Source organism: Pseudomonas sp. TE31087, from assembly GCF_057284075.1.
Map to the genome: position 1 here is coordinate 3274412 of NZ_JBXVNN010000001.1, position 57671 is coordinate 3332082.

At 65.2% G+C, this 57671-nt stretch carries 42 protein-coding genes and 7 pseudogenes (2 of these 49 running past the window's edge); 21 read left to right on the forward strand and 28 right to left on the reverse strand.

Annotated elements, in window-relative coordinates; genetic code table 11:
* The 3 genes from cyoA to hmpA form a co-directional block, all read right to left on the reverse strand.
* Positions 1-712, reverse strand: the 5' portion of a protein-coding gene (gene cyoA / locus ACZ899_RS14670; RefSeq protein ID WP_028689802.1) for a ubiquinol oxidase subunit II. It extends 233 nt beyond the left edge of the window; 712 of the gene's 945 nt are visible here — the first part of the coding sequence; the start codon lies at positions 710-712; its stop codon lies off the left edge, out of view.
* A 559-nt stretch (positions 713-1271) separates the two neighbouring features.
* A complete protein-coding gene (locus ACZ899_RS14675) occupies positions 1272-1778 on the reverse strand; it encodes a disulfide bond formation protein B (RefSeq protein WP_203647945.1) in 507 nt (168 codons plus the stop codon).
* Between the two features lie 516 nt (positions 1779-2294).
* Entirely contained in the window at positions 2295-3473 is a 1179-nt protein-coding gene (gene hmpA, locus ACZ899_RS14680; protein ID WP_234560469.1) for an NO-inducible flavohemoprotein, read from the reverse strand.
* A gap of 154 nt (positions 3474-3627) precedes the next feature.
* Here hmpA and norR point away from each other — a divergent pair, with 154 nt between their 5' ends.
* Together norR and ACZ899_RS14690 are read left to right on the forward strand one after the other, a co-directional pair.
* A complete protein-coding gene (gene norR, locus ACZ899_RS14685) occupies positions 3628-5178 on the forward strand; it encodes a nitric oxide reductase transcriptional regulator NorR (protein WP_234560468.1) in 1551 nt (516 codons plus the stop codon).
* Between the two features lie 239 nt (positions 5179-5417).
* The gene (locus tag ACZ899_RS14690) at positions 5418-6317 is read left to right on the forward strand and encodes a chemotaxis protein (RefSeq protein ID WP_203647948.1); all 900 of its coding nucleotides are present in this window, start codon (positions 5418-5420) and stop codon (positions 6315-6317) included.
* A gap of 196 nt (positions 6318-6513) precedes the next feature.
* On the opposite strand, the gene ACZ899_RS14695 is transcribed toward ACZ899_RS14690, so the two are convergent.
* Complete coding sequence (locus tag ACZ899_RS14695; protein ID WP_232854698.1) at positions 6514-8265, reverse strand: anti-phage dCTP deaminase; 1752 nt, start codon at positions 8263-8265, stop codon at positions 6514-6516.
* 187 nt (positions 8266-8452) lie between these two features.
* On the opposite strand from ACZ899_RS14695, the gene ACZ899_RS14700 reads away from it, so the two are divergent.
* Together ACZ899_RS14700 and ACZ899_RS14705 are read left to right on the forward strand one after the other, a co-directional pair.
* Complete coding sequence (locus ACZ899_RS14700; protein ID WP_050703793.1) at positions 8453-8758, forward strand: hypothetical protein; 306 nt, start codon at positions 8453-8455, stop codon at positions 8756-8758.
* Positions 8755-9489 carry a YkgJ family cysteine cluster protein gene (locus tag ACZ899_RS14705; RefSeq protein ID WP_234560467.1) on the forward strand — a complete coding sequence of 245 codons (735 nt, stop codon included), beginning with the start codon at positions 8755-8757 and terminating at the stop codon, positions 9487-9489. Before ACZ899_RS14700 ends, ACZ899_RS14705 begins: the two co-directional genes overlap by 4 nt.
* A 140-nt stretch (positions 9490-9629) precedes the next feature.
* On the opposite strand, the gene ACZ899_RS14710 is transcribed toward ACZ899_RS14705, so the two are convergent.
* Both ACZ899_RS14710 and ACZ899_RS14715 read right to left on the reverse strand, forming a co-directional pair.
* Complete coding sequence (locus ACZ899_RS14710; RefSeq protein ID WP_442799888.1) at positions 9630-10700, reverse strand: methyl-accepting chemotaxis protein; 1071 nt, start codon at positions 10698-10700, stop codon at positions 9630-9632.
* A gap of 231 nt (positions 10701-10931) precedes the next feature.
* Positions 10932-11213 (reverse strand): annotated as a pseudogene (locus ACZ899_RS14715) (PAS domain-containing protein); the annotation flags it as partial.
* Positions 11214-11435: 222 nt separating this feature from the next.
* Here ACZ899_RS14715 and ACZ899_RS14720 point away from each other — a divergent pair.
* The 6 genes and pseudogenes from ACZ899_RS14720 to ACZ899_RS14745 form a co-directional block, all read left to right on the forward strand.
* Positions 11436-12557, forward strand: a pseudogene (locus ACZ899_RS14720) (efflux RND transporter periplasmic adaptor subunit); the annotation flags it as partial.
* 140 nt (positions 12558-12697) lie between these two features.
* Complete coding sequence (locus ACZ899_RS14725; RefSeq protein ID WP_234560465.1) at positions 12698-15790, forward strand: multidrug efflux RND transporter permease subunit; 3093 nt, start codon at positions 12698-12700, stop codon at positions 15788-15790.
* 9 nt (positions 15791-15799) lie between these two features.
* The gene (locus ACZ899_RS14730) at positions 15800-16471 is read left to right on the forward strand and encodes a heavy metal response regulator transcription factor (protein WP_110736828.1); all 672 of its coding nucleotides are present in this window, start codon (positions 15800-15802) and stop codon (positions 16469-16471) included.
* A 141-nt stretch (positions 16472-16612) separates the two neighbouring features.
* Positions 16613-18028: a heavy metal sensor histidine kinase gene (locus ACZ899_RS14735; RefSeq protein ID WP_203647952.1), complete on the forward strand. Its 1416-nt coding sequence runs from the start codon at positions 16613-16615 to the stop codon at positions 18026-18028.
* Positions 18029-18158: 130 nt separating this feature from the next.
* Complete coding sequence (locus ACZ899_RS14740) at positions 18159-18383, forward strand: hypothetical protein (RefSeq protein ID WP_050703787.1); 225 nt, start codon at positions 18159-18161, stop codon at positions 18381-18383.
* Between the two features lie 204 nt (positions 18384-18587).
* Positions 18588-19898: an OprD family porin gene (locus tag ACZ899_RS14745; protein WP_203647953.1), complete on the forward strand. Its 1311-nt coding sequence runs from the start codon at positions 18588-18590 to the stop codon at positions 19896-19898.
* 82 nt (positions 19899-19980) lie between these two features.
* On the opposite strand, the pseudogene ACZ899_RS14750 reads toward ACZ899_RS14745, so the two are convergent.
* Both ACZ899_RS14750 and ACZ899_RS14755 read right to left on the reverse strand, forming a co-directional pair.
* Positions 19981-20079, reverse strand: a pseudogene (locus ACZ899_RS14750) (DUF3077 domain-containing protein); the annotation flags it as partial.
* A 57-nt stretch (positions 20080-20136) separates the two neighbouring features.
* The gene (locus ACZ899_RS14755) at positions 20137-20376 is read right to left on the reverse strand and encodes a hypothetical protein (RefSeq protein ID WP_062575113.1); all 240 of its coding nucleotides are present in this window, start codon (positions 20374-20376) and stop codon (positions 20137-20139) included.
* A 562-nt stretch (positions 20377-20938) separates the two neighbouring features.
* Between ACZ899_RS14755 and ACZ899_RS14760 the strand changes: the two genes are divergently transcribed.
* Entirely contained in the window at positions 20939-22435 is a 1497-nt protein-coding gene (locus ACZ899_RS14760; RefSeq protein ID WP_234560481.1) for a GGDEF domain-containing protein, read from the forward strand.
* Between the two features lie 174 nt (positions 22436-22609).
* Here the strand turns inward: ACZ899_RS14760 and ACZ899_RS14765 are convergent, their stop codons facing one another.
* Positions 22610-23086 carry a ferritin-like domain-containing protein gene (locus tag ACZ899_RS14765; RefSeq protein ID WP_050703785.1) on the reverse strand — a complete coding sequence of 159 codons (477 nt, stop codon included), beginning with the start codon at positions 23084-23086 and terminating at the stop codon, positions 22610-22612.
* Between the two features lie 204 nt (positions 23087-23290).
* Here ACZ899_RS14765 and ACZ899_RS14770 point away from each other — a divergent pair, with 204 nt between their 5' ends.
* Positions 23291-23512, forward strand: coding sequence for a DUF3820 family protein (locus tag ACZ899_RS14770; protein ID WP_234560464.1), 222 nt, complete (start codon positions 23291-23293; stop codon positions 23510-23512).
* A gap of 144 nt (positions 23513-23656) precedes the next feature.
* On the opposite strand, the gene ACZ899_RS14775 is transcribed toward ACZ899_RS14770, so the two are convergent.
* Genes ACZ899_RS14775 through ptsP form a run of 3 tightly spaced genes read right to left on the reverse strand, consistent with a single transcriptional unit; the run spans position 23657 to position 29174 of the window.
* Positions 23657-25378 carry a PTS fructose-like transporter subunit IIB gene (locus tag ACZ899_RS14775; RefSeq protein WP_234560463.1) on the reverse strand — a complete coding sequence of 574 codons (1722 nt, stop codon included), beginning with the start codon at positions 25376-25378 and terminating at the stop codon, positions 23657-23659.
* Positions 25378-26325 carry a 1-phosphofructokinase gene (gene pfkB, locus ACZ899_RS14780; RefSeq protein WP_234560462.1) on the reverse strand — a complete coding sequence of 316 codons (948 nt, stop codon included), beginning with the start codon at positions 26323-26325 and terminating at the stop codon, positions 25378-25380. The genes ACZ899_RS14775 and pfkB overlap by 1 nt, the downstream gene beginning before the upstream one ends.
* On the reverse strand, positions 26325-29174 hold the full coding sequence (gene ptsP / locus ACZ899_RS14785; RefSeq protein WP_234560461.1) for a phosphoenolpyruvate--protein phosphotransferase: 2850 nt from the start codon (positions 29172-29174) through the stop codon (positions 26325-26327). Before ptsP ends, pfkB begins: the two co-directional genes overlap by 1 nt.
* A 296-nt stretch (positions 29175-29470) precedes the next feature.
* Here ptsP and cra point away from each other — a divergent pair, with 296 nt between their 5' ends.
* Together cra and ACZ899_RS14795 are read left to right on the forward strand one after the other, a co-directional pair.
* Positions 29471-30466 carry a catabolite repressor/activator gene (cra, locus tag ACZ899_RS14790; RefSeq protein ID WP_186713203.1) on the forward strand — a complete coding sequence of 332 codons (996 nt, stop codon included), beginning with the start codon at positions 29471-29473 and terminating at the stop codon, positions 30464-30466.
* A gap of 2 nt (positions 30467-30468) precedes the next feature.
* Positions 30469-31245, forward strand: coding sequence for a TatD family hydrolase (locus tag ACZ899_RS14795; RefSeq protein WP_234560460.1), 777 nt, complete (start codon positions 30469-30471; stop codon positions 31243-31245).
* A 152-nt stretch (positions 31246-31397) separates the two neighbouring features.
* Here the strand turns inward: ACZ899_RS14795 and ACZ899_RS14800 are convergent, their stop codons facing one another.
* The 5 genes and pseudogenes from ACZ899_RS14800 to ACZ899_RS14820 all read right to left on the reverse strand — a co-directional run bounded on the left by ACZ899_RS14800 (position 31398) and on the right by ACZ899_RS14820 (position 37264).
* On the reverse strand, positions 31398-32111 hold the full coding sequence (locus tag ACZ899_RS14800) for a methyl-accepting chemotaxis protein (RefSeq protein ID WP_408005701.1): 714 nt from the start codon (positions 32109-32111) through the stop codon (positions 31398-31400).
* A 144-nt stretch (positions 32112-32255) separates the two neighbouring features.
* Positions 32256-33377 (reverse strand): annotated as a pseudogene (locus ACZ899_RS14805) (HAMP domain-containing protein); the annotation flags it as partial.
* A 253-nt stretch (positions 33378-33630) separates the two neighbouring features.
* The gene (gene ampE, locus ACZ899_RS14810) at positions 33631-34461 is read right to left on the reverse strand and encodes a regulatory signaling modulator protein AmpE (protein ID WP_186733859.1); all 831 of its coding nucleotides are present in this window, start codon (positions 34459-34461) and stop codon (positions 33631-33633) included.
* The gene (ampD, locus tag ACZ899_RS14815; protein ID WP_234560458.1) at positions 34458-35024 is read right to left on the reverse strand and encodes a 1,6-anhydro-N-acetylmuramyl-L-alanine amidase AmpD; all 567 of its coding nucleotides are present in this window, start codon (positions 35022-35024) and stop codon (positions 34458-34460) included. The genes ampE and ampD overlap by 4 nt, the downstream gene beginning before the upstream one ends.
* Positions 35025-35112: 88 nt before the next feature.
* A pseudogene (locus ACZ899_RS14820) lies at positions 35113-37264 on the reverse strand (DUF1631 domain-containing protein).
* A gap of 244 nt (positions 37265-37508) precedes the next feature.
* On the opposite strand from ACZ899_RS14820, the gene nadC reads away from it, so the two are divergent.
* Positions 37509-38357 carry a carboxylating nicotinate-nucleotide diphosphorylase gene (gene nadC, locus ACZ899_RS14825; RefSeq protein WP_203647964.1) on the forward strand — a complete coding sequence of 283 codons (849 nt, stop codon included), beginning with the start codon at positions 37509-37511 and terminating at the stop codon, positions 38355-38357.
* A 168-nt stretch (positions 38358-38525) separates the two neighbouring features.
* Here nadC and trxB read toward each other — a convergent pair whose 3' ends face one another.
* The gene (gene trxB / locus ACZ899_RS14830) at positions 38526-39482 is read right to left on the reverse strand and encodes a thioredoxin-disulfide reductase (protein ID WP_050703773.1); all 957 of its coding nucleotides are present in this window, start codon (positions 39480-39482) and stop codon (positions 38526-38528) included.
* A gap of 315 nt (positions 39483-39797) precedes the next feature.
* Here trxB and cysZ point away from each other — a divergent pair, with 315 nt between their 5' ends.
* Positions 39798-40526 (forward strand): sulfate transporter CysZ, encoded by a 729-nt coding sequence (gene cysZ, locus ACZ899_RS14835; RefSeq protein WP_234560456.1) that lies wholly within the window; start codon positions 39798-39800, stop codon positions 40524-40526.
* Between the two features lie 145 nt (positions 40527-40671).
* Here cysZ and ACZ899_RS14840 read toward each other — a convergent pair whose 3' ends face one another.
* Together ACZ899_RS14840 and ACZ899_RS14845 are read right to left on the reverse strand one after the other, a co-directional pair.
* A complete protein-coding gene (locus ACZ899_RS14840; RefSeq protein WP_371923703.1) occupies positions 40672-41103 on the reverse strand; it encodes a methyl-accepting chemotaxis protein in 432 nt (143 codons plus the stop codon).
* A 162-nt stretch (positions 41104-41265) separates the two neighbouring features.
* Positions 41266-42111: pseudogene (locus ACZ899_RS14845) on the reverse strand (PAS domain-containing protein); the annotation flags it as partial.
* A gap of 56 nt (positions 42112-42167) precedes the next feature.
* Between ACZ899_RS14845 and ACZ899_RS14850 the strand changes: the two are divergent.
* Positions 42168-43379: a glycosyltransferase family 4 protein gene (locus ACZ899_RS14850; protein WP_234560455.1), complete on the forward strand. Its 1212-nt coding sequence runs from the start codon at positions 42168-42170 to the stop codon at positions 43377-43379.
* Here ACZ899_RS14850 and ACZ899_RS14855 read toward each other — a convergent pair.
* Positions 43348-44451: an NADH:flavin oxidoreductase gene (locus ACZ899_RS14855; protein WP_234560454.1), complete on the reverse strand. Its 1104-nt coding sequence runs from the start codon at positions 44449-44451 to the stop codon at positions 43348-43350. The two genes, ACZ899_RS14850 and ACZ899_RS14855, sit on opposite strands and share 32 nt — an antisense overlap.
* A gap of 252 nt (positions 44452-44703) precedes the next feature.
* On the opposite strand from ACZ899_RS14855, the gene ACZ899_RS14860 reads away from it, so the two are divergent.
* Both ACZ899_RS14860 and ACZ899_RS14865 read left to right on the forward strand, forming a co-directional pair.
* On the forward strand, positions 44704-45051 hold the full coding sequence (locus ACZ899_RS14860) for an HPF/RaiA family ribosome-associated protein (protein ID WP_203647969.1): 348 nt from the start codon (positions 44704-44706) through the stop codon (positions 45049-45051).
* Between the two features lie 129 nt (positions 45052-45180).
* The gene (locus ACZ899_RS14865; RefSeq protein WP_198743699.1) at positions 45181-45480 is read left to right on the forward strand and encodes a DUF3509 domain-containing protein; all 300 of its coding nucleotides are present in this window, start codon (positions 45181-45183) and stop codon (positions 45478-45480) included.
* Between the two features lie 3 nt (positions 45481-45483).
* On the opposite strand, the gene ACZ899_RS14870 is transcribed toward ACZ899_RS14865, so the two are convergent.
* Entirely contained in the window at positions 45484-45954 is a 471-nt protein-coding gene (locus tag ACZ899_RS14870; protein WP_050703765.1) for a phosphate-starvation-inducible protein PsiE, read from the reverse strand.
* Between the two features lie 222 nt (positions 45955-46176).
* Between ACZ899_RS14870 and ACZ899_RS14875 the strand changes: the two genes are divergently transcribed.
* The gene (locus ACZ899_RS14875; RefSeq protein ID WP_186713189.1) at positions 46177-46440 is read left to right on the forward strand and encodes a YebG family protein; all 264 of its coding nucleotides are present in this window, start codon (positions 46177-46179) and stop codon (positions 46438-46440) included.
* A 69-nt stretch (positions 46441-46509) separates the two neighbouring features.
* Here ACZ899_RS14875 and ACZ899_RS14880 read toward each other — a convergent pair.
* From ACZ899_RS14880 to ACZ899_RS14905, 6 genes and pseudogenes are all read right to left on the reverse strand, one after another.
* Positions 46510-47203: pseudogene (locus ACZ899_RS14880) on the reverse strand (sensor histidine kinase).
* Positions 47200-48807, reverse strand: a complete 1608-nt coding sequence (locus ACZ899_RS14885; protein ID WP_050703762.1) for a response regulator — start codon at positions 48805-48807, stop codon at positions 47200-47202. Before ACZ899_RS14885 ends, ACZ899_RS14880 begins: the two are co-directional and overlap by 4 nt.
* A 157-nt stretch (positions 48808-48964) precedes the next feature.
* Positions 48965-51682 carry a winged helix-turn-helix domain-containing protein gene (locus ACZ899_RS14890; protein ID WP_234560453.1) on the reverse strand — a complete coding sequence of 906 codons (2718 nt, stop codon included), beginning with the start codon at positions 51680-51682 and terminating at the stop codon, positions 48965-48967.
* A gap of 432 nt (positions 51683-52114) precedes the next feature.
* A complete protein-coding gene (locus ACZ899_RS14895) occupies positions 52115-53479 on the reverse strand; it encodes a DUF1329 domain-containing protein (RefSeq protein WP_203647972.1) in 1365 nt (454 codons plus the stop codon).
* A gap of 25 nt (positions 53480-53504) precedes the next feature.
* The gene (locus tag ACZ899_RS14900; protein WP_234560452.1) at positions 53505-55430 is read right to left on the reverse strand and encodes a DUF1302 domain-containing protein; all 1926 of its coding nucleotides are present in this window, start codon (positions 55428-55430) and stop codon (positions 53505-53507) included.
* 331 nt (positions 55431-55761) lie between these two features.
* Positions 55762-57444 carry a fatty acid--CoA ligase gene (locus ACZ899_RS14905; protein ID WP_234560451.1) on the reverse strand — a complete coding sequence of 561 codons (1683 nt, stop codon included), beginning with the start codon at positions 57442-57444 and terminating at the stop codon, positions 55762-55764.
* Positions 57445-57634: 190 nt separating this feature from the next.
* Between ACZ899_RS14905 and ACZ899_RS14910 the strand changes: the two genes are divergently transcribed.
* A protein-coding gene (locus tag ACZ899_RS14910) for a 2-hydroxyacid dehydrogenase (RefSeq protein WP_234560450.1) crosses the window boundary here: on the forward strand, positions 57635-57671 show its start. It continues 929 nt past the right edge of the window; the window shows 37 of its 966 coding nt (coding positions 1-37); the start codon lies at positions 57635-57637; its stop codon lies beyond the right edge, outside the window.

Here is a 57671-nt window from a genome sequence, read left to right on the forward strand (position 1 = left end):
CCTTCACTTCAGCGACCCATGCATCGAAGTCAGCTTGCGAGGTGGCAACAGCCTTGAATTTCATACCGGTGAAGCCGGCGCCGCTGTAGTTGGCGGAGATACCGTCAAACACACCGTTCTCGTTGGCGATCAGGTGCAGTTTGGTGGTCATGCCGGCCATGGCGTAGATCTGGCCGCCCAGACCCGGGATGAAGAAGGAGTTCATCACGGCGTCGGAGGTGACACGGAAGTTGACCGGGGTGTTGGCCGGGAAGACGATCTTGTTGACCGTGGCGATGCCCTGTTCCGGGTAGATGAACAGCCACTTCCAGTCCAGCGCGACCACGTCGATCTGCACCGGCTTCACATCGGAATCCAGTGGACGGTACGGGTCCAGCTTGTGGGTGGAGTGGTAGGTGAAGTAACCCAGGGCGATGATGATCAGGATCGGGATGATCCACACCGCGGCCTCGATCTTGGTCGAGTGCGACCAGTCGGGGGTGTAGGTGGCGGCCTTGTTGGAAGCACGGTACTTCCAGGCGAATGCCAGGGTCATGATGATCACGGGCACGACCACCAGCAGCATCAGGCCGGTGGCGATCAGGATCAGGTTCTTCTGCTCAATGCCGACCTGGCCCTTCGGGTCGAGCAGGGTCCAGTTGCACCCACTGAGTAAAAGCATGCCTAAAAAGGGCAATATGCCAAACAGTCTGGGGTAACGCTTTTTACTCATCTCACGACCTCTAGATCAGCTTGCTTCAATGCAATTTGTGTTTTGGTAGCCAACACTTCGTCCTGCCAAGTGCGGCAATTGGCGCCCGTACTCGCCCCTGCCAGGGATCCGACTGCAGGATCTTGGCGTCAAGCGGGTGTGCGGTGCTTATGGTTTCGTAGGCAACAGGCCTGTACTTCAGACCAAGTCCATTTGGTGCGGAAAACGCGGAGGGGGGTCCGCCCGGTATCGCCGTTGGGCGAAACTTGACGAAGTCAGCAAATGGAAAGCGCTGCGGCTTCCATCAATCCTGCGACTTGCAAGCAGTGCCGAACGGAAATTGGGGGCGATTGTAGATAGGTCGTTCAACGATGACTATGACTTATTGAGCAACAGTCTTTTACAGAATGCGTAACAATGCTGGTCAAAAAATCAACTTCGCGACAGTTTGTCGCACCCCTTCCAGTAGCCCTGAAACCCTTGCCGCGCAAGGGCTGGTGGCTGACCTGGATCAATCGTGCGGTGCGCACTGCGGCTTATCTCGCCGCGCAATAGACCCAGGTCAATTCGGGACTTTGGTCTAAGCGCGACGTCGGTTTCGGTAGATCCCCAGGGGCACCAGCACCGCCGTCAGGACGAAGGCCACCAGCGCCCATTGCGCCAGCGACAGGCCGAGGATCGGCGGGTACGGGGTGGAGCAGAAACCGTCGACCTGGAAGGCCAGCGGCCAGAGCTTGGCCAGCGGCAGGTCGTCGACGATGGGCTGCAGGGTGTCGATGCCGCAGCTGACCATCGGGTTGGCGAGTATATACACATGGTTACCCGCCGCAATGATCCCGCCGATGGCGCTGAGCACCACCAGCGCCTCGAAGAAGGTCAGGCTGCGACGCCCGGGCATGGCTGCGGCGATGAAGGCGAAGAGCGCGATGAACAGCAGGGCATAGCGCTGCAGGATGCACAGCGGGCAAGGCGCCTCGCCCAGCACCACCTGCATGTACAGGGCGCCGCCGATCAGCGCCAGGCAGATCACGCCGAGGAGCACCAGAAAGCGCCGTTCCCGATTCAGGCGCGATGAGAGTTCGTTCATTGCCGATTCCTTCGATGGAGAGTGGCAGCGCGGGCTGCCCGAGGGGCGCCCAGTCTACACGCTGGAGATGACCTTTGAATGCATCGAGGAGGGGCGTGCGCGGCTATCCATTGATGACCTAGGACCGAGCGGGTCGGTTTCGGTTCACTGGCCAACATGAAAAATGCGCCAGCTTGAGCACCGGACAGGGGCAGGCCCCTCGACACCCGGGAGTGAAGGATACGGTAATTAAAGGAGGATTAAAGATGAACGCCAGTGTGGAGGCGTTCATCTCTTTCTATATAGAGAAGGGATAGGCCCAATCGCTGCGGTTCGGCGCTCGGCCACGCCGATAGCGCCGAATGCTATCGTCCGTTTCGTTCTCGATTACCCACGGCCGGGAGCATCCGGGTGCTGCCGGCGCGACAGAACGCCGAACCGCAGCGATTGGGATGAATCGCGGGGCAAGCCCGCTCCCACGCCAGCACTACCTGGTTCAGCGTGGGAGCGGGCTTGCCCCGCGATGGGCTCAGCGTTTCACTCCAACGCCGCCGCCGGCCCGAAGAACTCGTAACGGCTCTGCCCTTCCGGCACGCCCAAGCTCTTGAGCTGGCGCTTGATCGCGGCCATGAAACCCTTCGGCCCGAGGAAGTAGGCATCGATGTCACGCTCACGCGGCAGCCACTCGCCCAGAAGCGACTGGTCCAGCAGGCCCACGGCGTCGGCGACCTGGCTGCCATCGTCCTCGGCGTAGCAATAGAAGCGCTTGAGCTGCGGATGACGCGCCGCCAGGCCGTCGATCCAGTCGCGGAACGCATGCACCGCGCCATTGCGCGCACAGTGGATGAAGTGCACCGGACGCTCGGTCTTGAGCGCCGCCTCGAGCATTGCCAGGGTCGGGGTGATGCCCACGCCGCCACTGATCAGCACCAGCGGCTTGTCGCTGGCGGCCAGGGTGAAGTCACCGGAAGGCGGGAACAGCTGCAGGGTGTCGCCGACCATCAAGCCGTCATGCAGGTAGTTGGAGACCTTGCCACCCGCCTCACGCTTGACGCTGATGCGGTACTGCTCGCCGTCGCACAGGGCCGACAGCGAGTAGTTGCGACGCTGTTCCTGGCCATCGATGAACAGTTGCAGGCCAATGTACTGGCCCGGCTCGGCCTTGAGCACCGGCTTGCCATCGACAGGTGCGAAGTAGAACGAGACGATCTCGCTGCTTTCCTGCTCGCGGCGCACCAGGCGAAACTCGCGGGTACCACGCCAGCCGCCAGCGGCTTGCTCCTTCTCTTTATAGAGGTGCTCTTCCGCGCCGATGAGGATGTCGGCCAGTTGGCCATAGGCGGCGGCCCAGGCGGCGATCACTTCAGGGGTGGCAATGTCCTTGCCCAGCACTTCCTCGATGGCGCGCAGCAGGCAGCTGCCGACGATCGGATAGTGTTCGGGGAGGATCTGCAGGGCCACATGTTTGTTGATGATCTGCCCGACCAGGCCGCCCAGCTGCTCGAGCCGGTCGATGTGGCGGGCGTACATCAGCACGCCGTTGGCCAGGGCGCGCGGCTGGTCGCCGCTGGCCTGGTGCGCCTGGTTGAACAGCGGACGCACCTCGGGGTACTCGCTGAGCATCAGTTTGTAGAAGTGGGTGGTCAGGGCCTCGCCACCGCTTTCCAGCAGGGGGACAGTGGCCTTGATGATTGCACGTTGTTCGGCATTGAGCATTGCGACAACTCCTGAGCCTTTGGCTTCGAATGGTTGCGTAAGGCTTTTCAGCAATCGTGCCAACTTTAAACACCAATAAAATCAGGCTTTTGAGCACATCAGTGTCATAAAGACACACCCAGGCGTATAGTCATTACGACCAACAGGAGTCCATATGACTGCAAAGCCCCTGCTCACCGCCCTCCTCCCCCTGGTCAGCGACCTCTCCTGCGACCTGCCCGATCAGGAGCGCTACCGCCGCCTGCTCGGTGCCATGCGTGGCCTGCTGCCCTGCGATGCTGCAGCGCTGTTGCGCCTGGACGGCGAATGGCTGGTGCCGCTGGCGGTGGACGGCCTGTCGCCAGACACCCTGGGGCGGCGCTTCAAGGTCAGCGAACACCCGCGCTTTCAGATTCTCCTCGGGCGCCCGGAGCCAACCCGCTTCGCCAGCGACAGCCCATTGCCCGACCCTTATGACGGTCTGGTCAATGCCGAGCATGTCGACCTCGAAGTCCACGACTGCATGGGCTGCCCGTTGATGGTCGACGAGCGCCCGTGGGGCCTGCTGACCCTCGACGCCCTCACCCCCGGACAGTTCCAGAGCCTGGAGCTCGATGCCCTGCAGGCCTTCGCCAGCCTGGCCGCCGCCACGGTGACCGTGGCCGAGCGCATCGAGCACCTGGCCCTGCGTGCCGAGGACGAACACCAGCGCGCCGAGGTGTACCGCCAGGCCAGCGGCCAGGACCGGGAACTGATCGGCCAGAGCAAGGCGCACAAACGTCTGGTCGAGGAGATCCGCCTGGTCGGCGGCAGCGACCTGACCGTGCTGATCACCGGCGAGACCGGCGTCGGCAAGGAGCTGGTGGCCCAGGCCCTGCACCACGCCAGCCAGCGTGCCGACAAACCGCTGGTCAGCCTCAACTGCGCCGCCCTGCCCGACACCCTGGTGGAAAGCGAACTGTTCGGCCATGTGCGCGGCGCCTTCACCGGCGCCCACGGCGAACGCCGGGGCAAGTTCGAGCTGGCCAACGGCGGCACGCTGTTCCTCGATGAGGTCGGCGAGCTGCCCCTGGCGGTGCAGGCCAAGCTGCTGCGTGTGCTGCAGAGCGGGCAACTGCAGCGGCTGGGCTCGGATCGCGAGCACCGGGTGGATGTGCGCCTGATCGCCGCGACCAACCGCGACCTGGCCGAGGAAGTGCGCAGCGGCCACTTCCGCGCCGACTTCTACCACCGCCTGAGCGTCTACCCGTTGCACGTGCCACCGCTGCGGGACCGGGGTCGCGACGTGCTGCTGCTGGCCGGCTACTTCCTCGAACAGAACCGCTCGCGCCTGGGGCTGGGCAGCCTGCGGTTGTCCGCAGACGCCCAGGCCGCACTGCTGGCCTACAGCTGGCCAGGCAATGTGCGCGAACTGGAGCATCTGATCGGCCGTTCGGCGCTCAAGGCGCTGGGGCAACACGGACAGCGGCCGAAGATCCTCACCCTGGAGGCGGCCGACCTCGACCTGCGCAACGTGGCGCCGACCCCGCAGTTAGAAACCGAGGTGCCGCCGGCCGACGCGCCATTGCCCGAGGGTGGGCTGCGCGAGGCAGTGGATGATTATCAGCGGCAGATCGTCGAAGCGTGCCTGAATCGCCACGGGGACAACTGGGCCGCCGCCGCGCGGGAACTGGGGCTGGACCGGGCCAACCTGAGCCGGTTGGCCAAGCGACTGGGACTGCGCTAGCTTCAGGCCATGTGCCGCCCCTGCAGGAGCGGCCTTGTGCCGCGAAAGGGCTGCGCAGCAGCCCCTCATATCGATGAAACGCTGAAACTGCCGGGGCCGCTTCGCGGCCCTTTCGCGGCACAAGGCCGCTCCTACAGTTACAGCCCCGCGATGGACTGCAAATAGCAAACTAAGCTAAAGCCTGACGCCAAAAAGCCGATAACCCGGCATCCTCCCCCATTTCGAACCGAAGGTTGCCCATGGCCACGCAAAAAGCCCGCGCGGACTCGTTGTCCCTGCTGCTGTTCACCCTGCGCAGCGGCAAGCTGATGGCAATCAACCTGCTCAAGGTCAGCGAGATCATCCCCTGCCCGCCGCTGACCAAGCTGCCGGAGGCCCACCCGCACGTCAAAGGCGTCGCCACCCTGCGCGGCAACTCGCTGTCGGTGATCGACCTGTCCCGGGCCATCGGCGAAATGCCCCTGGCCGACCCCGACGGCGGCTGCCTGATCGTCACCGAGATCAGCCGCTCGCGCCAGGGCCTGCACGTACAGGCGGTGAGCCGCATCGTCCATTGCCTGAGCACCGACATCAAGCCGCCGCCCTACGGCTCGGGCAACCGCTCGTTCATCACCGGCGTGACCCGGGTCGACAACGCCCTGGTGCAGGTGCTGGACATCGAGAAGGTCATCCATGGCATCGCCCCGCCGCCCCACGAGCCGCACCCGGGCGAAGTCAGCGAGGAAGACGCCAGCCTGCTGGCCGCCGCCAATATCCTGGTGGTGGACGACAGCCAGGTCGCGCTGCAGCAGTCGGTGCACACCCTGCGCAACCTCGGCATCGAGTGCCATACCGCGCGCAGCGCCAAGGATGCGATCAACGTGCTGTTGGAACTGCAAGGCACCGACAGGGAGATCAACATCATTGTCTCCGACATCGAGATGTCCGAGATGGATGGCTTCGCCTTCACCCGCACCTTGCGCGAAACCCCCGACTTCCAGCACCTGTACATCCTGCTGCACACCTCGCTGGACAGCGCGATGAGCGGCGACAAGGCCAAGCTGGCGGGGGCCAATGCGATCCTGACCAAGTTCTCCTCGCCGGAGCTGACCAACTGCCTGGTGACGGCGGCGCGGGCGGTGGTGTTCGAGGAGCGCTGAAAGCCAGAGCGTGAAGAGCCATGCGAGTGCATGGCTCTTGAGGCCTCAGCGGCTATTCGTCGACTGAGGGCGGGGCTGCGAGGCCGCCCTGGAAACGACTGGCTCTCGGTTCGGCGCTTTCACGGCCCCCCGCTTCCAGGTCGGCCACTGCTCGACCTTTTCTCGACATTCATCGAGGTAACGAAGAAATTCCTCTTTACTTCCGTTCATCGGAATCATCCTTCAAGTACATTGACAAAGTATACCCAGCCTCATCCTCATGATCGATGTATGAACAAGGCAGCATCTGGGTGCGCAATCTAGCATCTGCTTCAGTCCAGTCAACCGTTTGCCCATCCTCGGTCTTACGTATGACAGCGTAGCCGCTACCCAGACTCATGGAAAACAGATCAAAGAAGCTTCTTGGGCCCACGCCGATGAAGGCGTCAAAAAATACCCCTTTGTGCGAACGGTCCTGGGAAATCGAATCCGAATGAAATTTCTGAGCCTTACTCTTGGGGTAAGGCTCGACATAAACCACACGGTCGACACCTGCGGCAATAATGTGTTTTGCACAGTTGTGACAAGGGTAAGTGGTGCAATACAGCGTGCTATCAACTGCACTTACCCCCATTCTTGAAGATGACAGCAGCGCTTCCATTTCCGCATGGACGACCCGCCCGTATTCAGTGATATCTTTTATTCCGCTATTTCTTATCAACGGCGCCACCTCATCCCGACAGTGCTCGGGTAATGAGCGAATGATGTTGTCTACAATCTCCTTTTTTTGCATGGCGTTGGAGTCCTCGCCTCGTTTGTAGTCCCTTCCATCCTCCTCATCCACAATTTCATGTGCTTCACTCCTGGTTGGCCAGTACAGGCCGCCTCCTGCCTTGGGTACATCGTTAGCCCCCGTTGCGATGATGCAATCGTGCTTGGTCAGTACAGCACCGACCTGCCGTGATAGGTCAGCGGACCTCAGTGAGGCAGAAAATGCCATGAACATCGCATACTCATCGAAAGTGGGGGTGACGTAGGGCTTTCCGAACAACAGATCCAGAATTCGCCAGACCTGATTCTTGAGGGCATCAAGATTCCCGTCATAACTGACAAAGAAATCAGACAAATGGTAAGTATCTCGGGTGTGCTGCCCATGTGGCTCTTTTTCGTTCTCATCCCGTGAAATCAGATCCGCCGCCTGCTCCTTAGTCAACTGCAAGTCCTTGAGAAGATAGCGACTTCTGCGCTCATGGTCCGCATGCACGCCGATCAAGAAGAACCCTCCAGCGTAAATCTTCCGCAGTCGCTGCACCTCAAACGGTGTTTTCAGTGAGTTGATCAGATAGGCATTTCTACCAGGCGCTCCCTGATTTTTCTGGTACCTCAATTGGCTGATGGCGACAGCAGCACCCAACGCCAGTATCGAATTATCCCCTGACACCTCTCTTAACCGATTACCTTCACGCATGTACCTGTCTATACGCTCAACGCGGTTTTCTGTGTCCGGAACGTTCCCGATTTTTGAAATAACCTCACTGGATATACGAATGGAGTTAGAGGTATAGCGAAACGCCTTGAGCCGATCTTCGACAATTTGGCAAACCACTTTCAGGTCAGTTCCCAGTGCCCCGACGAATCCCAGAACCAACTCGGAATCCGCATAGGAATCATCCAGGAAGGACATATTCATGAATTCAGGAGCGTGCGCAAGATTTTCCATGAGTGGCCGGGCATCGGGCATGGCCTCACCGTCCTGTGACAGTATCCCTCTTACCAACTGCTCCAGTTCCAGGGAGGACTCCGGCTTCCCCTGAAAACTCAGTTCACCCGTGCCCGGGTACCAAGACATCACACCACCGCTATGGGTGCGAAACTCAAACTGGTTCGGGTTAAGTTCTTTCCATGTTCCAACCTGCGCCAATATTTCCAGGCGCTCCTTCAGCTGCGCGAATGATCCCTCGAAACGCATTCCATGACCTCACCGTTGCCCGTTGGCTTTTGAATCCCTACAGGTATAGCCACGAATCATCCTCTTTCCAGCGCGAGCAATGCTTGCTAATAAAGTTTCAGCCTTCCGCTAAAAACGTAGGAAAATTCACAATTTGCGTTGCGTCAATGGAAAGGCATAATTCCCTCTCTTGTTGAGGTCATGCCCCATGCTACGTTCGATACTGCTTAGCCTTTCGTTACTAACCGTTTCCGCCCAAGCTTCGACGCCACAAGCCTGGAGCGACCAGCGCCAGCACATGCTCAAGGCCTGCCTGGCCGCCAGCCAGTTCAAGGATGCCCACGCCCTGGGCAAACCCGCCGAGTTCGACGACCAGGTCGGTTACAGCGCGCTGCTGATCGAAGGCACCTACCCCCAGAAGCACATGCAGAACCGCACCGGCACCGAGCTGTGCCTCTACGACCGCCAACGCCAGCAAGCCTTTACCAGCGAATGGGAAGCCGGCAAGCGATGAGCGACAGCATTCGCTTCGCCTGCACCGGCTGCGGCAAATGCTGCACGGGCCATCATGTGCCCCTGACGCTTGCCGAGGCCCATCAGTGGGCGGCCTCCGGCGGCCAGGTGGTGGTGCTGATCGAAGGGTTCATTGCCGATGGTCCTGGCATGCCGGCAGAGCAGCGCGAGCATGTGCTACGCCGCTCGTTCCCGGTGCCCTGTGGCGCCGGGCAACTGCAGGTGTCGGTCACCTTCGCCGCGTTCAACCCGGGACGTTGTCGCAACCTCGATGACAACGACCTGTGCGGCATCTATGAAAGCCGGCCGCTGGTCTGCCGCATCTACCCGGCGGAAATCAACCCGCACCTGCCGCTGCGGCCGGAAAACAAGGACTGCCCGCCCGAGGCCTGGGAGCAGGGGCCTGAGCTGATTCATGGCAGCCTGCCGGTGGATGAGGCACTGCGCGCCTTGATCGAGGCCTCGCGCCAGGCGGACCGCGACGATATCGCCGCCAAGGTGGCGATATGCCAGGCGCTGGGGATGACCACCAGTGCGCTGAAGGGCAACGGGTTTACTGCGTGGTTGCCGGACATGGCGGCGTTTGCTGCGGTGCTGGAACAAGCGCCACAGGCGGTCGATGGGCCGTGGCGGGTGCATGTGCAGGACGAGGCGCTTGCGGCCGAACTACAAGCTCATCGCTTGCAGGTGACGGGCGAGGCGCCGGTCTACTATGCGTTCATCGGATTCTAGATAGATCCAATCGCGGGGCAAGCCCGCTCCCACGCCCTCCCCCTCCGATGCTTCGATGCTTCGATGCTTCGATGCTTCGATGCCAACATTGTGGGAGCGGGCTTGCCCCGCGATAGGGCCGGCCCTGACAACTCAATCAATCACTGACACCGCCGCCAGAACTCATCCGCCAGCCGCCGCAGGTCCTTGGCCAGGTCCGCCACGTCACTGGCACTGCTATGACTGCGCTGCCCGACGCTGACCGTCGCCTCGCTGGCCTGGCGGATGCTGGTGATGTTGCGGTTGATGTTCTCGCTGACCTGGCTCTGCTGCTCCACTGCCGCGGCGATCTGCAGGCTCATCTCGTTGATCTGGTTGACCCGCACGCTGATGCTGTCCAGCGCGTCGCTGGCCAGCTGCGCCTGCTCGACACTGTGCCCGGCATGGGCGCTGCTCTGCTGCATCACCTGCACCGCCGCGCGGGCGCCGTCCTGCAGGGCGGCGATCATGCGCTGGATATCGTGGGTGGACTGCGCGGTGCGCTGGGCCAGACCGCGCACCTCGTCGGCGACCACCGCGAAGCCACGCCCCTGGTCACCGGCCCGGGCCGCCTCGATGGCGGCGTTGAGCGCCAGCAGGTTGGTCTGCTCGGCAATGCCGCGGATCACATCGAGCACCCCGGAGATCTCGCTGCTGTGACTCTCCAGCTGGTGGATCACCTCGCTGGCCTCGACCAGTGAACCTGCCAGGTCCTGGATCGCGCAGCGGTTGCGGTCGACCAGCTGGTGGCCGGACTGGGTCTCGTCCTCGGCCTGGTCGGCGGCCATCGCCGCCATCTGCGCGCTGCTGGCCACCTGGGCGACGCTGGCGCTCATCTGGTGGATCGCGGTGGCCACCTGGTCGGCTTCGCTCTGCTGCTCAAGGCTGTTGGCATGACTGCTGTGCAAGGCCTCGACCAGCGAGCCGGAATGTCCGGCCAGGCGTGACGAGGTATCGCCGATACGCCCGACCACCGCCCCCAGCTGCGCCTTGAGCATGCGCATGGCGAACTCGATCTGCCCCAGGCCATCACGCCGGCCGGTGTACAACTGCTGGCTCAGTGGGTTGTCGGCGATCGCCTGGGCCTGCTGGCGCAGCCGCTCGTAGGGGCGCAGCAGTAACAGGATCGCCAGGCTGCTCAAACCTGCCGCCGCCGCTACTTCTACCAGCGATTCCAGCAGCGGCGCCCCCAGCCACCACTGCCCGGCCCCCAGCACCAACGCCAGCACGACGCCGACCGCCAGCGACAGACGCGAACCCAGCCCCAGCACCGGCAAGCGCTCGCGCCAGCCACGCCGACCTTCGCGCAGACGCGCATAACACCGTTCAGCCGCGGCGACCTGCTCGGCCCCGGGCTTGGTCCGCACCGACTGGTACTCCAGCGCCTGCCCGCCGCTGCTGATCGGCGAGACGAAGGCGCTCACCCAGTAGTGGTCGCCGTTCTTGCAGCGGTTCTTCACCAGCCCCATCCACGAGCGCCCGGCCTTGAGCGCCTGCCACATCTGGGCAAATGCCTGGGGCGGCATGTCGGGGTGGCGGACGATGTGATGGGCGTTGCCCAGCAGCTCCTCGCGGGAGAATCCGCTGACCCGCAGGAAATCGTCATTGGCATAGGTGATGCGGCTGTCCAGGTCGGTGGTGGACAGGATATTGGCGTCGCCGGGGTAATCCACTTCGCGACCGGTAACAGGCATATTGCACTTCATCGGAGGCTCTCGTTGTTGTACGTGAAATCGGCAGGGCGTACGACTCTAGGGGCAAACGCCGGCGCAACATTGATCCATGGCAGGGTATTGGCACTTGGCCATCAAGCCGCCGAAACTGACAGCCGTGACAGCCAGGCGTCACGCTGCCGACCCGGTCAGCGCGCTATAACCCTGCAATAGCCGAATCCTTTTCTTAGCCCCTTGGCCAAGGTGCCCGCCCCGATGCGACGTCCGTCCCGCTCCCTCGTTATCGCCGCGCTGGCCCTTGTCCTGCTGGCCGTCGTCGGCACCTGGCAGGGATTGCGCCACGAAGCCCCGGCCAACCGCGCCGCCAGCGCGATCCCCGTGCGGGTGGTCGCGGTGGCCCAACAGGACGTGCCGCGCTACCTCGACGCCATCGGCTCGGTGCTGTCGCTGCACAGCGTCGAGCTCCGCCCCCAGGTCGAGGGCGTGCTGACCCAGGTGCTGGTCAAGGAAGGCCAGTGGGTCAAGCAAGGCGACCTGCTGGCGACTCTCGACGACCGGGCGATCCGCGCCAGCCTGGACCAGGCCCGCGCCCAGCTCGGCCAGACCCAGGCGCAGTTGCAGGTGGCCAACGTCAACCTCAAGCGCTACCAGTTGCTCAGCACCGACGACGGCGTGTCGAAGCAGACCCTCGACCAGCAGCAGGCCCTGGTGAACCAGTTGCAGGCAACCATCAAAGGCAACCAGGCGGCCATCGACAACACCGCGGTACAACTCAGCTACACACAGATCCGCTCGCCGGTCACTGGCCGCGTCGGCATCCGCAACGTCGACCCCGGCAATCTGGTGCGTACCAGCGACACCCAGAGCCTGTTCAGCGTCACCCAGATCGACCCGATCGCCGTGGAGTTCGCCCTGCCTCAGCAGCAGCTCCCGGTCCTGCAGGGCTTGCTGAAATCGCCTACCCCCGCCGAGGTCGAAGCGTACATGGACGCCGACGGTGAACGCAGCCTGCTCGCCAAGGGTCACCTGATGCTGATCGACAACCAGGTCTCGACCACCACCGGCACGGTGCGGATCAAGGCCGAGTTCGACAACCAGGACGGCCGCCTGTGGCCCGGCCAGCTGGTCACCGTGCGCCTGCGCACGGCGGTGGACGAGGACGCCCTGGTGGTGCCGCCGCCGGTGGTGCAACGCAGCATCGACGGCCACTTCGTCTACCGCATGGACGGCGACAAGGTCAGCGCCGTGCCGGTCAAGGTGGTGTACCAGGACAGCACGCTGAACGTCATCGCCGGGGTCAAGGCCGGCGATTGCCTGGTGCTCGATGGACAGTCGCGGCTCAAGCCGGGGAGCCACGTGGAGCTCAGTGGCGAGTCACAGTGCAAGCAGTCGCAGCGCCTGGCGGATGGCAATCGCGGGACAAGCCCGCTCCCACCCAGGCAGCACCAGGACGTGGGAGCGGGCTTGCCCCGCGATGAGGCCCTTACCGACAACGCCAAAGCCGAGGCGAGCCAGCCATGAACACCCGCAACGGCGTCTCGGCCTGGTGCATCGACCACCCCATCGCCACCCTGCTGCTGACCTTCGCCCTGGTGCTGCTGGGCGCCATCGCCTTCCCGCGCCTGCCGGTGGCGCCCCTGCCCGAGGCCGACTTCCCGACCATCCAGGTCACCGCCCAATTGCCCGGCGCCAGCCCGGAAACCATGGCCTCGTCGGTGGCGACGCCCCTGGAGGTGCAGTTCAGCGCCATCCCCGGCATGACCCAGATGACCAGCAGCAGCGCCCTGGGCTCGACCAACCTGATCCTGCAGTTCACCCTCGACAAGAACATCGACACCGCCGCCCAGGAAGTCCAGGCGGCGATCAACACCGCCACCGCGCGCCTGCCCCAGGACATGCCCAGCCCGCCCACCTGGCGCAAGGTCAACCCGGCCGACAGCCCGGTGCTGATCCTCACCGTCAGCTCGACGCAGATGCCCGGCAATGAGCTCAGCGACTACGCCGAGACCCTGCTGGCCCGCCAGCTCAGCCAGATCGACGGGGTCGGCCTGATCAACATCACCGGCCAGCTGCGCCCGGCCATCCGCGTGCAGGCCCAGCCCGAGAAGCTCGCCGCCATCGGCCTGACCCTGGCCGATATCCGCCTGGCCATCCAGCAGACCAGCCTCAACCTGGCCAAGGGCGCGCTGTACGGCGAACACAGCGTGTCGACCATTGCCGCCAACGACCAGCTGTTCCACCCCGAGGACTACGCCAGGCTGATCGTCAGCTACCGCAACGGCGCGCCGGTGCACCTGGCTGACGTGGCCAAGGTGATCGATGGCGCCGAGAACGCCTATGTGAAGGCCTGGTCCGGCGACCGGCCGGGGCTGAACCTGGTGATCTTCCGCCAGCCCGGCGCCAACATCGTCGACACCGTGGACCGGGTGCTCGACGCCCTGCCGCGCCTGCAGGAGATGCTGCCGGCGGCGGTCGATGTCTCGGTGCTGCAGGACCGCACCCAGACCATCCGCGCCTCGCTGCACGAGGTCGAGCTGACCTTGATGATCGCCGTGGCCCTGGTGATCGGGGTGATGGCGCTGTTCCTGCGCCAGTGGTCGGCCACCTTCATCGTCTCCAGCGTGCTCGGCGTGTCGCTGATCGCCAGTTGCGCGCTGATGTACGTGTTCGGTTTCAGCCTCAACAACCTGACCCTGGTGGCCATCGTCATCGCCGTGGGCTTCGTGGTGGATGACGCCATCGTCGTGGTGGAGAACATCCACCGCCACCTGGAGGCCGGCGACGACAGCCGCACCGCCGCGCTCAAGGGCGCCGGCGAGATCGGCTTCACCGTGGTGTCGATCAGCTTCTCGCTGATCGCCGCGTTCATTCCGCTGCTGTTCATGGGCGGCGTGGTCGGCCGGCTGTTCAAGGAGTTCGCCCTGACCGCCACCGCGACCATCCTGATTTCGGTGGTGGTCTCGCTGACCCTGGCGCCGACCCTGGCCGCGCTGTGCATGCGCCGCCCGCCCGAAGAGCAGCATGGCGGCCTCGGCCAGCGCCTGGTGCGCTGGTATGAAAAAGGCCTGGACCGGGCCCTGGCGCACCGGCGCATCACCCTCGGCGTGTTCGGCCTGACCCTGGCGCTGGCGGTGGCCGGTTACGTGGCCATCCCCAAGGGCTTCTTCCCGTTGCAGGACACCGGTTTCATCCTCGGCACCACCGAAGCGGCGGCGGATGTCTCCTACCCGGCGATGATCGAGAAACACCAGGCCCTGGCGAAGATCATCGAGGCCGACCCTGCGGTGCGCGCCTTCTCCCACTCGGTCGGCGTCACCGGCAGCAACCAGACCATCGCCAACGGCCGCTTCTGGATTTCCCTCAAGCCCCGTGGCGAACGCGATGTGTCGGCCAGTGAATGGATCGACCGCATGCGCCCGAAACTGATGCAAATCCCCGGCATCGTCCTCTACCTGCGCGCCGGGCAGGACATCAACCTCAGCTCCGGCCCCTCGCGCACCCAGTACCAGTACGTGCTCAAGAGCAATGACGGCGTGGCCCTGAACCTGTGGACCCAGCGCCTGACCGAGCGCTTGCGTGAAAATCCGGCGTTTCGCGACCTGTCCAACGACCTGCAGCTGGGCGCCAGCGTCACCCGCATCGACATCGACCGCCAGGCCGCGGCGCGCTTCGGCCTGACCACCACCGACGTCGACCAGGCACTGTATGACGCCTTCGGCCAGAGACAGATCAGCGAGTTCCAGACCGAGACCAACCAGTACAAGGTGATCCTCGAGCTGGACGCCCGCCAGCGCGGCAAGGCCGAGAGCCTCAACTACTTCTACCTGCGCTCGCCGCTGTCCGGCGAGATGGTGCCGCTGTCGGCCCTGGCCCATGTCGCGCCGCCCAGCACCGGGCCGCTGTCGATCAGCCACGACGGCCTGTTCCCGGCGGCCAACCTGTCGTTCAACCTGGCCCCCGGCGTGGCCTTGGGCGATGCGGTGCAGATCCTCGAACGCACCCAGCGCGAGCTGGGCATGCCCGACTCCATCGCCGGCAACTTCCAGGGCGCGGCCCAGGCGTTCCAGAGCTCGCTGTCGAGCCAGCCGTACCTGATCCTCGCCGCGCTGGTGGCGGTGTACATCATCCTCGGCGTGCTCTACGAGAGCTTCGTGCACCCGCTGACCATCATCTCCACCCTGCCCTCGGCGGGCCTGGGCGCGCTGATCCTGCTGTGGCTGATGGGCCAGGACTTCACCATCATGGGCCTGATCGGCGTGGTGCTGCTGATCGGCATCGTCAAGAAGAACGGCATCCTGCTCATCGACTTCGCCCTCGACGCCCAGCGTCACCAGGGCATGACGCCAGAGCAGGCGATCCGCCAGGCATGCCTGGTGCGCTTCCGTCCGATCATCATGACCACCCTGGCCGCGCTGCTTGGCGCGGTGCCGCTGATGTTCGGCTTCGGCACCGGCGCCGAGCTGCGCCAGCCGCTGGGCATCGCCGTGGTCGGCGGCCTGCTGGTGAGCCAGGCCCTGACGCTGTTCACCACCCCGGTCATATACTTGGCCCTGGAGCGTCTGTTCCACCGCCGCCGGGCCGCTGCCGCCCCCGCGCCGACCGCCAGTTGAGACAAGACCATGCGTGTGCTGATCATCGAAGACGAAGAGAAAACCGCCGACTACCTGCATCGCGGCCTCACCGAGCAGGGCTTCACCGTCGACCTGGCCCGCGACGGCATCGACGGTCTGCACCTGGCCCTGGAAGGCGACTACGCGGTGATCGTGCTCGACGTGATGCTGCCGGGCCTGGATGGCTATGGCGTGTTGCGCGCACTGCGGGCGCGCAAGCAGACGCCGGTGATCATGCTCACCGCCCGCGAGCGGGTCGAGGACCGTATCCACGGCCTGCGCGAAGGCGCCGACGACTACCTGGGCAAGCCGTTCTCGTTCCTCGAACTGGTCGCCCGCCTGCAGGCGCTGACCCGGCGCAGTGCCATCCACGAGCCCTTGCAGATTCAGGTCGCCGACCTGTGGATCGACCTGATGGCGCGCAAGGCCACCCGCGCGGGATCGCGCCTGGACCTGACCGCCAAGGAGTTCTCGCTGCTCAGCGTGCTGGCCCGGCGCCAGGGCGAGATCCTGTCCAAGACCGCCATCGCCGAGCTGGTCTGGGACATCAACTTTGACAGCGACGCCAATGTCGTCGAGGTGGCCATCAAGCGCCTGCGCGCCAAGCTCGACGGGCCGTTCGACAACAAGCTGCTGCATACCATTCGAGGCATGGGTTATGTCCTGGAGAACCGTGGGTAGCCTCAGGGGCGCTGCACGCATTTCGTTGATAGCGTGGGAGCGGGCTTGCCCCGCGATGCAGGCGGCGCCGTGGATGGCACCGGCTTGGCCGGTGTTCGCGGGGCAAGCCCGCTCCCACGAACCTCCGACGGGCAATCGGACATGAACCTCTTGCGTGCCAAACCCGGCAACTCCATCGCCCTGCGCCTCTCGGCCCTGTTCACCCTGGTGGCCCTGGCCGTGTTCGTGCTGATCGGCAGCGCCCTGTACCGCCAGGTCGACCGCAGCCTCGACCTGCTGCCGGCCGCCGAACTGGACGCGCGCTTCAGCGTGCTCGAATCCACCCTCAACCGCTACGGCACTCCCGAGCACTGGGCCAAGATCAACAACAAGCTCAACCTGCTCAGCGAGGAAGACCGACGCATCCGCTTCTGGGTGGTGAGCAGCAACCCGGCGTTCGAATACGGCCATCCCACCGAGCAGGTGCGCGGCTTCGCCGAGGGCGCGCCGGGCATGCGCGACCTGCGCCTGAGCGACAGCCCCTACCCGTACAAGGTGTTGGTCAGCGAACTGCCGGCACTGGGTGAGCGCCCATCGCTGCGCTTTCTGATCGGCATCGACACCGAGACCTTCTGGCAGGCCCAGCACAGCCTGCTGGTGGCCATCGTCGGCCTGGCCGCCTTCGGCGTGCTGCTGGCCTCGCTACTCGGCTACTGGGTCGCGCGCATCGGCCTCAAGCCTCTGCTGGCGCTGTCGGACGAAGCCCAGGCCCTGGCCCCGCCACGCCTGGACGGGCGCCTGCAGACCCGCGACCTGCCGCCGGAACTGGCGCAGTTCGCCGGTGCCTTCAACGCCGCCCTTGACCGGGTCAGCCAGGCCTATTCGCAACTCGAGGCGTTCAACGCCGATGTCGCCCACGAACTGCGCTCGCCGCTGACCAACCTGATCGGCCAGACCCAGGTCGCCCTGACCCGCGGGCGCAGCGCCGAGCACTACTTCGAGGTGCTGCAATCGAACCTCGAAGAGCTGGAGCGCCTGCGCAGCATCATCAACGACATGCTGTTCCTGGCCAGCGCCGACCAGGGCAGCAAGGCCACCTCGCTGACCAGCGCCTCACTGGCCGAGGAAGTGGCCACCACCCTCGACTACCTCGATTTCATCCTCGAGGACGCCCAGGTCAGCGTCAGCGTCAGCGGCGACGCCCAGGCCTGTTTCGAGAAGGCCCAGCTGCGCCGGGCGCTGATCAACCTGCTGAACAACGCCGTGCAGCACACCGCGCCGCACCAGGTGATCCAGGTGCGCATCGAGGCGGGCGAGGAACAGGTCAGCATCGCCGTGAGCAACCCGGGGCCGGCGATTGCCGACGAGCACCTGCCGATGCTGTTCGAGCGCTTCTACCGGGTAGATGCGGCACGCGCCAACAGCGGCGGCGGCAACCACGGACTGGGCCTGGCCATCGTCAAGGCGATCGCCCTGATGCACGGCGGCAGTGTTTTCGTGCACAGCGAAGCGGGCGCCAATACCTTCGGTATCAACTTGCCAAACGCTCAACTACGCGGGTTTGCGGTAAAAGTCTGAGTGTTTTTGCCGTGATCATTACTTTTTGCGCAACAGTGCTTATCTGAACAGCCTCTGTTTCCCCGCTGTTTACAGGACTAACTTTAGCCCTGTCTCCATTAGCACTTGCCGCGCAAGAAGGTTGCATCACATGTCCAACAGTATGGGTATTGCCAGCGTGTTCGTCCTGTCTTCCCTGTTGTTGTCGCCCCTGGCCATGGCGGAAGAATCCCCGGCCTTTGTCGCCCGTAACGCTGAGTTTGCCGCCGTTCACCAAGAGGCTCGCGAAGCCTACGCCGCGCAACAGGCCGATGCGGTAAAAGACGCACGGCAGACTGCTTCCAAAGTCTCTGTCGACACCGATGCCGACAGCTGATTGGCCTGACTCCAGTTTCCAGTTTTCCCTTGGCTACACCATGGGCAGTGCCCGTGACGATATGTTAGCCTTTCAAAGCCGCTGCCTTTCAGCGGCTTTTTTTATGCGTCGAAAATATCAGCCTGGCTGTTACGTCTCTAATAAGAACTTGCAGACACGACAATAAAAAACTGCCCCATCGCTTGACCAAAGGAGTTTGTACCGGTGTCTTTTGCGTTTCGTTTCACCCCGTTGTTCGTTGCATTGGCCGCAACGATGCCCGTGGCCGCACAGGCCGATGAAGACAAGGCTGAAGGCTTCATCGAGGGTTCCACGCTGAACCTGCATTTCAGAAATGCCTACTTCAACCGCAACGAGAAGAATGCCTCGATCAAGGACAAGCGCGAGTGGGGCCAAGGCGCCGTCGCCCGCTTCGAGTCCGGCTACACGCCGGGCGTGATCGGCTTCGGCCTCGACGCCCACGCCATGGTCGGCCTGAAGCTGGACGGCGGCGGTGGCCGCGCCGGCACCTCGATCCTGCCAAGCGCGCCGGAAGACAAGGCACGCCACGCCTTCTCCACCGCCGGCGGCGCGATCAAGCTCAAGGGCTTCGACACCGAGTTCAAGGCCGGTGACCTGTTCCTCACCAACCCGGTGATCGCCGGTGGCGAAAGCCGCATGCTGCCGCAGACCTTCCGCGGCGTCGCCGTGACCAACCGCAGCATCGACGGGCTGATGCTCGAAGGCGGCAAGGTCAGCTTCACCAAGCCGTACAACCAGAGCGGCCACCGCCGCATCAACACCTACTACAGCAACCAGACGCGCGAGCAGGACAGCCAGAACCTGAGCTGGGCCGGCGCCTCCTGGAGCGGCACCGAAGGCGTTACCGCCAACGTCTACGCCGCCGAGCTGAAGGACATCTGGAACCAGTACTACGCCGACTTCGACTACACCTACCAGGTCAACGATCTGGTCAGCCTGAACCCGGGCGTACACTTCTACCACACCCAGGACACCGGCCAGTCGAAGCTGGGCGACATCGACAACAACACCTGGAGCGTGCACTTCACCGTGGCCGCCGGGTACCACAGCGTCACCGCCGCCTACCAGCGGGTCAACGGCGACACGCCGTTCGACTACATCAACCTGGGCGACAGCATCTTCCTCGACAACTCGCGCATGTACTCGGACTTCAACGCGCCGAACGAGCGTTCCTGGAAGCTGCAGTACGACTATGACTTCGCCGGCCTCGGCATGCCGGGCCTGAGCACTTCGCTGTCGTACTCGCGCGGCAAGGCCGACCTGACCAAGGCCAGCCAGGACACCCAGTACTACGCCTTCTATAACGCCGACGGCGAGAATGCCCGGCACTGGGAGCGCGACTTCGACGTGAAGTACGTGTTCCAGCAAGGCCAGCTGAAGGACCTGTCGGTGCTGCTGCGCTATGCCACGCACCGGGCCAACGCGGCGTACTCGAACATCCAGGACAACAACGAATTCCGCGTGATCGTGGATTATCCGCTGAACGTGTTCTGATCCGGAACCGATCGCGGGGCAAGCCCGCTCCCACGCCAGGTGGCTTATCAGGCGTGGGAGCGGGCTTGCCCCGCGATCGGCTTCAACGGTTACGGTTCAAGCCGATCTCCAGGTCATTGATCAACGCCTTGGCCATGGCGCTGAGGATCCGCGCCGCACTCCCCGCTTTCAAATCCCCTTCGAAAACACTCCAGGAACGTCGAAACGCCGGCAGTGGCACAAGGCTCGGGCTGCTCGCTCATGGCTGCACCTCCAGCGACCTGGCGTGGGCCATCAGGCAGCTCAGCAGCCGGCTGAGGATGGAAATGTTATCCACCAGGATCTCGGGACGCTCATCCACGGGAAAGGCCATGTAGACGTCGCAAGTGCGGGTCATCATGGTCATCAGGACAGCGGCATGCTCCCAGACTTCGGCCAGCGGCAGGTGGTCGATGATGGAGATGTAGGGGATGGGGGGATCAGGTACCAGCTTCTTCATGTGCGTTTTCCAATGTCATTAAAGGAAACCGCCAGCTCATCCTTTCTCACCAGATAAGGGTGGCAGCCGTACATGGGGTGAGAAAACCGAGGACATCGGAACCCGGCCAGACCTAGGTCTGCCCATGCACAGCTGCCGTAACAGAATGCGGGACCAACATCGTTCGGGTTTCTCACACCCGATCACCAAATTCGGCGACCCGAAGACGTTAGCCCTGATGCATTTCCCCGCCTATCCAGACCCTTCCGGCAGACGCGTAGGATAGGTCCCAAGCTCAGCCCGACTGAAGCATTTGGTTTCAGATTCGGAAATGTCGTACATCCCATCGCGGGGCAAGCCCGCTCCCACGACCATGACCTGAACCTGGTGCTGGTCCTGGTCCTGGTCCTGACCCTGGCGAATGGTGGGAGCGGGCTTGCCCCGCGATGGGCCTACTGAATCATTTCCGTCGGGCAAATCAGCTTTGATCTTGTCCGACAATCCCGCCTTGCCTAAAATACCGCCGCCGCTTTCCGGCCCACTCCCCATGGATCCCGGGGCTTATGCAGTTGCGAGCATGACGTTGCCCACCCGATCACCACGATCCGCCCTGTACAAGTCACACCCCGAGCTGGTCCTCAACCTGGGCAGCTGCCTTGCCGTGCTCGCCATCGTGGCCATCGTCAGCTACCTGCTGGCCCGCGAGCGCGACAGCGTCGAGCAATCGGAAATGCGCTCCTCGAGCAACATCGTGCAGTTGATCGAAAGCGACATCCTGCGCAACGTCGAACTCTACGACCAGTCGCTCAAGGGCCTGATCTGGGCCGTGCAGCACCCCGAGCTGCTCAACGTGCCGGCCAAGCTGCGCCAGCAGATCCTCTTCAACCAGGCCTTCTCCGCGCCGGTGCGCGGTGACATCCTTTGGCTCGACGCCAAGGGCGATGTGCTCGGCGACTCCACCAGCGCGGTGCCGCGCCAGGCCAACTTCGCCGACACCGTGGCCTTCCAGGCCCACCGCGACCGCCCGGGCCTGGGCCTGCTGATCAGCCCGCCGTTCAAGGCGCGGCTGGGCGAGCTGGACTGGTGCATCAGCTTCAGCCGGCGCATCTCCGGCGCCAACGGCGAATTCCAGGGCCTGGCCGCCGGGGCCCTGCGCCTGTCCTACTTCAACGAGCTGTTCCAGCGCCTGGACATCGGCGTGGACAGCAGCATCAACCTGCTCAACACCGACGGCCAACTGCTGGCACGCCAGCCAACCCGCCCGCAGGACCCGTTGATCGGCACCAGTTTCAGCGAACGCCCCAACTTCAAGCGCATCCTCGAGGAGCGCAGCGGCAGCTTCACCGCCCGCTCGACTACCTATGAAGGCCAGCGCCTCTACACCTTCGCCCGAGTTGCCGACCTGCCGCTGATCGTGCTGGTGGCGCACTCGGCCGACGAGGTGTTCCAGTCGTGGCGCCGCACCGCGATCGTGGTCAGCGTGGCCACCGGTGTGCTGTGCATCGGCATCCTCTGGCTGACCCTGCTGCTGGGCCGTGAATTGCGCCGCCGCCACGATGCCGAGCAAGGCCTGGCCACGCTTGCCGCCACCGACAGCCTCACGGGCCTTGCCAACCGTCGTCGCCTGGACCAGGTGTTGCGCCAGGAATGGGCGCGCGCCCAGCGCAACCGCAAGCCGCTGGCGGTGCTGATGGTGGATGTGGATCACTTCAAGGCGTTCAACCAGCGCCATGGCCATGCCGGCGGCGACCACGTGCTGCGCGAAGTGGCCACGACCCTTGAGCTGTGCATTCGGCGCCCGGCGGACCTGGCGGCGCGTTATGGCGGGGAGGAGTTCCAGGTGGTGCTGCCGGAAACCGAGCTGGCTGGCGCCCGGTTGCTGGCCGAACGCATTCGCGCCAGCGTCGAGGCGATGCCGCCGTTTGGCGATGACGAGCGGTCGGTAACGGTCAGCGTTGGGATCGGCCTGCATGTACCGGGCACCGCGCAGGATCTTTCGACGCTGCTGGCCGATGCGGACGAGGCGCTGTACCGGGCCAAGGCCAATGGCCGGAATCGGGTGGAAGGGCCCGAGGATTGAATGTAATTCTTTGATCCAACTGGGTTAGCGTGGGAGCGGGCTTGCCCCGCGATGCACTCGATGGCACCGGCTTCGCCGGTGATCGCGGGGCAAGCCCGCTCCCACGATGTTCCAGTCAAACACGCTGTTCCAGTTAAAAAATCAGAAAAGGGCCGCTAAGCGGCCCCAAGAAACTCAAGACCGAGCGCGAGCCGCGTTACGCAGCGCCTTCACCTGGTCATGATTGCGCTGCACGCCCTGCAGCTGCTTCTCCACCAGCGTATAGCTCTGGTCATTGGCCGAGCGCCCCAGCTTGACCAGCTTCTCACGGGCCTCTTTGTAGGCCTTGAGCGCATGGTCTTCACCGCGCTCCACCTCGTTGAGCACCGCTTCTTCATCCTTGCCGGTGACCATCGACTTGAGGTTGACCCAACCACGGTGCAGGTCGCCACTGATACTGGTGCTGGTTTCCGGATCGCCACCCAGCCGGCGCACTTCGCTCTGCAGCTCGGCCGCGGCACTGGCGCACTCGCTGGCGCGCTGCACGAAGAAGGCTTTGAGCTGGGGATTCTTCACATCCTCGGCGGAGGTCTTGAAGCCTTTCTCACCGTCCTTGCTGTACTCGATCAGGTCGTTGAGTACATCGATCGTGTCTTTGTTGGGATTGCTCATGGCAACAAACTCCTTGGCAGGTGATAGTCACCTTTACCGGAGCAGGCTTCGTGCCAGGCTAATGAATATTAAATTATTCATTAAAATCAATAGCTTGAAATGAAAAACAAAAAACCTGAAAACGGCGTTCTGCATGATCGCCGCTTGGGTCGTCGTGCAGTTTGCAGTATGGTCCGCGCTTCACCTGCCACAGGCCGATGCCCGATGAAACCCGAATCCCTGCAACTGCTGGTCACCCGCACCATGCCCTTCGGCAAGTACCAGGGGCGGATCATTGCCGACCTGCCCGGCGATTACCTGGCGTGGTTCGCCCGCAAGGGCTTCCCGCCCGGGGAGCTGGGCGCGTTGCTGGCGTTGATGCATGAGATCGACCACAACGGGCTGGGCGATCTGCTGAAGCCGTTGCGGGGCAAGACGCGGGGCTGACCGCACCCTCTGTAGGAGCGGCCTTGTGCCGCGAAAGGGCTGCAAAGCAGCCCCATTCACTGTGTATGACGCTGAAATCCTGGGGCCGCTCCGCGCCCCTTTCGCGGCACGAGGCCGCTCCTACAGGGATTGCGCCGGGCCTGGCTACCCCTTGGCCGGCGCCACCACCATCTCCACCTGTTCGCTCTTCTTGATCACGGCATACACCACCGCCGTCAGCAGGCTGCCGGCCACGATCGCCAGCAGGTACAGCAGCGCATGGTTGATCGCGTTGGGGATCAGCAGCACGAACAGGCCGCCATGGGGCGCCATCAGCTTGCAGCCGAAGTACATCGACAAGGCCCCGGTCAGCGCGCCACCGGCGATGCTCGCCGGGATCACCCGCAACGGGTCCTTGGCGGCGAACGGGATCGCCCCTTCAGAGATGAAGCACAGCCCCAGCGCCAGCGCGGCCTTGCCGGCCTCGCGCTCGCTCTGGGCGAACTTGCGTCGGGCCAGGAAGGTGGCGATGCCCAGGCCGATCGGCGGCACCATGCCGGCGGCCATGGTCGCGGCCATCGGCGCGTAGCTCGACGACGCCAGCAGCCCTACCGAGAACGCATAGGCGGCCTTGTTGATCGGGCCGCCCAGGTCCACACACATCATGCCGCCGAGCAGCAGCCCGAGCAGGATGGCGTTGGTAGTGCCCATGCTGTCGAGGAAGTGGGTCAGCCCTTCGAGCATGGCGGCCACGGGCTGGCCGACCACATAGATCATCACCAGGCCGGTGAACAGGCTGGCCAGCAGTGGGATGATAAGGATCGGCTTGAGCGCGTCGAGGCTACTGGGCAGGCGCACCCAACGGGCGATGGCCTTGGCGCTGTAGCCGGCCAGGAAGCCGGCGACGATGCCGCCAATGAACCCCGCCCCCAGCGTACTCGCCAGCAAGCCGCCGATCATCCCGGGCGCCAGCCCCGGACGGTCGGCGATGGACCAGGCGATGTAGCCGGCGAGCAGCGGCACCATCAGCTTGAACGCCGCCTCGCCACCAATCTGCATCAGCGCGGCGGGCAGCGTACCGGCCTCCTTGTAGGCCTCGATGCCGAACACGAACGACAAGGCAATCAGCAGGCCGCCGGCCACCACCATCGGCAGCATGAACGACACCCCGGTCAGCAGGTGCTTGTAGACGCCCGTCTTCTCGGCCTGCTGCACCGCGCCAGGCGCATCCCCCGCAGCCTCCACCTTGCCCTCGGCCAGTGCCTTGTCCAGCGTGGCGCGGGCCTGCTTGAGGGCGATGCCGGTACCGCAGCGGTAGATGCGCTTGCCAGCGAAACGCGCAGCCGGCACTTCGATATCGGCGGCCAGCAGCACCACGTCGGCTTCGGCGATGGCCTCGGCCGGCAGCGGGTTGCGCGCGCCGACCGAGCCCTGGGTCTCCACGGTGAGCTGGTAGCCCATGGTCTGCGCGGCCTGTTGCAGCGCTTCGGCGGCCATGAAGGTGTGGGCCACGCCGGTCGGGCAGGCGGTCACCGCGACGATTTTCGGCGCGCTGCCCTGCGGGGGCGGCACCGCTTCGTGTAGCCGGGCCTCGACGGCGGCCTGGTCAAGAAACCCCTCGCGGTCCGCCAGTGCCTGGGCCGGCGTGCTCTGGTACAGGCGCTTGCCCGCGAAGCGCGCCAGGTCCATCGGCCCGGTGCTGACCACCAGCACCCAGTCGGCATCAAGGATCTGCGCCGCAGTCAGGCGACGCTCGGGGTGCTCGGCATCCTGCACCTCGACACTGGTGCTCCAGCCCCGACGCTGGGCCACGGCGGCCAACAGGCGGGCGCTGAGCACGCTGGACACCTGCCCGTTGGGGCAGGCGGTGACAATGGCAATGTTCATCAGCAGCCCTCTTCTTGTTGTTCTGCCAGGTGCACGGCGGCCTCCAGCAGGGCCAGTTGCTCGCGATCGTGGATGCCGAAGCCGACCTGGGTGACCGCCTGGGCGGCGATGGCGGTGGCGCGGCGCAAGGTGGCGGCGGGCGCTTCGGCCTGGAGCAGGCCATGGACCATGCCGGCGACCAGGGAATCACCGGCGCCGACGGTGCTGGCGATGCGCACCTTCGACGGTTGCGCATGCAGCGCCAGGCCGGCGGCGAACCAGGTCACGCCCTGCTCGCCCTGAGACACCACCACATGCTCGACGCCGCTGGCCAGCAAGCGCTGCGCGGCGCCGCGCTGGCCGGCCGCGTCAAGCACAGGCTGCCCGAGCACCTCGCCGAGTTCCTCAGTATTGGGCTTGACCAGCCAGGGCGCGGCCTCGAGGCCGGCGCGCAAGGCTTCGCCACTGCTGTCCAGGGCCACCTTCAATCCCTGCGACTTGAGCATCAGCAGCAGTTCGCGCAGCCATTCGGGGCTGATCCCCCGCGGCAGGCTACCGGCCACCACCACGGCGTCATGCCCCGGGGCCACCTCGGCCAGGCGTTGCAGCAAAGCGTCGCGGGCGGCCTTGTCGACTTCAGGCCCGGGGCCGTTGATATCGGTGACCTGGCCATCGGCCTCGACCAGCTTGATGTTGCTGCGGGTCTCGCCGGGCACACGGACGAAGCAGTCGGCGAACCCACGCCAGGCAATCAGCGCCTCGAACGGCGCCAGGTTGTCGAGCCCGAGAAAACCGCCGACGGTCACGCGGTGGCCCAGGTCGGCCAGCACCTGGGCGACGTTCAGCCCCTTGCCGGCGGCATGGCTGTGCTGGGCCTGGCTACGGTTGACCGCGCCGGGGCGCAGGCGATCGAGGCTGATGGTGATATCCAGCGCCGGGTTGAGGGTGAGGGTGAGAATCTTGGCCATCAGTAACGCTCCACCAGCGCCCGGACTGCCTCGGCGCTGTCTTGTTGCAGGGCCTCGCGCGCCAGGGCGCGGGCCGTCGAAAGGTCGGCCTGGCGCACCAGTGCCTTGACTTCAGGGATGCTGCGGGCGGCGACGCTCAGTTCGTCCACGTCCAGGCCCAGCAGCACGGCCACGGCCTGCGGATCGGCCGCCAGCTCGCCGCACACACCCACCCACTTGCCCTGGGCATGGGCGGCGCGCACGGTCATGTCGATCAGATTGAGCACCGCCGGGTGCAGGCCGTCGGCCTGGGCCGAGAGGCTTGGGTGGCCACGGTCGATGGCCAGGGTGTACTGGGTCAGGTCGTTGGTGCCGATGCTGAAGAAGTCCACCTCGCGGGCCAACTGCGGCGCCAGCAAGGCGGCCGACGGTACCTCGACCATGATGCCCACTTGCAGGTCGGCCACCGGAATTTCCTGGCGTAGGCGCTCGACCATGGCCTTGGCGGCGCGCCATTCATGGAGCTGGCCGACCATGGGGAACATGATGCGCAGCGGGCGATTGTCCGCTGCGCGCAGCAGGGCCCGCAGTTGCTCTTCCATCACCTGCGGGCGTTGCAGGGTCAGACGCACGCCGCGCACGCCGAGGAACGGGTTCTCTTCCGCCGCGATCGGCCAGTACGGCAAGGGCTTGTCGCCGCCCACATCGAGGGTACGCACCACCAGCGGGCGTCCGCACAGGCCGTCGAGCACCCGGCGGTACTCGGCCTCCTGGGTGGCCACATCGGGCAGTTGCGGGTGGGCCATGAAAATCAGCTCGGTGCGCAGCAGGCCGACGCCTTCGGCACCCTGCTCCACTACCTTGTCGATGCCACTGCTTTCGCCGATGTTGGCGAACACTTCGACCGCGTGGCCGTCGCGGGTCAGGGTCGGCTCATGGCGGTTGGCCCAGGCGATCTGCAAGCGCCGCTCGCGGGCATCGCGCTCGGCCAGCGCCCGTTGCAAGCGGGCCTCGGGCGGCGCGACCTCGACCTGCCCGCGCTGGCCATCGAGCAGCAGCGGCGTGCCGCTCTCCAGCAGCAGCACTGCCGCGCCGGCACCGACCACCGCCGGGATGCCCAGGGCCCGGGCGACGATGGCGCTGTGGGCCGTGGCGCCGCCCTGGGCGGTGATGATGCCGGCGACCCGCGCCGGGTCCAGGCGCGCCACATCGGATGGGCCCACCTCGGCCATCACCAGCACGTAGGGCTGCTCGGGCTCGACCACCGCCTGCACGCCACACAACTGGGCCAGCACACGGCGACCGATATCGCGCAGGTCGGCGGCGCGCTCGGCCAGCAGCGCATCGTGCAGCGCCTCCTGCTGGCGGGCGGCGTTCTCGATCACTGCCATCCACGCGGCGGCGGCGCTCTCGCCCTGGGCCAGGCGCAGCTCGACGTCATCGGTCAGGGCCGGATCGGCCAGCATTTCCTGGTGGGTGATGAAAATTTCGCCGATGGCCTTGTCGCTGCGTTGCACCAGGGCCTGCAGGTCGGCGTGCACCTTGTCGATGGCCGCTCGCAACCTGGCCCGCTCCTGGCCGGGCGACTCACCGCGCAGCGGGTAGTCGATCTCGCGCTCGACGCACACATGGGCCGGGCCACTGGCGATGCCCGGCGCGGCTGCGACACCCTGCAGGGTGCTGCCGGGCGCCGGTGCCTGGAGGGTTTCGATGGGTGGCGGCTCCATTGCTGCCGTTTGCGGCAAGGGCTCGACCTCCTCGCCCAACCCCTGCTCGATGGCGGCCAGCAGCACCGGCAAGGCATCGGCGGCAACGCCCGGTTCGGCGATCAACTCCAGCACCTGGCCACGGCGAGCGCCAAGGCTCAGCAGCTTGCTCAGGCTCTTCACCGAGACGGCGGGCTGGGCGCCGTCTTGCAGGCGGATGCGGATCTCACCCTCGAAGCCCTTGGCCAGTTGCGCCAGCACCTTGGCCGGACGCGCATGCAGGCCATGGGCGTTGGCCAGTACCACCCGGGCGCTGGGCCAGTCGGCAGGCGCCTCGCCGCCGAGCACTTCGAGCACGGCGCGGCTGCTGGTAGCCTGGTAAAGCATCTGCCCGCGCCCCTCGATCAGCACCTCGCACAGGCGCTCGAGCAAGGCCTGGTGGGCAGCGCCGAGGCTGGCCAGGCAGAACAGGCCATTGAGCGGCTGGTCGCGGTAGCGCAGGGGTTGTTGCGGGGTAACGAAGGCCAGGCCCGGCTGGCGCACCTCGCGTTCGCTGTGCAGCCACCACAGGCCTTCGCCCAGTGGCAGCGGCTCGGTCTGCTGCAGCACGGCGGCAAAGCCGCTGTCGGCACAACCGGCGCGGTGCAGCAGGCGAGCGCCGCGCCAGGCCAGCTCGTCGAAGTCGTCCGCCGCCAGGTTGAGGCCGACCAACTGGGCATCCAGCGCCAGCTCACGCGGCGCCCCTTGCAGCAGTTTGAGCAGCGCCTCGGCGCTGCTGGCCCGGCGCAGAGCCTCGGCCAGGTCGGTTTCGCCCAGGGCGCGGGTCAGCAGTTGTAGAAGACGCAGGTGTTCATCGGAGCGGGCGGCGATGCCAATGGCCAGGTAGACGATCTGGCCGTCGCCCCAGTCCACGCCATCGGGGAACTGCAGCAGGCGCACACCGGTGGCGAACACCAGCTCGCGGGTCTGCGGCGTGCCGTGGGGAATGGCGATACCCTGGCCGAGGAAGGTCGAGCCCTGCGCCTCCCGGGCCTGCAGCCCCGCCAGGTAGCCCTCGGCGACCAGGCCATCGGCAACCAGTCGATCAGCCAGCAACGCCAGTGCCTCGCCCTTGTCGGCGGCACGCTGGCCCATGGCAATCTGCTCCACGGCAAGCTCGAGCATGACCCTCTCCTTTTGCGGCAGCCCCGTCGGCTACCGAGGTATTGTTGTGGAATTCGACGGCAAAAGCCGCCAAAACGATCAGCGCAACGGGCGAATACTCATTTCCAGGCAGGAAATTTCGTTTTGCTGAAACGTTTAATCTGACCAAGTGGCCACGTTACTCGATAATCTGCCAACGAAAAAGCCCCATCCTGTCGGACAATTGCGACAATGGTCGTCTGCGCGCGGGACCGTAGATGGGTGAAACTAGCCGGTCCAGCCCCGTGGCCAGTCCCGGAAACAACAAGGAAAATTCGGTGAAACTCAGCGATATCGCCCGTCTGGCCGGTGTGTCCGTGACCACCGCCAGCTACGTCATCAATGGCAAGGCCGAACAACAGCGCATCAGCAACAGCACCGTCGAGCGCGTGCGTGCGGTGGTCGAGGCCCATGGCTTCACGCCCAACCCCCAGGCCGCCGGCCTGCGCAGCCGCCACACGCGCACCCTGGGCTTCATTCTCCCGGATCTGGAGAACCCCAGCTACGCCCGCATCGCCAAGCAACTGGAACAAGGCGCCCGTGCCCGTGGCTACCAACTGCTGATCGCCAGCAGCGACGACCAGCCCGACAGCGAACGCCAGTTGCAGCAGCTGTTCCGCGCCCGCCGCTGCGACGCACTGTTCGTCGCCAGCTGCCTGCCGCCGGAAGACGACAGCTACCGTGAGCTGCAAGCCAAGGGCCTGCCGGTGATCGCCATCGACCGACGCCTGGACCCGGCGCATTTCTGCTCGGTGATCAGCGACGACCGCGACGCCAGCCGCCAGCTGGCCCAGAGCCTTTTGAAAACCCGCCCGCGCAGCATCGCCCTGATTGGCGCGCGCCCCGAGCTGTCGGTGAGCCAGGCCCGCGCCGGTGGCTTCGACGAGGCCCTGCAAGGCTTCGACGGCGACGTGCGCCGCTACCAGGGCGAGGCCTTCAGCCGTGAATGCGGCCAGCGCCTGATGCAGCAACTGATCGACGAACTGGGCGGTCTGCCGGATGCTCTGGTGACCACCTCCTACGTGCTGCTGCAGGGTGTGTTCGACACGCTCCAGGCGCGCCCTGAGGGATCCCGCGAGCTGCAACTGGGCACCTTCGGCGACAACCAGCTGCTCGACTTCCTGCCGCTGCCGGTCAACGCCATGGCCCAGCAGCACGGCCTGATCGCCGCCACCGCGCTGGAACTGGCCCTGGCCGCCATCGAGGACAAGCGCTACGAGCCCGGCGTGCACGCCATCGGCCGCACCTTCAAGCAACGGATCGCCAAGGCCTGAACATGCGCCTGATCGACACCCACACCCACCTCGACTTCCCCGACTTCGACGCCGACCGCCCGCGCCTGCTGGCCAACGCGGCGGCGCGCGGGGTGGAGCGCGTGGTGGTGCTGGGGGTGTACCAGGACAATTTCCAGCGGGTCTGGGACCTGGCCTGCGCCAACCAAGGCGTGTACGCGGCGCTGGGGCTGCACCCGATCTACCTTGAGCAGCACCGCCCCGAACACCTGGCGCAGCTACGCGACTGGCTGGAACGCCTGCGCGGCGATCCGCGGCTGTGCGCGGTGGGTGAGTTCGGCCTGGACTTCTACCTGCCCGAACTGGACCCGACGCGCCAGCAGGCATTGTTCGAAGCCCAGCTGCAACTGGCCTGCGACTTCGAACTGCCGTCACTGCTGCACGTGCGCCGCAGCCACGCCCAGGTAATCGCCACGCTCAAGCGCTACAAGCCGGCGCGGGCGGGGATCATCCATGCCTTTGCCGGCAGCTACGAAGAGGCGCGGGAATACATCAAGCTCGGCTTCAAGCTAGGACTCGGCGGTGCCGGCACCTGGCCCCAGGCGTTGCGCCTGCGCAAGACCCTGCCAAGGCTACCGCTGGACAGCGTGGTGCTGGAGACCGACGCGCCGGACATGGCGCCGGCGATGTTCCCGGGGCAGCGCAACAGCCCGGAGCATCTACCCGAGATTGCCGGGGCGCTGGCCGAAGTCATGGGGATCGAGCCGGGGCTGCTGGCCGAGGCCAGCAGTCGCAATGCCTGCGAGGTGTTTGTCTGGTAGACCGACGCGGTCCCTGTAGGAGCGACCTTGCGCCGCGATAGGGCTGCGTAGCAGCCCCAGGATTTCAGTGTTGACGCAAAGATCGCTGGGGCCGCGTTGCGGCCCTTTCGCGGCGCAAGGCCGCTCCTACACGGGCTTCACGCTGCCCTCGATCAGACCCTGAACGCCCCGATCAACCGCTTGAGCTCCACCACCTGCGCCGACAACGCCCGGCTGGCGTCCTCGGTCTGGCAGGCGCCCTCGGTGGTGTCCTGCGCCGCGCGGTTGATCGCCACGATGTTCTGGTCGATGTCGTGGGCCACGGCGGTCTGCTGCTCGACGGCGGCGGCGATCTGCTGGTTCTGCTCGACGATCCCGCCCACCGCGCCAAGGATATTGCCCAGCGCCTGTTGCACCTGGCGCGCCTCGTCCACGGTACCGGCGGCCATCTGGTGGCTGCTGCCCATCACCCGCACCGCCGCGCCCACGCCATCCTGCAGGCGCTGGATCATCTGCGCGATCTCTTCGGTGGAGTCCTGGGTGCGCCGGGCCAGGGTCCGCACTTCGTCGGCGACCACGGCGAAGCCCCTGCCCTGCTCGCCGGCCCGGGCCGCCTCGATGGCGGCGTTGAGGGCCAGCAGGTTGGTCTGCTCGGCGATGCTGCGGATCACTTCCAGCACCCGGCCGATGGCCTGGCTGTCGCCCGCCAGCTGGTTCACCGCCGCCACGCTCTGGTCGATCTCGCCGGCCAGGCGGGCGATGCTGCCCTGCTGGCTTTCCACCAGGTCGCGGCCCGAGGCGCTCTCGTGGTTGACCCGCTGCGCGCCTTCGGCGGCCAGGGCGGCGCTGCGGGCAACCTCCTGCGCGGTGGCGCTCATCTGGTTCATCGCCGTGGCCACCTGCTCGATCTGCTCGCGCTGGCCGCTGACCGCCTGGTTGCTGCGGCTCGACACCGACAGCACCTGCCCGGCCTGCTCCTCCACCGTGGTCACGGTCTTGCCGACCTGCTCGATCAGCCCGCGAATGCGCCGTACCGTCTCGTTGAAGCCACGCCCCAACTCGCCCAGTTCGTCCTGGCTGTTAGCCTTGAAGCTGATGGTCATGTCGCCGGCGGCCACCTTGTCCATGGCGTTGCCCAGGTTGCCGAGGGTTTCCCGGGTGGATACGTAGAAGCCGCCGTACAGGTAGATGATCAGCGCGAACACCGTGGCCAGGGCCGCGACCAGCGCGATCGTGCGCAGGCGGTGCTCGCCCAGGCGCTCCTCCAGCTGGCCGTGCAGGTGGGCAAGGACGGCATCGTTGAAGCGGTAGGTCTGCGCCATCAGGTCGCTGGTCTGCTGGTAGAAGCCGGCCCAGGGCGCATCCAGGGTCTCGGCCACCACCACCTGGTCCTCGAACAGGGTCGCGGCCTGCTTGACCGTGGCCTGGCTGGCCTGGGCATCGCTGGCCAGCGCGGCCCTGAGCCCGGCATCGCTGGCCAGGACATCGTCGAGACGGATGGCATAGTCGGCGGACAGCCGCTCCAGGCGCTGCAGCAGGTCTTCGAAGCGCGCGCTGCCCGAGGAATCCATGAAACCGCGACCGAGGGCCACCGCGCCCATCGCCCGGCCTTCGCCCAGGGCCTGGGTGACCTGCGCCGTGGCGTTGCCGACCAGTTCGCTCAGCTGGCGCACCGAAGCCTGGCTGTCCTGGTTCAAGCCCGACTGGCTGGCGACCAGCTTGCCCAGCACTTGGGCCTGGGCCAGCAACTTGTCGAACAGCGCCGCCTTGTTCTGCAGCGAGCTTTCCTCACGGGCGCGGGCAAAGGCCTCGGCCAGCTCGGCACGCTTGGCCTCGAGCGCCGGGTCGCTGCCCTTGAGGCCATCGAGCCGGGCCTGGACCTTGTCCTGCAGGGCACCGATGCGGCTTTCCACATCGCCGGCCTGGCCCGACTGGCCCAGCACAGCGTTGATCTGCAGCAGGTTGCCCAGGGTCTCCAGGTCGCCGCGCAAGGCCAGGCTTTCGGACAGCGGCGCCAGCCCCTGCAGTTCGCCGCGGGTGGCCTGCAGCTGGTTATAGGCGTCGCGGACCAGGTAAAAACTGGTGACCAGCATGGGCAGGAAGAACAGGACGCTGATCAGGCTGAACTTCATGCCGAAGCTCAGCCGGTTCATCAGTGCGATGGCCGGATAGAGCAGACGCTTCACAGGTCACCTCCTTGAATTCTTGTTGTTCTGCGGGGTAGCACAAGGCCATCTAGGGCCAGTGGCTTTGTATAGCGCAGATTGGAATCAAGGTTTGTAACTTATGGTTAAGCGCGGTTCGGTAGGAGCGGCTTTAGCCGCGATGCGGGCACCGCGGAGTCTGGCACCCGCTTCGCGGGTGATCGCGGCTGAAGCCGCTCCTACAAGAAGGTGATGAAAGTTTTCAGACCAGCACGGTCCACAGGGCGAAGCAGGCATACCACAACACGGCGCAGCGCAGCAGCAGCTCCCACAGGCTGTCCAGGCGCTCCAGGCCACGCTGGCGGTCTTCCTCCTCGGGAATATCGTCGGCCACCCGGCCGACTTTAGCCACCAGGTGCCCGGCGCTGACATGCCAGTCGAGCAGCTCGTGCAACATCACCCGGGTCACCGCGACGAAGTTGCCGACCAGGGCAAAGCTCACCGTCATCACCCGCACCGGCAGCCAGTCCATGGCATGACGCAATTGCCCGGCCAGGGTTTGCAGCGCCGGCTGGCGGCTGTGGTCCATGGTCAGCGCCAGCAGGCGGTAGGCCAGCGCCGCCCCCGGGCCGAGCAGGAAGTACCAGAAGATCACCGCGAAGAAGCTCTGGTAGGCCTGCCACAGCAGGTGGCCCTGGACCCGCTTGATCAGGCTCTGGGCATCGTCGGCAGCCAGCCCCAGGTCGCGTTCGGCCACATGCAGCGCAGCCTGGTCGTCACCGCGGCGCCAGGCGTCGCGAAACGGCCCGAGCGCCGCCTTCACATCGCCTCGGCCGAGGCTGTAGACCAGCACCAGCAGGTGCACCGGCAACGCCAGCAGACCGTAGGCCACCGGCTCCAGCACATGCAGCAAGAGCGCGAGCAGCGCCACCGGCGCCAGGACCAGGATGCCCAGCGTCCACCAGGGGTGGACCTTGCCGCTGCGCTCCAGGCGCACCAGCTCGCCCAGGTAGAAGCCGTCGCGCTGCAACCGCTGGCGCAAGGCCGAGAACTTCTCGACCCACAGCGCCAGCACCAACACCAGAAAACTCATGCCTTGTCCTCGTTGCGTTGCAGCGCGGCCCGGTAGCGCGGCCAGTCGAAGGCCGGGCCCGGATCGGTCTTGCGCTGCGGGGCGATGTCGCTGTGGCCACAGATGCGCTGGGCGTCGATCACAGGCCATGCCGCGCGGATCTCGCGGGTCAGGCGCTCCAGGGTGGCGTACTGGGCATCGGTGTAGGGCAGCTCGTCGGTGCCCTCCAGTTCGATGCCGATGGAAAAATCGTTGCAGCCCTCGCGCTCGCCGAAGCGCGACACGCCGGCATGCCAGGCGCGGTCGAGCAACGAAACGAACTGGGTCACCGCACCATCGCGCTCGACGAACAGGTGCGCCGAGACAGTCAGGTGGTTGATGGTGGCGAAATAAGGATGCTCGTTCGGGTCCAGGCGGTTCTGGAAGAACTGCTGCACCTTGCCGGTGCCGAAGCAGGCCGGTGGCAGGCTGATGTTGTGGATGACCAGCAGCGCGATGGCCTCGCCCTCGGGGCGGGCGTTGAAGTTCGGCGAGGGGCAGTGGCTAACGCCGCTGAACCAGCCGGTCGCACGGTCCAATTGCATGGTGCAGATCCTGAAATGACGCCCGAGACAGGTGCCCAGTATGCCGTGGCCGGCCGGTGCTTGCATGTAAATGATTGTGTAGGGAAATTCAGCTCTGTTGGGCCTGCTGCCCGCGCAACTGCTCCAGCACTGCTTCCAGCGCCCGCTCGAACAGCAGGCCGTCGTCCAGCAGGCGCACCTCGCCACGGCGCAGCGCCAGGGCCAGGCCCATGCGGTTCCATTCGCGCACCTTCATGCCGGTGCGGTTGGTGAAGACCAGGCGATCATTGCTGTCGATGCGCGCCACCAGCTTGCAACGCAGCGGCTCGTCGTCGTCCATCACTTCGACCCAGGTGCCGACCTGCAGGCGCTGCACCTGGCGCAATGCCGGCTCCTGGTCATCGAGCGGCAGGCCAGGGGCAAGGGCGGACTCATCGCTGACCGCCAGCACGATAGCCTCCTCCAGCCACACTTCATCCAATGCGGCGTCCGGCTCCGGCGTGCCACCGCAGGCACGCAGGTGCAGTTTTTCCAGTTGCAGGAAGAAATCACGAGTGGCAGCAGAGTCCAGCGCCACCCCCGCCAGGCCGTCGCGCAAGGCCTTGAGCAGGCCCGGCACCTGCTCCAGCAGGCGCTGCGGCTCACGGTACGGGGCAATGCTGACCAGCAGGTCGTCCACCGTCGCCAGGGCATCGGCCCAGGCCGCCGAGGCCTCGCCCTGCTTCAGCCAGGCCAGCAGCAGCACCTGGCTCCAGGACTGCACCAGCATCTGCACCACCACCTGCGGCAGTACCCGGCCATGCAGGCGGTCGTTCAACTCCTGCTGTACCCGCTGGCGGGCCTGCAAGGCACGGGCACGCCCCTCCTCGGCGTCGCGGGTGCGCTGTTCGAGGAGTTCGTTGCGCCGGCGCTCGTCCTGGCTGAAGGCGAGAAACTCATCGAGCAGTTCGTTGAACACTGCACAGTCGTCGGAAAAGTCATTGAGCAGGCGCTGGACGATGCGCTCGACCCGCAGGTGCAAGCTGTCGCGCAGCCCCTCGGCATCGCTCTCCCAGCCGATGGCCACGGCGGCGATCTCGTTGAGCAGGCGGCGCGCCGGGTGGCTGGCGCGGCTGAACATGCCCTTGTCGATCAGCGCGACCTTGAGCACCGGGATATGCAGGCGGACGATCAGCGCCCGCAGGCTGGCCGGCAGGTTGTCGTCGCCCTGGATGTAGGTGAACAGCAGGTCGACCAGGTTGATCGTGTCCTCGTCGTCGGTGGCGATCCGCCGCCGCGTGCCACTGCGCACGCTGACCCGCAGCAACAGCTGCTCCAGCTGCTGGCCGAGGTTGAAGTCATCCGGCTCGCCGGGGGCCGGCACATAGTGCTGCAGGTGGGTGAGCAGGCGCAGCAGGTCGCCGGTGCTGGTCGGCTGCGCGGATCCGGCCGCCTGTAACCGCGGCGCGACACGCCCGCGCACCGGCGCCAGCAGCGTCTGCACCGAGGCGAAGAACGCCTGGCCGGCGGAGTCGGACAAGCCGCCCAGCGCCGGGCTGGCCGGGACGCGCCGGGCGATGCTGCGCCGGTCCTCGGCGCGGCGCCGGCGGGGCGGGCATCAGCTGCGGCAGTACACCGGCGCTGGCGAGCAACTGGCTGGCCTCGCCGTAGAGCAGGTCGAGGTCACGCAGCACGTAGCGCTCGAACAGCTTGAGCAGCACCATCTTGACGCGGGCGCCGACTCCCAGGTTGCGCCCGGCGTCCAGGAAATAGCCACACAGGTTGCCGGGGCCCAGGGGATTGCCTGCGCTGGCCAGCGGCAACTCCAGCAGCGTGGAGAAGCGCAGGTTCAACTGCTCCAACAGGAAGCCGTCGCGGGACAGCACCCGATCGACCATGGCCTGCACGGCCACCGAGCGCTCCAGCGACGGCTTGTCCTGCGTCTGCGCCCTGATCAGGGACTCGAGCCCGTCGCCCTGGCCGATGCGGGCGAAGGCCTCGTAGAAAGTGTCGAGGAAACCTCGTTCAATACTCTTGCGCTTGAGGCGCAGGTCGCGCATGGCTTCGAAGTAGAGGTTCTGATCGAGGCGACCACTGGCCTTGTCGGCCATTTCGAACAGGGTGTCGTCGGCATTGTCGAACAGCGCCTGCAAGCCCTGGCGCAATTGCAGGGCAGCCTTGTCGCGCACCTGCAGGAGCAGCACGGGAAGGCATGGCGAGGGCGCGCGCGCACCCCGGTCGATGGCAGCCGCCAGGGGCACCACCTTGCCTTCATCATGCATCCCGGACTCCTTGCTGGATGTTACGTTGTTCGACTGGAAGGGAATCGTCAAAGCTATGACGCCAAATACTGGGCGCTATTATCAGTGAAAACACTGATAGCTGCCAGCACGCCTTTCGCACGCCTCAACTGACAGTGCGTTCGCAAGAATGCTCAAACCGCCTGACCAAAGGTCATCGGCCCGGCAGCTGTACACGCAGCCCCCCTGCCCTATAATCGCCGGCACCTAGCTTGTGGAGCCGACCATGCCGAACCTACGCCTCGCCGACCTGACTGCCGAAATCGAAGCCAACGTGCGCCGCGCGCTGCTCGAGGACATCGGCAGCGGCGACATCACCGCCCAGCTGATCCCGGCCGAGCGCCTGGCCAAGGCGACCATCATCACCCGCGAGGACTGCGTGATCGCCGGCACCGCCTGGGTCGATACGGTATTCCGCCAGCTCGACCCACGGGTGGCGGTGCACTGGCAGGTGGCCGACGGCGAGCGGGCCACGGCCAACCAGGTGCTGTTCCACCTCGAAGGCCCGGCGCGCTCGCTGCTCAGCGGCGAACGCTCGGCGCTGAACTTCCTGCAGATGCTCTCGGGCGTGGCCACCCGCGCGCGCTTCCTGGCCGACCTGGTGGAAGGCACCCAGGTGCGTCTGCTCGACACCCGCAAGACCCTGCCCGGCCTGCGCCTGGCGCAGAAGTACGCGGTCACCTGCGGCGGCTGCCACAACCATCGCATCGGCCTGTACGACGCCTTCCTGATCAAGGAAAACCATATCGCCGCCAGCGGTGGCGTGGCCGAGGCCGTGGCGGCGGCGCACCGCATCGCTCCGGGCAAGCCGGTGGAGATCGAGGTGGAAAGCCTGGACGAACTGCGCCAGGCGCTGGCGGCCGGGGCCGATATCGTCATGCTCGACGAGCTGACCCTGGACGAGATGCGCGAAGCGGTGCGCATCACCGCCGGCAAGGCCAAGCTGGAGGCCAGCGGCGGCGTCAACGAGACCACCCTGCGGGTGATCGCCGAGACGGGGGTGGACTACATCTCCATCGGCGCGATGACCAAGGATGTGAAGGCGGTGGACCTGTCGATGCGCCTGAGCCTTTAAGAGACTTGGCGCCTTGACTGGCCTCTTCGCGGGTAAACCCGCGCCCACAGAAATGCGGTGCCCCCTGTGGGAGCGGGTTTACCCGCGAAGAGGCCAGTCAAGGCACAGCAGATTCAAGGCATGAAAAAACCGGCCAGAAGGCCGGTTTTTTCATACTGTGGTACCGACTCAGGCGTTGGCCAGGCCGTCCAGGTAACGCTCGACGTCCAGGGCCGCCATGCAGCCGGCGCCGGCCGAGGTGATGGCCTGGCGGTAGACGTGGTCGGCCACGTCGCCGGCGGCGAACACGCCCTCGACGTTGGTGGCGGTGGCATTGCCTTCACGGCCGCCGTGGACCACCAGGTAGCCGTCCTTCAAGGTCAGCTGGCCTTCGAACAGCGAGGTGTTCGGAGTGTGGCCGATGGCGATGAACACGCCGTCGACCTTGATTTCGTCGAAGCTGCCGTCGTTGTTCTTCAGGCGCGCACCGGTCACGCCCATGTTGTCACCCAGCACTTCGTCCAGGGTGGCGTTGAGCTTGAGCTCGATCTTGCCTTCGGCGACACGGGCGTGCAGCTTGTCGATCAGGATCTTCTCGGCGCGGAAGGTGTCGCGGCGGTGGACCAGGGTCACCTTGCTGGCGATGTTGGCCAGGTACAGTGCTTCTTCCACTGCGGTGTTGCCGCCACCGACCACGGCGACCGGCTTGTTGCGGTAGAAGAAACCGTCGCAGGTGGCGCAGGCCGAAACGCCCTTGCCCATGAAGGTTTCTTCCGACGGCAGGCCCAGGTAGCGGGCGCTGGCACCGGTGGCGACGATCAGCGCGTCGCAGGTGTAGGTGCCGCTGTCACCCTGCAGGGTGAACGGCTTGTTGGCCAGGTCGACGGCGTTGATGTGGTCGAAGACGATCTCGGTCTCGAAGCGCTCGGCGTGCTCTTGCATGCGCTGCATCAGGGCCGGGCCGGTCAGGCCGTGGGGGTCGCCCGGCCAGTTGTCGACTTCGGTGGTGGTGGTCAGCTGGCCGCCGGCCTGCATGCCGGTGATCAGCAGCGGCTTGAGGTTGGCGCGGGCGGCGTACACCGCGGCGCTGTAACCGGCAGGGCCGGAACCGAGAATGATGACGCGCGAATGACGTACTTCAGACATGTCGAACTCCTGTCGAGCGGGCCGCACGGGTCCAGCATCTAGGTGCCGGTTGCGCCAGCTGGAATTAAAAGGGACCCACGCAGCACTTGGGGAAGGCTACAACGCGTTGGTCCAAAACCGAAAAAGTTGAGCGCACTGTAGCGAGGCCGCAGAGATTAAGGAAATATCCTTCGACAATCCACCTTATAGACAGTCTCTATCCGACAACCATTGTCCCAGTGCTTTGTTACACGCCGTTTCCCAGAGGTGCGGCTCCTTCCGTCGGCGCGCCAAACTCGGTAAGGTCAGCGCGTTTTCCTCAAGCGGAGCATTCCGATGCAAGCCCCCGTCCTTTCCGGCCCGCAGTACCTGCGTGAAGGCCTGAAACTGATCCTGAGCCCGAGCCTGCGCCTGTTCGTGCTGCTGCCCCTGGCGGTCAACCTGCTGCTGTTCGGCGGCCTGATCTACTTCGCCGGCCATCAGTTCAGCCTGTGGGTCGATACGCTGATGCCCACCCTGCCCGACTGGCTGAGTTTCCTCACCTACATCCTGTGGCCGCTGTTCGTCGCCCTGGTGCTGTTGATGGTGTTCTTCACCTTCACCCTGCTGGCCAACATCATCGCCGCGCCGTTCAACGGTTTCCTGGCGGAAAAGGTCGAGGTGGTGGTGCGTGGCCAGGACAACTTCCCGCCCTTCAGCTGGGCCGAGCTGGTAGCCATGGTGCCACGCACCCTCAGCCGCGAGATGCGCAAGCTGGGCTATTTCCTGCCGCGGGCCATCGGCCTGTTCATCCTCTCGTTCATCCCGGTGGTGAACGTGATCGCCGCGCCGCTGTGGTTGGTGTTCGGCATCTGGATGATGGCCATCCAGTACATCGACTACCCGGCGGACAACAACAAGATGAGCTGGCAGGACATGCTCGCCTGGCTGCGGCAGAAGCGCTGGCAGTCGATGGGCTTTGGCGGGATCACTTATCTCGCGTTGATGATTCCGGGGGTCAACGTGCTGATGATGCCGGCGGCGGTGGCCGGGGCGACGCTGTTCTGGGTGCGTGAGCGCACCTGAGCGCCCACAATCCTGTAGGAGCGGCCTTGTGCCGCGAAAGGGTGCGAAGCGCCCCAGGGTTCATGCGTCAAGCTGAGATCGCCGGGGCCGCTTTGCGGCCCTTTCGCGGCACAAGGCCGCTCCTACACAGGCGGTGTGAAGCCAATCAGTGGCTCAACTGGCTGGAAAACTGCCCCACCGCATCCACCACCTTCTTCGCCCCTTCCTGGATCTCGACGATCACCCCGCCAGTATCGGCGGCCAGGGCCAGGCCCTGCTCGGCCTGACGCTTGCTGGTGTCGATGATGTCCACCGCGGCCTGGGCCAGCTGTTCGTTCTGCTGCACCACCTTGGCGATCTCCTCGGTGGCGCTGCTGGTGCGCGAGGCCAGCTGGCGCACTTCGTCGGCGACCACGGCAAAGCCACGCCCCTGCTCGCCGGCGCGGGCGGCCTCGATGGCGGCGTTGAGCGCCAGCAGGTTGGTCTGCCCGGCGATGTCGCTGATGGTCTTGATGATCGCGCCGATCACCTTCGACTGCTTGTCCAGCGCCTGGATGCCATCGGCGGCGTCCTGCATCGAGCCTTCCAGGCCACGCATCACCTCGACGGTCTGGGTCACCACGTCGGTGGCCTTGCGCGCGCTGTCGTCGGTCTCCAGCGAGGTGGTGTAGGCGATGTCGGCGGCCTGGGCCACGGCCAGCTCCTGGTTGACCTGATCGGTGATCACGGTGGCGAACTTGACCACCTTGTACAGCACGTCATGGGCGTCGATGATCGGGTTGTACGAAGCCTCCAGCCAGACCACGCGGCCATGGGCATCGATGCGCTTGAAACGCTCGGCGACGAACTCGCCACGGCGCAGCCGGTTCCAGAACTCCTGGTAGGCCGCCGAGTTGGCCTCCTCCGGCTCGCAGAAAATCCGGTGATACTTGCCACGGATCTGCTCCAGGCTGTAGCCCATGGTCTGCAGGAAACGGTCGTTGGCGGTCAGCACCTGGCCTTCGAGGTTGAACTCGATCACCGCGGTGGAGCGCATCAGCGCCTTGATCAGGCTCTCGTGCTCGCGGGAAGTCTCGATGGTGCGGGTCAGGTCGCTGGAGTGCAGGGAGAAGTACTTGATACGCCCCTGGCTGTCCTTGACCGGTTGCAGGATCGAACGCAGCCAGGCCTCGTCACCGTTGCCGCGCAGCAGACGGAAGGCGCCGTTGAGGTGCTCGCCACGGGTGATGGCGTGCTTCATGCGCTGGTAGAAATCGAGCTTCTTCACATGCGCCGGCACGATCTCTTCGATGTTGCGCCCGATCAGTTGCTCGGCGCGATAGCCCATCTCGGCCTCGAAGTTGTTGTTTACCGACTCGATGCGCCCCTGGGGGTCGAGCTGGAGCACCAGCATCTCGCTGTCGAGGCTGTTCTTGACCTGCTCGATGGACATCAGCTCTTCGCGCAGTTGCTGGATTTCTTTCTTCAGTTTGCTGTTGAACATGGCCGCTCTCCCGGAGCGAATTCCTGTAGTCGAATGCCTCTGCATCGGCTGCGTGACAAGAGTTCTTGAGTGCGTTGCAAGGAAATATTCAAACGGGTGCAAGTGCCGGAAATCAGGCGTCATACGCACGTCACAAAGACGTCACATGGGCGCAACGGGGGCGGCCCAGACTTTTCCCCATGAGCACACCGTCCCTGCGTATCACCCTGGTCAGCGAAACCTTCCCACCCGAGATCAATGGCGTGGCCAACACCCTTGGCCGCCTCAGCGAAGGGCTGCGCCTGCGCGGCCACCAGGTGGAGCTGATCCGCCCGCGCCAGGCCACCGACAACGGGACCGGCAACGACGAAACCCTGCTGCTGTGCCGGGGTTGGCCATTGCCGGGCTACCCTGGCCTGCAGTGGGGCGAGGTGTCGATGCACAAGCTGTGGCGCCGCTGGCGCCGGCAACGCCCGGATGTGCTGTACATCGCCACCGAAGGCCCGTTGGGCCTGAGCGCCCTGCGCGCCGCCCGGCGCCTGGGCGTGGCGGTGGTCAGCGGCTTTCACACCAACTTCCCGCAGTATTCGGGACAATATGGCCTGGGCCTGCTGTCACGACTGCTCACCCACTACCTGCGCTGGTTCCACCGGCGCACCGCCATCACCCTGGTGCCCAGCGCCAGCCAGCGCCTGGAGCTGGAGCGCCGCGGCTTCGAACGGCTCGGCCTGATGGCCCGCGGGGTCGACGCCAGCCTGTTCAACCCGGCACGGCGCAATCAGGCCCTGCGCGAGCAGTGGGGGCTGGGTGTGGATGACATTGCCGTGCTGCATGTCGGGCGCCTGGCCGCAGAGAAGAACCTGGCCCTGCTGCGCCCTTGCATGGAGGCCCTGGGCAAGGCCTATCCGCAGCGGCGGCTGCGCCTGGTGATCGTCGGCGATGGCCCGATGCGTGGCCAGCTCGAACAGCAACTGCCCAATGCCATGTTCTGTGGCGCACAGCGCGGCGAGGTGCTGGCCGAGCACTACGCCAGCGGCGACCTGTTCCTGTTCCCGAGCCTGACCGAAACCTTCGGCAACGTCGTGCTCGAGGCGCTCGCCTCGGGCCTGGCCGTGGTCGCCTACGACGAGGCCGCCGCCGCCCAGCATATCCGCCACGGCCACAGCGGCGCCCTGGCCATGCCGGGGGACCAGGCGGCGTTCATCGACGCCGCCTGCTGGTTGCTGGAGGAAGGCGAAACCCTGCGCCGGGTGCGCCTCAATGCCCGCCAACACGCCAGCCGCCAGGGCTGGCTGGCGATCGTCGAGCAGTTCGAGGGCTACTTGTACGGCGCCTGCCGCGAGCCGCATGCTGCCCGCGAACAGGCTCCGCCGCTGGTGATCAAGCCAGGGTCGTCAGCGCCTCACGGCTGAACGGCAGCACATCGTCCTCACGCCCGTCCCGCACTTTGCGCGCCCACTCGGCATCCACCAGCAGGGCGCGACCCACGGCCACCAGGTCGAACTCCTGGTCCTGCAAGCGGCGCAACAGCCCTTCGAGGCTGGCGGGCTTGGCCACCTTGTCGGTGGCCACCATGAACTGCAGGAACTCGCCGTCCAGGCCGACACTGCCCACGGTGATGGTCGGCTTGCCGGTGAGCTGGCGGGTCCAGCCGGCGAGGTTCAGCTCGCTGCCCTCGAATTCCGGCTCCCAGAAGCGCCGGGTGGAGCAGTGGAAGATATCCACGCCGGCCTCGGACAAGGGCTTGAGGAACGCTGCCAGGGCCTCGGGGGTTTGCACCAGGCGCGCGCTGTAGTCCTGCTGCTTCCATTGCGAGAAACGCAGGATGATCGGAAAGTCCGGGCCGACGGCCGCGCGCACGGCCTGGATCAGTTCGATGGCGAAACGCGAGCGCCCGGCCAGGTCACCGCCGTACTCGTCATCGCGACGATTGCTGGCGTCCCAGAAGAACTGGTCGATCAGGTAGCCGTGAGCGCCATGGATCTCCACGCCGTCCATGCCGATGGCCTGGGCATCGCGCGCCGCCTGGGCGAAGGCGGCGATCACCTCGCGGATATCCTCCCGGCTCATGCCGTGGACCAGCACCTGGCCGTCCTTTTCCTTGCCGCTCGGGCCATAGCCCGGAACCGCGGCGTCCGGCTCGGTACCCAGGCGGCGCACACTGCCCACGTGCCACAGCTGCGGCACGATGCGCCCGCCCTCGGCATGCACGGCCTCGACCACGCGCTTCCAGCCGGCCAGGGCATCCTCACCGTGGAAACACGGCACGTTGGGGTAGCCGTTGGCGGCCTTGTGCCCGACCGTGGTGCCCTCGGTGATGATCAGGCCGACACCGGCGGCGGCACGGCGGCGGTAGTACTCGACCACGCCGTCGTGGGGCACGCCGCCGGGGCAGAAGGTACGGGTCATCGGCGCCATGACCACGCGGGTCGGCAAGTCGAGGGAGCCGAGGGTGAAAGGCTGGAACAGAGGGTTGCTGGACATGCGGCGCTCCCGAGGGATGAGATGGATGCGCCCGAGCTTAGGGGCCACCAGGTGCGTGTCACAGCATCATTGATTGCAGTGATCGGCAGGTATCGCTGCGAGCGGGCCGATTTGCAACAGGAAATTTATTTTGCAAAAGGGCTTGAATTCGTCCGGCGGTTGCCTGACTTTAGAGTCAAGAGGCGCAGAAAACCCAACGCCCTCAGTGGCCTAGGCACGCCTCTCGCGAGCAAGCTGAATAAGGATTGAATCATGCAAATCCAGGTCAACAGCAGCAACCAGATCCAAGGCAACGTCCGCTTGAACGAGTGGGTCCGCAGCACACTGCAGAGCAGCCTCGAACGTTACGAGGACGACCTCACCCGTATCGAAGTCCACTTGCGCGACGACAACGGCGCCAAGCCCGGACCGCACGACAAACGCTGCCAGATGGAGGCTCGCCCCAAAGGCCACCAGCCGATTTCCGTGACCCACACCGCCACTTCGCTGGAACATGCCGTCGATGGCGCCGCCAGCAAGCTGAACCACGCGCTGGAACACTTCTACGGTAAGCTGCGCAGCAAGCGCGCTATCCTGGAGCAGAGCGATCCAGACGCCTGACACTCGAATGTGTCCAATGAAAACGCCCGGCCTTGCGCCGGGCGTTTTCATTGCGTGCCGATCAGCGGGCCTGAACCAACCCACCCTTGCCCCGGTCAACCCCTGCAGTCATTCAGTGCAGGACCGACCATGAACAACCCTTTCGACCAGATCAGCGCCGCCTTCGCCCCCGAATACCGGGTCAACCTGAGCATCGAGCGCCTGGACGGCAGCATCATGCTGACCCTGTCCGACGACAGCGGCGTGGTCGCCAGGCGCCTGATCAGCCAGGCCCAGCGCAACGATCCGGTGCGCCTGCAGCGGGTCATCGACAGCATCCGCCTGGGCCTGGCCATCGAGCTGGGGCAGAACCCACTTGAGGTGCTGGCGGCCCTGACCCGCACCTGGCATGGCGAACAGCGCTTTCCCGCCGCCGGCATTGCCAACTGAGGGCTACTTGCTCTCGTCCACTTCCTTGCCGCTGGCATCCAGCGCCTTGGTCGACGGGTAGCGGTAGGAGGCGTAGCGCACCACCAGGATGGCGAAGGCCAGCAGCAGGATGCCGCCACACACGTACAGCAGCCCGACATCCGGCGCCTTGTGGTGCGAGACGTCGCCGATCAGCAGGCGGGTCAATGCAGTGATCGCCACGTAGAGCAGGAAGCGGATCGGCATGTGGTTGGTCTTGAAGTAGATCCCCACCATCGCCCCCAGCTCCAGGTAGATGAACAGCAGCAGGATGTCATCGACGCTGACCCCGCCCTTGCCCAGCATGTCCAGGAAGGTCACCACCGCCGCATAGGCGGTGATCGCGCCGATGCCGAACAGCGCCAGGTAGTGGAAGGCTTCCACGCACAGGTTGCCCAGCGAGTCGGCGGAGCCGTGCAGGCCCTTGCGCAGTCTTTCTGCCCATTTGATGTTCACGATGTTCGATTCCTAGATACGGCTGAAGGTCTTGTGCCATGCAGTTAAAGGGCCACGGCCCCTGTCTTGGAAGGCGGCCGATTGCCGCAGGGCACCTGTGGGCTACGCTGATTTTCAGTTTGCCGGGCCATCATTGCGGTTGCAGGGTGATGGCCTGGCGATGTACTGTATAAAAATACAGTTATCCGCAACCCCATCAGCAAAAAGGCACAGAGGTGATGAATGGCCGTCGAAGTGGTGTACCGCAGCAGCCGCGACCCGGAGCGCTTGTTCATGGATAAGGCCGAAGCAGACCGTCACGACAAGATGCTCGAACTGGCCGAACGCCTGGCCGAGGTACTGCACAAAGCCGTACCGTCGCTGAGCGAACAGCAAGTCGAGGAAGCCGGTATCTACATGGCCAAGAACCGCGACGTGTTCGCCCGGGCGTTCAAGAGCCAGCCGGATGCGCTGGCCGAACTGCTCGAAGGCGCAGCAGCCGAGTGATGGCTGCACCGGCCATTTCGCGGCCCCTTCGCGCCTGAGGCGGCACGGCGGCCAACGCCGTGCTGCGGTTCAAGGCAGGTACAAGCGGAACAAGCCGCCCCCCAGCGTACCGCCATTGGCGATCTCGATCCGCCCGCGCACGCCGTTGCGCTCATGCAGCGCGGCAATTCGCGCGGCGAAGTACAACCCCAGTCCGGTACTGCCGCTCTGCGAATCGATGCCCTGCACGTAGTCGTGCTGGCGCTCGAGCATGCGCTGTGGATAACCGGCGCCATCGTCGTTGACACTGATCACCAATTGCTCGCCCTCTTCCTCGATGCTGATCAGCAGGGCGTGCCCAGCATAGCGGATGGCGTTGGTAAGCACGTTGGCCACCACCGAGGCGACCAGCTCACGGTCGAAGAAACCCAACGGGCTTTCGGTCTCGATACGCCAGGTGGCGAGGATGTCGCGGTGCTTGATCACGTCTTCCTGGGCCGCCAGCTGGGCCTCGATGAAGTCGTCCAGTTCGTGGTAGTCGGGGCAGATGGGCAACTGGTTGACGCCCAGCTTGTACAGCCCCAGCAACTGCACGAGCATGCCGTTCAGGTGGCTGAGTTCATGCTCCACCACGCCCTGCTCGATACCGCCGCGCAACTCTTCGGGCAGGGCGCGCCAGCCACTGGCTGTGGGCGTGGGTGAGCGCCGAAAGAGAGTTTTTCAGGTCGTGCACGGTGGAGGCGATCACCGTGGAGAAGTCCAGCCCCTGGTTGTCCTGGTTCATGCGCCGAAGACCCGGATGTGCAGTTTGCGGTAACGGTCATAGCGACTGTCGCTGGCGGGAATGCCGGCCACGCTGGTGAGGCAGTCGCGACACTCCTGCATCAGCGCCGGCGGTGGCGTCTCGCCGCCGATGCGCAGCAGTGCCTGGGCGGTGTTCAGGGCGATGCTGATGTTCTTCGGCTGCAACGACAACGCCTTGCGGAACATGCCCAGCGCTTCGTTGAGCTGGCCGCCCTGGTAGCTGCGCACGCCCTGGCGGTTGAGGTCCACGGCTTCGGTCACCGCCCCCAGCACCAGCGGGTCGTCGGTGAGCTTGGCGACGCTCTGCATGACCTTGGGGTCGTCGCCGTAGGTTTCCACGCAACCCTTGAGAATCGAGGTACCCGCCGCATCCTGGCCAAGTTGCTGCAACTGCTTGGCCACCGTCAGCGCCGCCTCCACGGAGAAGAACTGGTCCATCTTCTCCAGGCGCTGCATGGCCTGCTCGGTGAGCTTGGCGGCGGTTTCCGGGTCGCCGGCCTGCTGCAGGCTGGCGGCCTTCATCAGGCGCGCGCGCACCTGCAGGCCCTGGTCCTCGACGTTTTCCTTGGCCACCTCGCTGAGCACGGTGTTGATCTCGACCCGGGTACGGGCATCGAGACCGTTGCCGCTGTTCTTGTTCATCAACGCCTGGACCAGCCCCAGATTACTCTCGGCGTCCTTGTAGCGCGAACTCTGCCCCTGGTTCACCGCATGGCGAAAGGCCTTGGAGGCACTCTCGAAGTCGGCGTTGTCCAGCGCCAGCTTGCCCAGCGCGGCCTGGCGGCGCACGGCGAGCGGCGACAGACGCACCGCCTCCTCGAGCATGTGCTGGGCACGCCGGGTCTCGCCCTGGGCCACCAGCACCTCGGCCATGCCATCGTAAAGGTTGGGCATGATCGGGAAGGCCTTGAGGGCCTGCTCGTAGACACCCTGGGCCTGGGCATTCTGTCCGCGTTTGTGCAACAGGCTGCCGAGCGCGGCGTAGACCCAGGGCTGCGGGCGGCTGGCGAGGATGTTCTTGAGGAATTTCTCCAACTCCTCGAAACGGTTGAGGTCGCGCAAGGCATCGGCGCGATAGCGCAGGCACAGCGGGGCGAAGCGCGGGTCCTTCTTGCACAGCTCGGCGCAAGCGGCGAGCACTTCGGCCGGGCGCCCGCGATCAAGGGCTTGGAGAATGGGCTTGAGCAGCGTCTTGCGCTGGGTCAGCTTCTCCAGGCGCTGGGCCAGGCCGACCCGGTTGAAGGGTTTGGTCAGGTAAGCGTCGGGCTCGTGTTCGATGGCACTGAGCACGATGGACTGGCTGCTTTCGGCGGTGACCATGATGAACACGCATTCATGGCTGATCAGCTTGTCGAGGATCAGGTCCTCGAGCACCTGCTGGCCGTTCTTCTTGCCGTCCCCCAGGTGAAAGTCCTGGAGAATGAAGTCATAGCGCTTCTGCCCGCACATGCGCAGCGCCTGTTCGCCACTGTCGGCGGTGTCGACGTCGCGCACGCCCAGCTCGCGAAGCATCGAGCGGGTCGAGGTGCGGAAGTCGGTGAAGTCGTCGACGATCAGAAAGCTTTTTTGCCCATACTGCAGCATCAACACGACCTGTATTGAAAAAAGTGGGGAAGTGGCGCGTGGCGATGCATACCGCCGAGGTCTGTATCGGCAGCGGTTCGGGAAAGATGAGCCCGGAAGGTAACGCCGAATGATGGCCTAAAGCCGCTATCTTAGCCGCCGACCTCGCCCCAAGCCACTAGACCAGCAAACCAAGGGACTTGGCCCTGGCCACCGCTTGGGTGCGGCGCTCGACACCGAGCTTGCTGTTGATATGGCTGGCGTGGGTCTTGACCGTGTGCAGGGAGATGAACAGGCGCTCGCTGATCTGCTGGTTGGAACAGCCCTGGGCGATCAGTTCCAGCACCGCAAACTCGCGGCCGCTCAGGGCCTCGGTGGCACCGCCGCCGGTAGCCAGGGCCTGCGGCAGATTGGCCAGCAGATCGCTCTGCGCCGGGCAGGCCGCACGCCCCGTCAACTGCTCGCGCAGCCAGTGTGGCTGCTCTTCGATCAAGCGTTGGAAGGCCTGCAGGGCACCGCCCTGGGCCGCTTCCAGGGCAGGTGCGAGCAACCTGGCCGCTTCGGCGTCACGCCCCTCGGCCAGCAGCAGAGCGATCAATTGGCACTGCGCGCTGACCACCAGCGTCATGCCACCGCTGGCCTGGCCCCGCTCGACCAGCGTGCGCAACCGCGCTTCGGCATCACCGGGGCGGGCCAGCACCCGTTCCAGCAAGGCCTGCTGCAATTCGATGTGCAGCGGCAACAGCGGGTGGAACTCCGGCGCGGCCGCAGGCTGCTCGCCACCGTAGGTCTGCCCCAGGCGCAGCAGCCAGGACTCGGCCAGGTCCGTTCGGCCCTGGGCCAACCAGAGCTCGCACTTCACCAGGGTAATCATGGCCAGGTAGAAGATCGGCGGCACGTCCCAGATATGCATCAGCCGCTCCGCCTCGGCCAGTTCCGAGAACGCCTCGGCAAAACGCCCTTCGCGACCGTCCAGCGAGGCGATCACGCAATGCCCGATCAGGACGCTGATGTCGCGGCAGCTGCGCGCCTCGCTGAGCCCGGCGCGCAAGCGCGCACGGCCCTGGGCACAGTGCAGGCGGGCCGCCAGCAAGTAGCCCTCGTACAGGGTCAGGCGCGCGCGCACGGCATACAGGCGTTGCCCCGAAAGGCCCTGCAACCGCTGCAATCCCTGGCGCACTTCGTCCAGGGCGCGCAGCACCTCGCCGCGGGCGTGCAGTACCCGCGCCCGATCGTAATGGGCCAGGGCTTCGAACAGCGGGTTGCCGACCCGTTGCGCCAATTCGAGTGCTTCGCGGTTCCAGCCCCGCGCCCGCCAGAAATCGCCATCGGCGATGGCCAGGTTCGACAAGGTCGACAGGCACACCAGGCGCTGGCCGTAGCGTTTGTTCGGCAGGCTCTGCAGCGCTTCGCCACAGTAAGCGAGTGTCCGCTCCCGATCGCCGCGGCCACGGGCAATGACCCCGCTCAGGGCCAACCATTGGGCCAGCATCGACTTCTGCGCGGTGGCCGACGGCGCGGGCAGGAAGCGGCTCAGGTAGGCCGCCAGCTCCTCGGCGGCGTCCAGTTGGCAGGCCAACCCCAGGGCCCAGCTGTACAGGACGATCAGCCTGGGCGTGCTGATCAACAGGCTGTCGGGCAGGTCCATCTTCCAGCGCAGCAGCATGCCGACATTCTGCTCCGCCAGCAGTTGCTCCTCGGACAGGCTCTGTACCAGGTCCGCCGCCACGTCCAGATGGCCCGCGCGCAGGGCCTGCTCCACCGCCTCGTCCAGCAGACCCTGCCCTTCGAACCAGCGGCAGGCGCGCAGGTGCAGCCCCGCCAGCGGCTCGCTGGCCTGCCGGCTGCGCAGCAGGTCGGAGAACAGGTGGTGATAGCGGAACCACAGCCCATGCTCGTCGAGCGGCACCAGGAACACCTGGTGGGCCTGCAGGTAGCTCAGGATCTCGCCGCTGTCATGGCGCTCGCGCAGGGCGTCGCACAATTCGGCGCAGAAACGCTCCTGGCAGGCAGTCTCGTAGAGAAACGCCTGCACGGGGGCCGGCAGGATGTCGATGACTTCCTCCAGCAGGTAGTCGCGGATCAGTCCTTCGCCGCCATGCAGCGCCTGGGGCAAGGCGTGGTCCTCGCCGGACTCGCTGGCCGCCAGTTGCCAGAAACGCAGCCCCGCCACCCAACCGTCGCTGCGCTGGATCAGGTTATCCAGGGCCTGGCCGCGCAAACCGGTGGGCTGGCGGCCGATCACGGCCAACGCTTCATCGGGGGTCAGGCGCAGGTCCTGCTCGTTGAGTTCGACCAGTTGCCGTGACAGGCGCAGGCGCGCCAAGTGCCAATCGGGCCGCTGGCGGCTGGTGACCAGCAGGACCAACCCGGCCGGCAGATGGTTGAGGAAGAACTGCAGGCAACGATCGAGCACCGGCCCCTGGGCCAGGTGGTAGTCGTCCAGCACCAGCAGCAAGGGCGTGTCCGGCTGCAGGTAGAGCGCGAGTTCATCAAGCAGGCCGTCGAGCCACTCTTCGAAGGCGAAGGGTTGATGCCGCTGGCGCATCTTCAAAAGCCCCAGAGCCTGGCCGCCGAGTGCCGGGCAGAATTGCTGCAAGCCTTCGAGCAAGCGTTCGAGGAAGCGCCCCGGATCGGCATCGCGCTGGCTCAACCCGAGCCAGAGGCTGCGCCAGTGGCTGGGCAACGCCTGGCAGAACTCGACGGCCAGCGAACTCTTGCCGAAACCCGCCGGCGCGTTCACCAGCAACAGGCGCCCCGCCAGGCCACTTTGCAGGCGCTGGCACAGGCGTGCTCTGGGGACGTGTGTTTCCGGCAGCGGCGGCCGGAAGAAACGCCCATCCAGCAGGCCCAGGGCCTGGCTGGCGACTCCGTGGGTACGGGACAGGTCTGTCATGGCCGGCTCGTTCTGATTGGAATTAGGGCGGCGTTAGATTCAGCCCTTTCAAGGTGTTGGTAATAGGCGCGCGGCTTGGAGTTGCCGGGGCTGCTTTGCAGTCCTTCGCGGCACAAGGCCGCTCCTACAGGGGAGCGCGGTCGTCTGTAGGAGCGGCCTAGTGCCGCGAAAGGGTCGCAAAGCGGCCCCGGCACTCTTGAACCTGAGCGGCCATATCCCAAAAATCGCAAAAACCTTGAAAGGGATGGGCGTTACGGCTTGTTGCGAGACTAGCGGCAAACGCGGCGCATTTGAAGATGATGCAGCCACTTTGCCGCAAAAAGACTACGACAAAAAGAAACAGGTAGCCCGATCTCACACCCACATGAACAGAAACGCCCCGGCAAGCCGGGGCGTTCTGGGAGATCAAACGGAGTTGCGATGCCTGTCAGCTCAACGCACACCGTCCTGACGCAGGGCTGCCGGCTGGAACTCGGCCTTGCTGGCGCTGAAGCCGAAGTTGTAGGCGCTCTTCTCTTCGTTCTTCATGCCCAGGGCCAGGTAGCGACCCGACTGCAGGTCGTAGATGGCCTCCAGGGTGTACCACGGCACCTGCACGTTGTAGTACGGCTGGGCGTGGGCCTCGGAAATGCGCCACAGCTGGTTGCGACCGTCGTACTGGTCGATCACCGCGGCCTGCCAGGTGTCCTCGTCGATGTAGAAGTCACGCTTGGCATAGATGTGACGCTGGCCTGGCTTGAGGGTCGCAACCACGTGCCAGACGCGGCGCAGCTCGTAGCGCGACAGGTCCTGGTTGATGTGCCCGGCCTTGATGATGTCGCTGTACTTGAGCTTCGGATCATCCAGCTTGTAGGCGTTGGAGGCGATGTACATCTCCTTCTTGCCTTCGAGTTTCCAGTCGTAACGGTCCGGCGCGCCGTTGTACATGTCCAGGTTGTCGGAGGTGCGCAGGCCGTCGGCGGCGGTACCCGGGCCGTCGTACGACACTTGCGGCGCCTGGCGCACGCGGCGCTGGCCGGCGTTGTAGATCCACGCCTTGCGCGGTTCCTTGACCTGGTCGAGGGTCTCGTGGACCAGCAGCACGGTCCCGGCCAGACGCGACGGCGCGGTTACTTTCTGCTTGAAGTAGAACAGGATGTTGCCCGGGTTGGCCGGATCGTAGTCATTCATCTTGTCGCGGAACACGAACTGGTCCTGGAAGTACACCAGGCTGTACGAGCCGTTCTGCTGCGGGGTGGCCTGGGTGACCAGGCGGGTCACGCTGCCGCCACGGTAGCGGGTGATGTGGTTCCAGATCACCTCCAGGCCGTCCTTGGGAATAGGGAACGGCACGGCGGTGCGGAAGTTCTCCAGGCCGTTGCCGCCCGTGACCAAGGTGGTCTTGGTGGCGTTTTCCTTGATCGCGGCGAACACATCGTCCGGTACCGTGGAACCACGGTGGGTCTTGTACACTGGGATCTTGTAAGTGTCCGGATAGCGCTTGAACATGGCAACCTGGCCAGGCGAGAGCTTGTCCTTGTACTGGTCGACGTTCTGCGCGGTGATGGTAAACAGCGGTTTTTCGCTGGCGTAAGGGTCGGACAGGAAGCCCTTGGCGTCGGCGCTGCCAGCGCTCTTGGACAGCGGTTCCCACGGGCCGATCGAGCCATCGGCGTTACCGGCCTTCTCCGCGCCCATCGGGGTCAGCGTGGAACCCAGCTTGGCCGCTTCGGTGGCGGAAACCGCAGCCATGACGCTGGTTGCCAGCAGGGACATGCCCAGTACACCGGCTTGCAGCAGACGTGTGGTCATTTTCATTGTGTGTCGTCCTGGATCAGGTTTCTTAGAAGTTCACGCCGAAGCTGAGGGCGACGAAGTCGCGATCATCCACGGTGGTGTACTTGCCATCGAAGAAGTTGGTGTACGACAGGCTCGCCGTGTAGGTGTTCTGGTACTCGGCGTCCAGGCCAAGGCTGACCGCCTTGCGGCCTTCCTCGAAGTTGCCGCCTGGGCCCGGGGAGTAACCGTCGACGTCATGCGACCAGGCCACGCTCGGGCGCAGGTTCACACCGGCGAAGACGTTGTTGTAGTCCCAGATGGCGCGCACGCGATAACCCCAGGAATCGGAGGTGGTGAAGCCGTCGTTTTCGCAGTAGCGCGACAGGTTGTTCTGGTCGACGCCTGCCAGCGTGGTGGCGTTGAGGCTCTGGCAGCGGCCACTGGGCAGCGGGCCTGGCCCGTAGACCGGGTCGCGGCCGTAGCGCATCTTCGAGGTGCTTTCCAGGCCACCGACGTGCGTCCAGCCTACCTCGCCGACCATGGTCAGACGCTCGGCGCCCATGACCTGGTCGAAGAAGTGGGTGAACGTGGTCTGCAGCTGGGTGATTTCCTTGCGACGATAGCCAGGCTGGTCGGTGTTCGGCGTGCCTTTCAGGACCGATGCGTTCGGATCGAGTGGCGTCAGGCCCGAATACAGGATGTCGGTGGTGTTCAGTTGCACCGGCGCATTCGGGCGATAGCTGATCTCGCCGCTCCAGGCCGTGCCGGTAGGCAAGGTGGTGGAGAAGCTCAGGCCGTACAGGCGAATATCCTCGGGGTATTCGACGTAGTAGCTGGAGTTACCGGCGACATACAACGGCATCAGTTGTTGGAGCAACGCCGGGTTGGTCGCCGCGCCCGCTGGAACCCCAGCGCCGATCAGTGCGCCAGCCAGGTTGGCCGGGTTGTAGAAGCGCGCAGCGGCGCCTCGACCACTGAAGATCGGCGCACGGCTGTGATAGTTCATGAAGTAGCCACCGAACTCGGTATTCAGCGGCTCGTACATGTAGCGCAGCGCAACACCGAACTGGCCACTGTCCCGCGCATCACGGTCAGGACCACGACGCACGATCACACCTTCGTCAGGCGAGCCCCAGGAAACGCCCTGTGCCGCCAGCGCACGCATGGTCGGCCCCGAGAGCGCCCCCAGGCGTCCCGCCACGGCCGATTGCTTGGCCAGCACCGCCAGGTTGTTGTTGCAACCATCGGCGATTACGTCGGGCTGGGAGAAGAAGGTGCCGCAGTTGTCGACGACGGTCTGGTCCCACTCGATCTGGTAGAAGCCTTCGGCGGTCAGGTTGTCGGTCACGCTCTGCGACAGGTAGAACATGTTGACCGGGATCAGGCCTTCCTTGATCTCCGCACCCGGGCGGCGGAACGCCGAGACGTCGATGGGGTTGATGGCGTTGATGCCCCCCCCGATGAAGGTACTTTCACCCCAGCTCACCACCTGCTTGCCCAGGCGCACGGTGCCCGGCAGGTCGGCGATGCTGTAGTTGTGGTAGACGAAGGCGTCGAGCAGTTCCGCGCCCGAGGACTTGGCGCCTTCCTTGCGGTTGGAGTCGCTGATGTCCTTGAACTCGCGGTTTTCATCCTTGAGCTCGAAGTCGTACCAGTACTTGCCGCGGACGAACACGCCGGTGTCGCCGTACTTGAGCTCCAGGTCGTGGATACCCTTGAAGATCTTCGAGAAGGTCTCGCCTTTCTTGAAGTTCAGGTGGCCATCGTCGGAGGTCTGCGACAGCCCCCTGCCGCCGTTGTTGGCCCCGATGAGGTTCTTGTTGGGGTTGGCAGTCGACCAGCTGGCGCCAACGGAGAGCGAGGAGTCGAACTGGCCTTCGATTTCACCGATGTTGAAGCTGACAGCGAAAGCAGGACTTGCGAGCGTGGAAGCGAGGCTGACGGCCAGGGGCAGTTTCGCCCGGCGCCAGAACAGGTTTGCAGATGTCATCGACGCTACTCCATGTACTTTTTTGTTATGGCAGTGAGTCCTTTCAGAAACGGCTCGAGCGCCTGGTGAAGCAGGCTCCTGCCCGTGGCGCCGCGCGTTGCCGCGTGGCGCCCTCCCCCATTCCTGAAAATCCCCTGACCCGACTATAGCCAGCGGTCACAGGTGCTTGATCCCTCTAAAGTGTGATTTGCGCGTCCTGCTTGCGGCCCACCCCGATCGGCCGGCCTGCGCGCTGGCAGTGCTCAAGCATGGCTCAATTCTGCCGTTTGACAAGGCGGGATCCTGTCTAGCCTGCGGGGTCGCGCCTGAAAAAGCGCGACCCGCGCCCGGGTTACAGGGTGGAAAGGAAAGCGCTGTTACTGGCCTGCCACTGGCTGATGTCCACGCGGATGCGCTTCTTGTCGAGCTTGCCGACGCTGGTCTTGGGAATTTCAGTAACAAGGGCGATCTGGCTGGGAATCGCCCACTTGTTGATGTGCCCTTGCTCGACGAAAGGCTTGAGGTGCTCCTTGAGCGCGCGCGCATCGATACTTTGCCCCTCGCGCACCACCAGCAATGCGAACGGGCGCTCGCCCCACTGCGGATCGGGCACCCCGACCACCGCGACCTCGCGCACCGCCGGGTGGCGGCTGACCAGGTCTTCGAGGTCGAGCGAGGAGATCCATTCGCCACCGGTCTTGATCACATCCTTGATGCGGTCGCGGATGTCGATGAAGCCCATGCCGTCCAGCGTCGCGACATCGCCGGTGTGCAGCCAGCCGCCCTGCCAGAGCTCCTCGCCCTTTTCCGGTTCGCGGAAGTAGCCCATGGTCAGCCAGGGCGCGCGCAGCACCAGTTCGCCCTGGGTCTCGCCATCGGCGGGCAGGAAGTTGCCATTGCCATCGACGATGGCAGCCTCGACCAATGGCACCGGCACGCCGGCCTTGATCCGGTAGCTGGTGCGCTCATCCTCGCTGCCGGCCTGCAACTCGTCGTTCAGGTGCGCGGCACTGATCAGCGGGCAAGTCTCGGACATGCCGTAGGCGGCGGTGAGCTGGATGCCCCGGGCCAGCGCCGCCTGGTACAGGGCGCGGTTGAGCGCGCTGCCGCCGATGATGATCTTCCAGCCACCGAAATCCTGACCGGCCGCCGACGGGCAGTTGAGCAGCATCTGCAGGATGGTCGGCACGCAGTGGGAGAAGGTGACCTTCTCCTCGCGCCACAGCCTGATCAGCATGTCCGGCTCGTAGCGCCCCGGGTAGACCTGCTTGATGCCCATCATGGTCGCCGCGTAGGGGATGCCCCAGGCGTGCACGTGGAACATCGGCGTGATCGGCATGTAGACGTCGTTGCTGCTCAGCAGCCTGACGCTGTCCAGGCTGCCCAGTACCGAGGTTTCGGCCAGGGTGTGCAGCACCAGCTGGCGATGGGTGAAGTACACCCCCTTGGGGTTGCCGGTGGTGCCGGTGGTATAGAAGGTGGTGGCCACCGAGTTCTCGTCGAAATCGGGGAAGTCGTACTGCGGGCTGGCCGCGGCCAGCAGTTGCTCATACTCGCCCACCAGGTTCGGCAGGTCGGCGGTCTTGTCCGGGCCGTCGGTCAGCAGCAGGGTCTTGTCGACCGTGGTCAGCTGCCCGGCAATGGCCTGGTAGAGACCGATGAAATCGCTGTTGACCAGCACGAAGCGGTCTTCGGCGTGGTTCATGGTGTAGAGGATCTGCTCGGGCGACAGGCGCACGTTGATGGTGTGCACCACCGCGCCGATCATCGGGATGGCGAACATGCACTCCAGGTAACGGTGGCTGTCCCAGTCCATCACCGCCACGGTGTCACCGGCCTTCACACCGGCCGCGGTCAACACGTTGGCCAGGCGGGCGATGCGCTCGTTGAGCTGCGGGTAGGTGAGGCGGATCTGGTCGCGGTAGACGATCTCGCGGGTCTTCTCGTAGCGGCTGCCGGACATCAGCAGGCGCTTGATCAGCAACGGGTATTCGTAGGCGCCCTCGGCGGGCTTGATGATGCGAGTCTGCAACATGGGTATCCCTTTTCTTCAATACGGGCAGAACGGTTCAGTAATCCACTGTAGTTCGGTGACGCACCGGTCAAATCAGCCGAAGGAATGATTTGCGCCCTCGAGGTATGAGTGCGGACGGCACCGTTGACGAATGGCGCCGGCGGACCAGACACTGCGTCGATGCCCTGCCGCCCAATCACCGGAGCCCCTGATGCCCAGCCCACGTCGCGCCGTGTTTCTCGATCACC

Bases quoted from the DNA above. Each gene is read 5' to 3' on its own strand.
- ACZ899_RS14675 (WP_203647945.1), bottom strand. From the start codon at position 1,778: ATGAACGAACTCTCATCGCGCCTGAATCGGGAACGGCGCTTTCTGGTG.
- hmpA (WP_234560469.1), bottom strand. From the start codon at position 3,473: ATGCTCAATGCCGAACAACGTGCAATCATCAAGGCCACTGTCCCCCTG.
- norR (WP_234560468.1), top strand. From the start codon at position 3,628: ATGACTGCAAAGCCCCTGCTCACCGCCCTCCTCCCCCTGGTCAGCGAC.
- ACZ899_RS14690 (WP_203647948.1), top strand. From the start codon at position 5,418: ATGGCCACGCAAAAAGCCCGCGCGGACTCGTTGTCCCTGCTGCTGTTC.
- ACZ899_RS14695 (WP_232854698.1), bottom strand. From the start codon at position 8,265: ATGCGTTTCGAGGGATCATTCGCGCAGCTGAAGGAGCGCCTGGAAATA.
- ACZ899_RS14700 (WP_050703793.1), top strand. From the start codon at position 8,453: ATGCTACGTTCGATACTGCTTAGCCTTTCGTTACTAACCGTTTCCGCC.
- ACZ899_RS14705 (WP_234560467.1), top strand. From the start codon at position 8,755: ATGAGCGACAGCATTCGCTTCGCCTGCACCGGCTGCGGCAAATGCTGC.
- ACZ899_RS14725 (WP_234560465.1), top strand. From the start codon at position 12,698: ATGAACACCCGCAACGGCGTCTCGGCCTGGTGCATCGACCACCCCATC.
- ACZ899_RS14730 (WP_110736828.1), top strand. From the start codon at position 15,800: ATGCGTGTGCTGATCATCGAAGACGAAGAGAAAACCGCCGACTACCTG.
- ACZ899_RS14735 (WP_203647952.1), top strand. From the start codon at position 16,613: ATGAACCTCTTGCGTGCCAAACCCGGCAACTCCATCGCCCTGCGCCTC.
- ACZ899_RS14740 (WP_050703787.1), top strand. From the start codon at position 18,159: ATGTCCAACAGTATGGGTATTGCCAGCGTGTTCGTCCTGTCTTCCCTG.
- ACZ899_RS14755 (WP_062575113.1), bottom strand. From the start codon at position 20,376: ATGAAGAAGCTGGTACCTGATCCCCCCATCCCCTACATCTCCATCATC.
- ACZ899_RS14765 (WP_050703785.1), bottom strand. From the start codon at position 23,086: ATGAGCAATCCCAACAAAGACACGATCGATGTACTCAACGACCTGATC.
- ACZ899_RS14770 (WP_234560464.1), top strand. From the start codon at position 23,291: ATGAAACCCGAATCCCTGCAACTGCTGGTCACCCGCACCATGCCCTTC.
- ACZ899_RS14775 (WP_234560463.1), bottom strand. From the start codon at position 25,378: ATGAACATTGCCATTGTCACCGCCTGCCCCAACGGGCAGGTGTCCAGC.
- pfkB (WP_234560462.1), bottom strand. From the start codon at position 26,325: ATGGCCAAGATTCTCACCCTCACCCTCAACCCGGCGCTGGATATCACC.
- ptsP (WP_234560461.1), bottom strand. From the start codon at position 29,174: ATGCTCGAGCTTGCCGTGGAGCAGATTGCCATGGGCCAGCGTGCCGCC.
- ACZ899_RS14795 (WP_234560460.1), top strand. From the start codon at position 30,469: ATGCGCCTGATCGACACCCACACCCACCTCGACTTCCCCGACTTCGAC.
- ACZ899_RS14800 (WP_408005701.1), bottom strand. From the start codon at position 32,111: ATGAACCAGATGAGCGCCACCGCGCAGGAGGTTGCCCGCAGCGCCGCC.
- ampE (WP_186733859.1), bottom strand. From the start codon at position 34,461: ATGAGTTTTCTGGTGTTGGTGCTGGCGCTGTGGGTCGAGAAGTTCTCG.
- ampD (WP_234560458.1), bottom strand. From the start codon at position 35,024: ATGCAATTGGACCGTGCGACCGGCTGGTTCAGCGGCGTTAGCCACTGC.
- nadC (WP_203647964.1), top strand. From the start codon at position 37,509: ATGCCGAACCTACGCCTCGCCGACCTGACTGCCGAAATCGAAGCCAAC.
- trxB (WP_050703773.1), bottom strand. From the start codon at position 39,482: ATGTCTGAAGTACGTCATTCGCGCGTCATCATTCTCGGTTCCGGCCCT.
- cysZ (WP_234560456.1), top strand. From the start codon at position 39,798: ATGCAAGCCCCCGTCCTTTCCGGCCCGCAGTACCTGCGTGAAGGCCTG.
- ACZ899_RS14840 (WP_371923703.1), bottom strand. From the start codon at position 41,103: ATGCGTGGCCTGGAAGGCTCGATGCAGGACGCCGCCGATGGCATCCAG.
- ACZ899_RS14850 (WP_234560455.1), top strand. From the start codon at position 42,168: ATGAGCACACCGTCCCTGCGTATCACCCTGGTCAGCGAAACCTTCCCA.
- ACZ899_RS14855 (WP_234560454.1), bottom strand. From the start codon at position 44,451: ATGTCCAGCAACCCTCTGTTCCAGCCTTTCACCCTCGGCTCCCTCGAC.
- ACZ899_RS14860 (WP_203647969.1), top strand. From the start codon at position 44,704: ATGCAAATCCAGGTCAACAGCAGCAACCAGATCCAAGGCAACGTCCGC.
- ACZ899_RS14865 (WP_198743699.1), top strand. From the start codon at position 45,181: ATGAACAACCCTTTCGACCAGATCAGCGCCGCCTTCGCCCCCGAATAC.
- ACZ899_RS14875 (WP_186713189.1), top strand. From the start codon at position 46,177: ATGGCCGTCGAAGTGGTGTACCGCAGCAGCCGCGACCCGGAGCGCTTG.
- ACZ899_RS14885 (WP_050703762.1), bottom strand. From the start codon at position 48,807: ATGCTGCAGTATGGGCAAAAAAGCTTTCTGATCGTCGACGACTTCACC.
- ACZ899_RS14890 (WP_234560453.1), bottom strand. From the start codon at position 51,682: ATGACAGACCTGTCCCGTACCCACGGAGTCGCCAGCCAGGCCCTGGGC.
- ACZ899_RS14895 (WP_203647972.1), bottom strand. From the start codon at position 53,479: ATGAAAATGACCACACGTCTGCTGCAAGCCGGTGTACTGGGCATGTCC.
- ACZ899_RS14900 (WP_234560452.1), bottom strand. From the start codon at position 55,430: ATGACATCTGCAAACCTGTTCTGGCGCCGGGCGAAACTGCCCCTGGCC.
- ACZ899_RS14905 (WP_234560451.1), bottom strand. From the start codon at position 57,444: ATGTTGCAGACTCGCATCATCAAGCCCGCCGAGGGCGCCTACGAATAC.